This window comes from Lysinibacillus sp. F12, from assembly GCF_057773605.1.
The window spans coordinates 1326443-1369667 of the sequence record NZ_JBYMLP010000002.1; the positions used below are offsets into that span (position 1 = coordinate 1326443).

The following is a 43225-nucleotide window of genomic DNA, read 5'->3' on the forward strand; positions in this document are numbered from 1 at the left end:
CATATTGCTTAAACCTAAAAAATTGGCAATTTGACCTGTAAAAATAATCACCGCTATACCCGCTGTAAAACCGATGGTTACAGGGCGAGGGATAAATTTGATTAAAGTCCCTAGCTTAAAAATACCCATTAAGCAAAGCAATACCCCTGCCATTAAACCAGCCAGTAATAAATCCTCATAACCATACGTTAGGACAATTCCTAAAAGAATTGGCACAAAAGCTCCTGTGGGCCCTCCAATTTGATATTTTGATCCACCAAAAATTGAAATCAGAATACCTGCAATACAAGCCGTATAAATGCCATATTCGGGCTTTACTCCTGATGCAATAGCAAAGGACATAGCAAGTGGAATAGCAACAATTCCAACAATGATTCCAGACAATAAATCCTTTTTAGCATGATGGACTGAATACCCTTCAAAACGTCCTGTAAACAGCGACTTCATAGATAAATCTTCCCTTCCCAATAATAAGCAAAGCATAACTTTTCCACATTATGGAGGTTACTTATTTTCTTCGTCACTATCATTACTCGTCATTTCCTCTAATCTTGAAATGGTATGAACTAAATGGTTATTAAAAATATCCTTGGCCACGCCAAGTAATTCACCAATCATTGGATCGCTTAAAGAATAGTAAACCTTTTTGCCTTCTTTCACTCCATAAACAATATTTTTAGCTCGTAATACACTTAGCTGCTGAGAAACGGCGGAGCCCTCTTTCTCTAAGCAATCTTGAATCTCATTAACACTCCTCTGACCATCTACAAGAAGTTCCAATATTCTTATACGTAATGGATGTGCTAACGCTTTAAAAAAATCTGCCTTAAACTGCTGCAATCCTTCTTCCATTAAATAAATCCCTCCATACAACTACATATTCAAATATTTGAATATGTATGATTGTACGCCTCAATCGATAATTTTTCAATATCTACTATTTAAAAAAGAGCAAACCAAGTGTGGAATACTTGATTTGCTCTTTACATTTTTCACTATTAATCTACTACTATGTTGTTCTTCTTTAGAGGATAATCATAAATAAGACATGGTATAATCGCGAACAGTACAATTACTACTAATGTTAAAACGAGAGGAATCATGCCAAATTGATCCACCATAATTCCACCGAATAAAGGACCAATCATACGTCCACCGGTCGCAGCACTGTTGATAATTCCCTGATAGAATCCTTGTCGGCCTTTTGGCGCAAGTTGATTAGCAATAGTTGGTAATGCTGGTGTATAAAACATTTCTCCAAAAGTTAAGACAAGCATGGCTGCACCAAACATTTTAAAATCACTCGCAAAGGCGATAATACCAAAGGATATAGCGATTAAGATGACACCAAAAACCAACTGTCGTTTTAACTGATGTTCCCAACGTTTTACAAGCGGCGCAATGAGCGGCTGCCCTATAACAATTAGCAGACCATTTATCGTCCATAGTAAACTATATTGCTTTAATCCTAAACCTAAATCTTGCGTATAAGATGAAATCGTTGCACTCCATTGCGAATAGGCTAACCAACATAAAACGGAGGACGAACTAATGATTAATAAGGCATAGAATGGTGCCTTGTTAATAATTCGCTTACTTTCACCGACCACATTCTTTGGTGCAATACTCCCTACCTCTAAACGTTTAAATGTAAGTAAAGCAATGAAAAAGAATACTATATACATCCCTAAATTGACCTTAAACACATAGTCAAATTGATAATCGGCCACCACACCTGCAAGTGCAGGACCTACAGCAACACCGACATTTTGAGCCAAATAAATGGCATTAAAGGCCTTTCGTCCACCCTCTGGCCAGGCAGCTCCGGCCAATGCGAACATGCTAGGAAAAACAATCCCCCCACTAAAGCCTAGTATTGTTAAAAACCATACATAATGTGGCCAACCGTGCCAAAGCGTTAAACCAATTAATGAAGCAATTGTTAAAAGGATTCCAAGCATGATGGCTTTATAGCCACCAATTCTATCAAATAGGTAACCACCTAATAGATTACCTAAAACACCTGCAGCAGAATTCAGCATCAGCACAAAGCCAGCCATCGCTAAGGATTTCCCTAAATAATCATGCATATATATGGCATTTAAAGGCCATAAAAATGAGTTACCTGTTGTGTTCACAAGCATTCCGATAATTAAAAACCAAACACGTTTTGGCATTTGATGACCTCCATTATTTCGCTTCTCTAAATAGCTAGTTTATGCTGAAATACTTGAAAGTACAAGGAAAATAAATTTACCCTTTTTACATTTTATTAAATACTATAAATAGCTATAATTTACTAGATACAATTAAAAGTTAGAGTAGCATCTTGCAGGATAAACCCTTACCCCATGACGGAACGAGGTGCTCATGATAAAATAAGGCGTTAGAGGAGTGAAATAAATGACAGAAATAAATTTTCCTTTTCCTTCAGAAGGGAAAAGATACTATACATGGAACCGCTATTTACGCGATCAATTTGGTCACAAAGTATTTAAAGTAGCATTAGATGCTGGCTTTGATTGTCCAAACCGTGATGGTACGGTTGCCTTTGGTGGCTGTACATTTTGCAGTGCAGCAGGCTCTGGTGACTTCGCAGGTAATAAAGTTGATCCGATCGATGTTCAATTTGCTGAAATTCGAGACAAAATGCATCAAAAATGGAAAGATGGCAAGTATATGGCCTATTTTCAAGCCTATACAAATACACATGCCCCGCTCCCTGTTTTAAAGGAAAAATTCGAAGCTGCTTTGGCGCAGGAAGGTGTTATAGGCCTTTCTATCGCTACTCGCCCTGATTGTTTACCAGATGATGTTGTAGAATATTTAGCAGAATTAAACGAACGTACGTATTTATGGATTGAGCTTGGTCTTCAAACTGTTCATGAAAAAACAGCAAATCTTATTAATCGTGCGCATGATTATGCAACCTATGTGGAGGGCGTTGAAAAGCTTCGGAAGCATGGTATTCGTGTTTGCTCACATATTATAAATGGTCTACCGCTTGAAGATTATGACATGATGATGGAAACAGCTCGTGCAGTGGCCAAGCTAGATGTTCAAGGTATTAAAATCCACTTACTTCATTTATTAAAAGGGACCCCAATGGTGAAGCAATATGAAAAAGGGATGCTTGAGTTTTTAGATCAGGATGTTTATACAAAACTAGTCGCTGATCAGCTAGAAATTTTACCACCTGATATGGTCATTCACCGCATTACAGGTGATGGACCTATAGATTTAATGATTGGCCCAATGTGGAGCGTTAATAAATGGGAAGTATTAAATGGCATCGATGCCGAATTGGAGCGTCGTGGTAGTTGGCAAGGGAAATTTTATAAAGCTGAGGTTGGAAAATGAAACTACAACGAGTTTTACAATATGCTCAGCAGCTACTAAAAGATAGTGTGGAGGAAGGAGATACGGTTGTTGATGCCACTGCTGGAAATGGCCACGATACGCTATTTTTAGCACAGCTAGTCGGGGATGAAGGGCAAGTTTATGCCTTTGATGTTCAAAAAAAAGCAGTGGATGCAACGCTACATCGTCTACTAGATCAAAGTTTGGAGCATCGGGCTCTTGTGTTAAATAAAGGGCATGAAGAAGTAGCCAATTTTATACACAAGCCAGTAGCTGCAGCCATCTTTAATCTCGGCTATTTGCCTGGTAGCAATCATGATATTATTACCAAGCCTACTACAACCATACAAGCTATTGAAGACTTACTTAAGCTTTTAAAAGTTGGCGGTCTAATCATTCTTGTTATTTATCACGGCCACCCTGGCGGCAAAGAAGAGCGAGATACCGTGACTGACTATGTCAGCCAGCTTCCACAAAAATATGTACATGTTTTAAAATACGAATTTCTCAATCAGCAAAATGATCCTCCATTCATCATTGCGTTAGAAAAGATGAAGGATTATCCTACTTTATAGACAATTTAAAAGGCTAACTAATAGTATAGTTGTAACTATTAGTTAGCCTTTCTCTTTACCTATTTATTTTTACGTTCTTCATTATAGTCAACCCAGAAATCTGCACCTTTAATGCCTAGTTTACGAGGATCAAAAACAGGGTCTTTTCCTTCTTTTTTCTGTTTCTCGTAATCTTTTAATGCAACAATGGCTGGTTTCATAATAATTAAAATAGCTAGAACGTTAATCCATACCATTAAACCAAGGCCAACATCCCCCATAGCCCAAGCCAGTTCAGACGTACGAATCGTGCCATAGAATGCTGCGACTAAAATAGCGATTTTCGCAATCCAAATGAAAACCTTTTCGGTACTACCTCTAAATAAATAAGCGACATTTGTTTCGGCGATATAGTAGTAAGCCATAATCGTAGTAAAGGCAAAGAAGAATAGTGCGATAGCTACGAATGGTGCGCCAAATCCAGGTAAGGATGATTCTACTGCATATTGCGTATAGGCAGCACCTTCCTTAATACTTTTAGCAAATGTCATTTGCTCGTCACCCGTTAAGCCACCTTTATTGAATTCCCCAACGTGAATAAATGAATCTGTTCCTTCAACTGCCTTTTCATCTTGTACATTATACATACCTGTAAATAAAATCATAAAGGCTGTAGCTGAACAAATTAATAATGTATCAATGTATACAGACGCTGCTTGGACAATCCCTTGTTTAGCAGGGTGAGATACTTCTGCTGCAGCAGCAGGGTGCGCACCAGTCCCTTGACCAGCCTCGTTTGAATAGATTCCTCGTTTCACACCCCAAGCAATCGCGGAGCCAATAATACCTCCAAATATTTCTTGTGCTCCAAATGCACTTGAGAAAATTAAAGCAAAGACAGATGGTACCTCTGAAATATTCATAGCGATAATAATAATAGCCATAATAATGTAAGCTAATGCCATGAACGGTACAATAATTTGTGCGGCGTTGGCAATCGATTTAACGCCTCCAATAATGATGGCACCGAGTAAAACAACAATAATTAGTCCTGTAATCCAAGTTTCAATACCGAAGGCATTTTCAACAGCTCCTGCAATGGCATTAGATTGCACACCTGGCATAAGTATAAGCATAGCAATTAAAGCAGCTACAGCGAAAATCACTGCAAACCATTTTTGACCCATTCCTTTTTCTATGTAATAGGCCGGTCCACCACGGTATTCAGTATCCTTCTCTTCTTTATAGATTTGCGCTAAAGTAGACTCTACATATGCGGTTGCCGCACCAATGAAAGCAATTGCCCACATCCAAAAGACAGCACCAGGTCCCCCCATCCCAATAGCTGTTGCAGTACCGGCGATATTCCCTGTACCTACACGACCCGATAGAGCGATAGACATTGCTTGGAAGGAGGAAATCCCCTTTTCTGATTTCTCCCCTTTAAACATTAGCACGAACATATCTTTAATATGCCTTACTTGCAGGAACCTTGTAATGACTGAGAAAAAAAGCCCAATCAATAAAATACCATAAATAAACCAAGGTCCCCATAATATGTCATTCATTTTACCAACAACTACATCCATCTTACCCCTCCAATTTGAATTACCTTACTTTAAGTCACTATATTATTACACTTTTCAGAAAATTACAATATTATATTCAAGTAACAATAATTAAGTAAGTATCCTACTATTTAGAAGGGATCGAAACTATTTTATTATATATCCAATTCGTCTAAGAGCATTATTGATAAAATCTCGAATGTACATAAAAATCTCTTCACGCTCTACTTCATGAAATAAATTGTGATAACAATTTGCCCATTCTTTAAATTGAAATTCCGTTAACTCTTGTTGATGAAGCCAATTACGCATTTGTCGAGTTTCCGTAATTTTATCTTTTTCAGCTGTCATAATTAACATAGGCATATTAGGAAATTCGTCCTTAGGTAGCATAACTAAATTTCTCATCATCTGCTGAAGCTCACGATACCATTTCACCGAAACTACAGACATAAATGGTATATCATCCTTCATTTCTTCTCTACCCTCTACGCTACGCGTCAATTTTTCAAATGTCAGGTCATGTGTCAATTTTACATTTGCTGTTAATGCACTCAGGCTTGTTAAAGCATTTGATAATTTACCTGGTAATAGCTTCAATTGCAGCCATGGTGATGTCAAAATAATACCTGCACACTCATACTTTTTCTTTTGCATTGTATGAAGAACTAAAGTAGCGCCTAGTCCATGTCCTATTACAAAGGTTGGTAAATTATATGAAAATGCATTCTCAATCAAATTTCTTGTATATTTATTGTACAATTTGAAGTCCTCATCATGGACACGGGCAAATCTTGCATTGACACCATGATTCGGTAAATCTCCCATGACTATGTGGAAGCCTTCCAATCTTAATTTTTCTATCAGCCATGCATACCAACGGTGGTTTTCATAAGCACCATGAAGAATAGCAATCACAGCCTTTGCTTGTCCATCAGCTTCCCATTTCCACATTTACATAGTCCTCCTAAAAAATAATTACACTTTGATTATATCGAAATAACAGCTCATTTTAATTTTATATTTCCTTAAAGTTGCGTATTTGATACGATAATACTATATCTACAAAAAGAAAAGAGGCGATTCTCATGATTTATCCATTCAAAGATAAAACACCAACGATCGATCCATCTGTTTTTATTGCCGATTACGCAACCATTACTGGAGACGTAACTATTGGAGCTGAAACAACTATTTGGTTCAATACCGTGATCCGCGGCGATGTTTCCCCAACAATAATAGGTAAACGAGTAAGTATACAAGATCTTTGCTGCTTACATCAAAGTCCTAAGTTTCCACTCATTATTGAAGATGAGGTCACAGTAGGACACCAAGTAACTTTACATAGCTGTACCATTCGAAAAAAAGCCTTAATCGGAATGGGCTCCATTATTTTAGACGGTGCGGAGATTGGAGAGGGTGCATTTATTGGAGCCGGAAGTTTAGTGCCTCCTGGTAAAGTCATTCCTCCAAATAGCTTAGCATTAGGACGTCCAGCCAAAGTTGTACGAGAATTAAATGCTGAGGATAAAGAGGATATGGAACGTATCGTACGTGAATACGCTGAAAAGGGTCAGTATTATAAATCTCTACAAAAATAAAAACCTACAAAGAAATTGTACCTTCATAAAAAATTCCTCGCTTTCCATGACATTATTTGTTCAAGGAATAAGGGCGAGGTATTTTTGCAAAAAAACAAAAGGAGCAGAAAAGCCCCTTTTGTTCATAATACATTAGAATAATTTCCTAAAGACTTCAGCACTTTAGCACAATAGTTTACAGCTGTGCTTTTATGCGTAATGCGTCAGCTTTATCAGTTTGTTCCCATGGGACGTTTACATCTGTACGACCAAAGTGTCCATAAGCTGCAGTTTGTTTATAAATTGGACGACGAAGATCAAGCATTTTAATGATACCTGCTGGGCGTAAATCAAATAGCTCACGAACCCATTCTACAATTTTGCTTTCCGTCACTTTTCCTGTACCAAATGTATCTACAGCAATGGAAACAGGCTGTGCAACGCCAATTGCATAAGCCAACTGTACTTCAGCGCGTTCTGCTAAACCAGCTGCTACAATATTTTTAGCTACATAACGTGCCGCATAGGCAGCTGAACGGTCTACTTTTGTTGCATCCTTACCTGAGAATGCACCACCACCATGTCGTGCATAACCACCGTATGTATCAACAATGATTTTACGGCCCGTTAAACCAGCATCTCCTTTTGGTCCGCCAATTACGAAACGGCCAGTTGGATTGATAAAGTATTTTGTGTTTGTATCTAATAATTCGCTTGGCACTACAGGAGCAATCACGAATTGTTTTAGATCGGCCTGAATTTGTTCAAGTGTTGCTTCTTCATCATGCTGAGTTGAAATAACAATTGTATCGACACGAACAGGTACGTTATTGTCATCATACTCAATTGTTACTTGTGTTTTACCATCTGGGCGTAAATAAGCTAACTCCCCAGATTTACGAACTTCTGTTAAACGACGTGCTAATTTATGAGCTAAGCTAATTGGTAATGGCATTAACTCAGGTGTTTCATTACATGCATAGCCAAACATTAAGCCTTGGTCTCCTGCACCAATCGCTTCAATATCTGCATCTGTCATAGAACCCTCACGGGCCTCTAAAGCTTGGTCAACGCCTTGGGCAATATCTGGAGATTGCTCACCAATTGCTACAAGTACTGCTAAGTTTTCAGCATCAAAGCCATATTTACCACGTGTGTATCCAATTTCCGCCACAGTATCACGTACAATGCCTTTAATATCTACATAAGTAGAAGTAGTGATTTCTCCTGCTACTAATACTAATCCTGTTGTTACAGTTGTCTCGCACGCTACACGTGCATTTGGATCTTCTGCTAAAATAGCATCTAAAATGGCATCCGAAATCTGGTCACAGATTTTATCTGGATGCCCTTCTGTTACACTTTCTGATGTAAACAGTCGACGGTTTGTCATTTAGTTTTCCTCCTATTACTCTTACAAAAAGTATTTGTACGGTACTCATTACCCATGTCAAGTCCGCTCCTAAGGATTGAACTCTCTCAAGCCGCTGTTGTTGTCATTTCACTTTACGAGAAAAAATAACTGCTACTTAAAAACACGAGGATTTCGAAAGACCCGTCATTATAATAAGGAAAGAACTACATATACTTACCTTTACATTAATTTTTAACAATAAAAAAATCCTTTTCTCACGTTACTATACATGAGGAAAGGAATAATGACTTCGTTACCTTTCACTCTTATCGTTCAAGGGATTTTCCCTTGCATCAGGTTGGCACCAACGCATGTTGTGAAATAATACATGCAGGTTGCCGGGTTTCACAGGGCCTGACCCTCCACCAGCTCGGGATAAGAGTATCCGTTCAATTTTCATGTTACTGAAAAGGTCAATCGTTGTCAAATATTTTCTTATGTATTACTGTATAGAAAGGAAGAACAAAATTATCACCATAAAATTTTCATACTTGGGTGATGATGTAAATAGAAGAAATTTAATCCCTACAACATACCTAGCTTCTTGTGGTAACATATGTGTGGCTCAAATTTTAGACAATTTACTGTAGCATTGAATGTTTTCTACTCGAAAAACATTATTTTTTGTCAGTTTATTGAAAAGTAATAAAAACTCTAAAATAATTTCTTAATTAGTATAGATTATTTAACCCATTGTGTTATACTATTTTTGAAATTAAGAAAAAATCCCTCTAAACCAAGGGAATACTATAAAAAAGGATGGTATTTAATCGATGAATTCAGTAGAAATTGCAAACGAACTGAAGGAATTATTAAACGGCGGTAACATTAATGTTCAACTTTCAGTACCACAATTAGCAGAAAAAGCTACTTCTCGTGGTGAGGCAATGTTAACAGTAGATGGCGCAGTTCGTGCAGAAACTGGCAAATACACTGGTCGTTCACCTAAAGATAAATATACAGTAGAAGAAGAAAGCACAAAAGATCAAATTGACTGGGGTAAAGTCAATCAACCAATTTCCTCTGAAGTGTTCGATAATCTGTATGTAAAAGTAATAAAATATTTAAAAGAACGTGATGAATTATTCGTATTCAAAGGTTTTGCTGGTGCTGACAAAGATTCACAATTAAGCATCCAAGTGATTAATGAATACGCTTGGCACAACCTTTTCGCTCATCAATTATTTATCCGTCCGACTAAAGAAGAATTAGCTTCGCATGTTGCAGACTTCACTGTCATCTCAGCTCCTAACTTTAAAGCAGATCCTGCGGTTGACGGTACTGCTTCTGAAACATTCATCATTGTATCACTTGAAAAGAAAATTATCTTAATTGGTGGTACTGAATATGCTGGTGAAATGAAAAAATCTATTTTCGGAATTATGAACTACTTATTACCACAACAAGGAATCCTTTCTATGCACTGTTCAGCAAACGTTGGTGAAGCTGGCGATGTAGCATTATTCTTCGGTTTATCTGGTACTGGTAAAACGACATTATCCGCTGATCCAGACCGTAAGCTAATCGGTGACGATGAACATGGTTGGTCTGATAATGGAGTATTCAACATTGAGGGGGGTTGCTATGCAAAAACGATCAACCTTTCTGCTGAGAAAGAACCAGAAATCTACAATGCAATCCGCTTCGGTTCTGTTTTAGAAAACGTAGCTGTTGATCCAGAAACTCGTATTTGTGACTATGATGATGGCTCATTAACAGAAAATACACGTGTAGCTTATCCAATCCAATACATCGAAAATATTGTTGATCCATCTGTAGCAGGTCATCCAAAAACAATCATCTTCCTAACAGCTGATGCGTTTGGCGTATTACCTCCTATCAGCAAATTAACAAAAGAGCAAGCTATGTATCACTTCTTAAGTGGTTTCACTTCAAAACTTGCTGGAACTGAACGTGGTGTAACAGAGCCAGAACCAGTATTCTCTACTTGCTTCGGTTCTCCATTCCTTCCACTTCCTGCAACAGTGTATGCAGAAATGTTAGGTCAAAAAATTGATGAACATGGCGCACAAGTATACCTAGTGAACACTGGTTGGACTGGTGGCGAATATGGTACTGGTAGCCGTATGAAGCTTTCTTATACACGTACAATGGTACGTGCAGCTATCGATGGTAAATTAACAAATGTTGAAACGACACAAGATGCTGTCTTTGGCTTACACATCCCAACAGCAGTTGAAGGTGTACCTTCGCAAGTGTTAAATCCTCGTGAAGCATGGGCAGATAAAGCTGCATACGATGCTAAAGCTGCTGAACTTGCAGGCTTATTCAACGAAAACTTCAAGAAATTTGCAAACGTTTCGGAAGCCATTACTACACTTGGTGGTCCATTAAAATAACAACTAGAACAAGAAAAGGGAACGATATGATTCGTTCTCTTTTTCTTTCCCATACATAAACAGAAGCTAATATAGGAGATACATATGAAAAGAAAATACAAATTACTAGTAGCATTAATTACTATATTATTGGCATTAATTATTGGTGCTGGTTTTTTTGCAGGCAACTACTTTTATAATCTGGCATTAAATCCTGATACTGATAAAACAGCAGTTCTAGATGCCCCCCACAATCTAATCGATAGCAATTCAGATGAAGCTCGAGAGAAAGAGGCACGTGAGCAGTGGTTTAACAAGCATTCTGAGGAGAAGTCAATTCCATCCTTTGATTCCCTTAAGCTACATGCATACTCTATCCAAAACAGCCATCCCACAGACAAATGGGCAATTATCTTTCATGGCTATTCAAGTGATGGTACACAAATGACTAAGTATGCTAAACAATTTTATGATATGGGCTATCATGTACTCATTCCCGATGCAAGAGGACATGGTCAAAGTGAAGGTGATTATATCGGCATGGGGTGGCATGATCGTTTTGATGTAATTTCATGGATTGACGACATTGTAAATATGAATGAAGATGCTGAAATCGTTCTATTTGGGGTTTCGATGGGAGGAGCCACTGTCATGATGGCTTCAGGCGAGGATTTGCCCTCAAATGTAAAGGCAATTATTGAGGATTGCGGGTATTCTTCCGTATGGGATGAATTTTCCTATCAGTTACAAGCCATCTTTCACTTACCTTCTTTCCCAATTATGCAATTCTCTTCGGTCGTAACTAAACTAAAAGCAGGCTATACACTAGCAGAAGCTAGTGCTGTTGATCAAGTGGCAAAATCGAAAACCCCTATGCTGTTTATTCATGGAGACAACGATACTTTTGTTCCTTCGACCATGTTGGATGACGTATATGAAGCAGCAAATGTACCGAAACAAAAGTTAATGGTCGAAGGGGCTGGTCACGGTGGTGCGGAAAGCTTAGCAGGCGAGCTCTATTGGGAAACGATTCAACAATTCTTGGAAACTTATACAAAATAATTAAACGCCCCTTCCTTTAGAATACTATTCATCTCCAGATGATAGCTATGTAAAGGAAGGGGCATTAATTTTTTCATTTTCTAATGTTGCTTCATCCATTCACAAAGAGCACGAACGGTTTCACGATTTTTAGCTGGTGGGTATTGATGTGCATAATGAAGGTCATACCATGTTTCGTATGTTTTATGAGCATCCTCTAAAAAAAATGCCAGCTGTCTAGCATGCTCTATATCCACATTCTCATCCTGATAGCCATGAATAATTAACACTGGGGCTGTTATATGCTCAACTTCGAATAAAGGTGTACGAGCATCATAGGCTTCCGGTACACGGTTGGGTGTTCCTCCGATAACGCGCTTCATCATCCGTCGCATATCTGTACGTTCCCAGTAAGTGGCCGTTGCATCAGAGACTCCAGCCCATGTCACAACGGAAGTAATATCCCTTCGTAAAATAGCTGTCCATAGAGCCATGATACCTCCACGCGAAAAGCCAAAAACATGTATATTGTCGTTGCAAAATTGCTTCAGTACATCGACAGCATAAACAGCATCATAACGGTCTGCCCCTGCAAACTCATCCTTGCCTTCGCCACCTCTATTCCCACGATAATAAGGTGCAAAGACGATAAAACCTTGAGCGGCAAATTGGGCAATACGCGAGGGCCTTACCATGCCAATGCTTTGCATACCCCCTCTTAAATATAAAAAGCCATCATATGTACCTTCAGTCTTCGGCTCTGCTAAAAGTCCTTTTATTCGCAAGCCCTGTGATATATAAGTGATTTCTGTTAACCGTATTGCTGGATTGGGTGAAGGATATGCACGCTTTTCAACGATATCACCATTATTTGTCACGTCTTTTCAGCTCCTCCAGCATTTTCTCCATTCCCTCATCCTTCATATGAAAGCTTAAGTTTGGATGATGGGCAAATTCCTCATCAGTTAACCACAGCATACCGGATGTTTCTAAATCAAATTCAATGTCCTCCTGCCCAGCAAATTGTGCTGTAAAAACCGTTTTACAAAATAAGCTGTCGTCATGAACCGCATATTCTGCAAACCATTGAAGATTTTTCACACGGACACCCGTTTCTTCATACACTTCCCTTATGGCTGCATCCTCTAGCGTTTCACCTTTCTCCAGTTTGCCCCCTGGCACCTCGACACCACGTCTTTTATGAATAGTACATAGCCACTTATTTTGGTGCTTTAAAAAAACAAGGACGTGTTTGGGTTCTACGTCAAACTCACCTCTCGTAAAACTCAAATCTACGCGCAGGCCATGTAAATCTGTAAATGTTAACATATCTTCAACCTCACGTTCTTTCATGCTGAATAACAGAAGTTATTTTTTCATTGCCTACACTTATAGGCGTATTGAATTTATCATTTCTGCTTTGCTAGCCATGCATTTCCACTAGGTGCAAATCATTCAATTTCCTCTAGCTTATCTAATTTAACTATAGTGTAATCATACAGAAACAAGCAACTCTAAATATAGGTCAAGCAAGCAAAAAAGCGTGCTTCTTATGAAGTCACGCTTTTCATTACATTACTCGTTCACCATCGAAATAAACAATCGGATTTTTTACTACACAATCAATATGGACATCCGCTGCATTTGCTCCACCAAATGGCGTATTGCTACCAAATGCGATATGGATTGTCCCATAGACTTTTTCATCTTCCAGTACATTTCCACATAAAATGGCACTTTTATTAGCTCCAATGCCGAACTCTGCAATGATTCGACCATTCCCTTCCCCAAGTAACTCCAGCAATCGAGGACCATCCGGACCAATAGCTTCTATTAATCGTCCGTTTGAAATTTTCAATAATAATGGTTCCTTTAAGACACCAATATTAGCAATCGAACCATCCACTAAAATTTCCCCATTTGCAGATGTTTCTATCGGCGCAATATAGGATTCACCCGAGGGTATATTACCATGCTCTCCTGCTTGGCGAATAACGCCAGTTGAACGAATGCCTAAACGGTTTGCAATACTAAATATTAGCTCATGACCATCTTTGACAATTCGAGTTTCTGCCGCCATATCGAGCAGCTGGACATACTTTTCTACCATTTCCTCAATCTCTTGCGCATCCGCATGAAGCGCACCTTGTTCAAGCATTTCCCATGAAATACCGGGCATTGTCGCTACACGTCCACCTTTTTCACAGGCATTTTTGCATGCTACTGTATGTGTTAAGGAGTGAGCGGTCAAACAAAGTGAGACATCAGCATTTGCCATAAGCGATGAAACTGCTTGAATAGGCTCCTGCCCTGATTTTTCTAATAACGGCATAACCATAAACATTGTATTAGCTGTTATTGTTAGCCCAGCCTTATAAAAGATGGTTGCTAAGTCTTGCTTTTGAACATCTGTCAAAATTAAAAGCGTTTCTGACGATTGAACATTTAAATGATCTTTTAATACCTTCAGTGCAATATCATGTAAATGCTGCATAATAGTACTCCTTAATTAAAATTTAAATGATATCTACGAATGATTCCTTCTATTTCATTTCTAGCCTCTGTTAAAGGCCCTAAAAATTCTGGTACCCGTTGTTCTGTAAATCGGTAGATGGGACCAGAAACAGTAATAGAAGCTACGACCTTTTTGTCACTATTAAAAATAGGCATAGCAAGTGCCAATACATCGACGGAATATTCACTGTTACTTATCGCATAGCCACAACTACGAATTTTTTCAAGCTCTAATCGTATGTCATTTGCATTCGTCATCGTATTCGTTGTATAGGCAGTTAGTGGTTCATCAATAACCTTAGAAATTTGCTCTTCACTTAGGAAAGCAAGCATCGAACGGTAGGAAGCACCTACATAAAGCGGAGATCTACTTCCTCTTGAAACAGTAAATTTCACCTTATTCACAGGCTCTGCTTTTAATAAAGTTAAAGCTTCCAACCCATTCAAAACTGTAAATATAGCGGTTTCACCAGTAACATCCTTTAAGTTATCAAGAATAGGCATACATAGCTGATCTATGTTTAATGAATCATACATATTCATACCAATTTCCCATAATGCAATACCCAAGGAGTACTTTTTGGTTACAGGATCTTTTGTAATAAACCCATTATTCTCAAATGTTTCAAGAATGCGATATAAATTTGTATGATTCATATTCATCGCCATCGCTAACTCTCGACCACCCCACACCGGCTTTTCCTTTGTAAACATTTTTAAAACCTCAATTGATAAATTTAACGTCTTTAGCATATCTCTCATCCTTTTGATCTATTTATCTGTACAACCGGCTGTAAATCTCTCTCTTAAGGGGGAATTAATTGAAAGATTTAACAGCCATAAGCACCTGACATCACTTTAGCAAAAGTAAGAGAGTAGCTAATCTCTTACTTTTGATAGAGGAAATCAATAGCAGCAGTAATATATACTTTTGCACAGCGTACGATATCCTCAACACGCACTTTTTCATTATACCCGTGAATACTTGGTAAATAGGCTGGCCCATATTGTAAAACCGGAATATCATACTGTCTGAAATGTCGAGCATCACTGCTTGCCCATTGCATGACACCATAAGCTTCTAACCCTGTTACAAATGAAATATTTTCCACAATCGATTGGCAAACAGGATTTTCAGCTGGGGTATAATTGGCTACACTTTTGAAACCAAAACGTCTGATCGAATACTCAATGTCTAAGGCATCTAATTTATTCTTCAAGATTTCTGTTACTTCTTCTTGTGTAATACCGAATGGTAAGCGACAATCGACCTGTACCTTACAATAATCTGGGATAACGTTGGATTTCGTCCCCCCCTCAATTGTACCAATATTTACAGTAATTTTCTCTAGTACTTCTTGATATTTCAGGCGGTCTTTCTCCACTTCACGCATGTATTTTTTCGATACTTCTATTAGTGACTGTACTTCCTCAGGAATGACAATATTCATGTCCCATAGTGTGCGAATTTCTTGAATAGCACGGATTGCATCATTAATTGCATTACGACCTGCTAAAGGGGATAAGCTTCCATGTCCTGGTTCCCCATGCACCTCTAATTCAAACCAGAAGGACCCTTTTTGCCCTATTGTCGGATTTAATGGAGATGAAGGCTCTGCAATTAAACATCCATCGCCTTTTATTAAACCACGCTCCAACAACCAAGGAACACCATATTCTCCACCAGTTTCTTCATCAGGTACAATTGCTAATGTTAATTTTCCTGGCAATTCAATATTCAATTTCTTGAGTAATTTTGTTGCAAAAATAATACCTGCTAAACCCGCCTTCATATCGCTTGCACCACGACCAAGCATCCAACCATCCTTCACTTCTCCAGAGAAAGGATTAAAATCCCATTTAGATAAATCTCCAACAGGCACGACATCTGTATGCCCACAATAAATTAGTTCTTTGCCTTCATCCTTTCCAATAGAAGCTACTAAGTTAAACATTTTATCAGTAGCTTCATATTTTTGGTAAACAATGCCTACATCATTTAGATAGCGCTCGATAAAGGCTGTTATCTCAGTCGTATCTCCTGGGGGATTAACACTTGGAATTTGAATGAGTTTCGAACAAAAATCAATTAACTCTGCTTGATGATTTTCTACTTCATCTACTAATTTCATTTTTAGAGCATGTAAGTCATTCATGTGCTTGCACCTCATTTCCTTTAGTTTGTAAATGCTTCATGCTACCGTATAAATTCTTCATATGTGTAAACTGCTTTTCATCAAAGAACGAACATTTATGAGCACCATACGTTTTCGCTACTTCTAAGACAAATCGAACAACACTCTCTACGTCTGTAACATGTGTTGCACCTGTTGCACAGCCTGCCACAATAGATTCAGTTGTAATCGCTACACCTACAACGGGACTTGATGTTGCCACAGCGGGTTGTAAAATACTATTGATATGGAATAGGCCATTCCCATATGGGGTAATGTCTTGCATTGTCAATGGCAGTACAACAGGTGCAATACCGGCTGATTGCGTGTAGATTTGCAGCAAATCATCACTAATTTTTAATATGTAACCTTCTTTAACCGTCGGTGTAATGGCAAATCCTTTATGGTTACATACTTGATTACCTTTTGTTGTATCAATCGAAAGAATAGCATCCATTGATTCTTCCACTTCATTCTCGTTCATGACGCTAATATCGACGGGAGAATTCATAAATGGCACTGGCTCATGTGGTAAAGTGGGTGCAGTTGGACAAATATGAGTGGAGAAAATTACATCTCCCTCTAACTGGTCACCCTTTAATGCCATATCAATTGCTTTTGCTGCGCCGGCCATACAGGCTAGTGCACCATCTCCATCCGATACAAAGCCCGTCATTTCAGGGCGTGCCCCAATACCTCCTAAGCGACCGATGATACCTAATGTAGGTGCATGGCCACCTGAGGATTTTCCACTTTTTCCTTGCACTAGAACGCGGACAAAATCGGTTGATCCACTTTCACCTTTAATGGTTTTTACTACTACATCTGCTGTTGGATTAATAGTGTGTAAATATTCTTTAATCACCTCACCATTTACATACATACTATCCATTACCTCGTATAACTCCATAACATACTTCAATGACATAATTAGTCCGCTCCTTTTTCTATCTAAAAATTTTATTCATTACGATTCGTAAGCTACTCATCTATATTGTAGATTCTTCTTGCTGAATAGCTTTCCATAAATGGCATGATACTTGATGGGTTACTGACACCGTATCGAGTATGGGTTGCTCTTTTGCACATTTGTCTGTGGCAAAACGACAACGTTTATGGAAAGCACAGCCACTCGGAGGATTCACAGGACTAGGAACATCCCCTGTTAAAATAATTCTTTCCTTTGTATCAAAAGGATTTTCCTTAGGAATGGCCGATAACAAAGCCTGTGTATATGGGTGTTGAGGATTATCATAAATTTCCTTATATGTGCCCATTTCAACAATTTTGCCTAAATACATCACAGCAATGCGATCACACATATAATTTACAACATTGAGATCATGTGAAATAAAAATATAGGTTAAACCAAAATCCTTCTGTAAATCTTTTAATAGATTGATTACCTGTGCCTGTACAGATACATCTAAGGCGGATACAGGTTCATCACACACAACAATATCTGGTTGGAGAGCAAGCGCCCGTGCAATATTGATGCGCTGTCTTTGTCCACCTGAAAACTCATGGGGATAGCGCTTTGCATGATAAGCACTCAATCCTACTGTTTCAAGTAGTTCCATGACACGCTTTTTACGTGATGATTCATCGCCTATACCATGTATCACTAATGGTTCAGCAATTAAATATTCAATCGTTTTACGAGGATCTAATGATGCATAGGGATTTTGGAAAACCATTTGTATAGATTTTCGTGCAGAGCGGATATCCTTCGTATTTAAGCTTGCTAAATCGGTTCCCTTAAACTCAACAATGCCCTCGGTTGGTGATATTAACTGGTTGATTAAACGAGCAACCGTCGATTTCCCACAGCCTGATTCACCCACAATCCCAAGTGTTTCTCCTTTAAATAATTCAAAGCTTACCCCATCTACTGCTTTCACAAATTGGGTGGACTTTTTAAAAGGAATTGAGCTTTTAATAGGAAAATGCTTTTTTAAATTATTTACCTTTAAGATCAATTCATTGGGCTGTTGCATGAAAAACCCCCACCTTCCTTGCGACAATTTGACCTTTTGATTGCAAATGGCAGGCTACAAAATGATTGTCCTGGACTTCCACTAAATCGGGTATTGTACTACGGCATATATCCGTTGCTAATGGGCAGCGAGCTGCAAAATGACAACCACTATGCGGCATTGTTAAATCGGGTGGACTTCCTGGGATGGCCGGCAACCTTTGCTGTCCATGTGTCCCCATCGTAATCTGCGACTCTAATAATCCCCAAGTATAGGGGTGTAAAGGCTTTTCATAGAGCTGTCTTGTCGTAGTTGACTCCACAGTACGACCTGCATACATGACATTCACTTTGTCACAAAGCTCCCAAACTACACCTAAATCATGCGTAATCATAATAATGGCCGTATCATGTTCTAGCTGTAATTTTTTCATCAAATCAAGAATTTGAGCCTGCACAGTTACATCCAATGCTGTAGTTGGTTCATCAGCAATAAGTAACTGTGGATTACAAGCAAGCGCAATAGCAATCATGACACGTTGACGCATCCCACCTGAAAATTCATGAGGGTACATTTTCAAACGCTTTTCTGGCTCTGGAATACCAACCATTTTCAGCATATCAACAGCTTTTATTGCTGCATCCTTCTTGGATAAGCGTTCATGAGCTTGGATTACTTCTAAAATTTGATTGCCCACTGTTAAAACGGGATTCAAACTGGTAATAGGGTCTTGAAAAATCATCGACATTTCATTGCCTCGGACATTTCGCATTTCCTTTTCTGAAACCCCCATTAAATCGCGTCCATTAAAATGGATGGCTCCGTTCGTTATTTTTCCTGGCGGAGAGGGAATCAAACGCATGAGAGCAGTGGCAGTAACACTTTTCCCTGATCCAGACTCGCCAACTATTCCTAGTGTTTCCTTCTTATTCAATTGTAAATTAACTCCATTAACAGCTTTCATTGTAGAGCCGCCACTTTTAAATTCTACTGTCAAGTTTTCTACATCTAGTAAACGTTCAGTCATGACGCCACCCCCTTTCATTAAACTTTCATTTTCGGATCTAATGCATCACGTAATCCATCCCCTAAAAGGTTTATTCCAAGGACTGTTAATAAAATACAGATACCTGAGAATGTCGCCATTTGAGGATTTAATACTAAAAAGTCTTTACCATCCTTTAAAATGCTCCCCCATGAAGCTGTTGGAGGTTGTACCCCTAACCCTAAAAAGCTAAGCGCAGCCTCCGAAATAATAGCTCCTGCTGTACTCATCGTTCCATAGACAATCAATGGAGCTAAACAGTTGGGTAGTATATGACTAAAAATAATTCGTGAATGTGTAGCCCCTAAGGAATGCGTCACCTCAATAAACTCTTCTTCTTTAACACTTAAAACCTGACCACGAACAAGCCTAGCAAACCCTGGGATATTGGCTATACCAATGGCGACAATAACATTGACAAGCCCTTGTCCTAATACCGTCATAAGTGTAATAGCTAATAAAATGAATGGAAAGGCGAAAAGGCCATCCATCGTACGCATAATAATAGAGTCACTACGACCCCCAAAATATCCCGCCACAAGACCAAGTAATGTACCAAACACAGCACCAAATAACACTGCTGCAATCCCAACAATCATAGATATTCGAGTTCCATAAACTAAACGACTAAACAAATCTCGACCATAGTTATCAGTTCCAAGCCAATGTCCTTCGGTATTCATGGGTAGAAATGATTTACCAACAGTCATTTCATTTGGTGGGTGGGTTGCAATTAACGGAGCGAAGATAGCAACAATGGCCATCAAGGATACAATCACTAACCCAATTGTTGCTAATTTATTTTTAAGCAACTTTCGCAACAATGTATTTCTTTTTCTAGTTTCATTGACAACTGCTTGAGTCATTGTTATTTCTTCCCTCCATTCGATTCAAGATTGACCTTTGGATTCACAACCTTATACAGCACATCAACAATCAAATTAATTAGTACAAAAATAAAGGCAATGAAAATAACTGTACCTTGTACAACGACAAAGTCACGTTTATCTATTGCATCTACAATCAGTCGACCCATCCCAGGCCAGCTAAAAATTGTTTCTGTTAAAACGGCACCACCTAGTAAATTAGAAATTTGCATACCTAGTACTGTTAAGATTGGCGTTAAAGCATTTTTAAAGGCATGCTTACCAATAACCAAATATTCTTTAATACCTTTAGAACGTGCTGTTTTAATATAATCTTGTGAAATAACCTCTAACATACTCGAACGTGTAATACGCGCGAATGTGGCCATCGGAATTGTTGCTAAAGCAAAGGCAGGCAAAATTAAATGCTTCAAATAAGGCCAGAAACCTTCACTCATATTCCCCATCCCAGTCGCAGGGAACCAGCCAAGATTGACACTAAAGAATAAAACAAGCATGATCCCCAACCAAAAAATTGGCATGGATACTCCTACTAGTGACACAAGCATGACAACATAATCAATTATTGTATTTTGTTTTCTAGCTGCCAATATACCTGCTGGGATTCCTATTACAACAGCTATTAATAAGGCTGCTAGTGCCAGTACAACTGTATTTGGGAATCTTTCGATAATAAGCCCCAAAACAGACTCGCTATAAGAATAGGAATAGCCCAAATTCAGCCGAGCTAAATCACCTACATATGATATAAATTGTGAAGGCATTGACTTATTCAACCCCAGCTCTTCCCTTAAATTCTCTACATCTTCCACACTAGCCTGGGGACCAAGCATGACAGAAGCTGGGTCACCTGGAATCATTCGCGTAATAATAAATACGATGATACCAACTACTAACAGTGTGGGAATAAGGTTTACTAACCTTCTTAAAATAAATGAACCCATCCTACAAAGACCTCCTTTTCATTATTAGAATCAGTGGTTCATATTGTGAATAACTAAATACTACACCTAGCGACAATTGTTTGTAAATATATTTTTTCTGAATTTTTTTAATTTTATATTTACTTCCTGTTTACAAATGTGCTACTTTTATTTCGAACCTACTATCTTTTGAATCAACGGTTCATATTGTGAAACAAAATAAAGGAGGCTAGCACGGATGAAGAAAATAAACGTAAAAAAATCTTTCCTACTTTTCTTTTTAACTTTAATGATTGCTGTTTTAGCTGCTTGTGGTGGGAATACAGAAAAAAATAATTCATCAGATGGAAAAGATGGAGAAGTTACTTCTGGAGGCTCATTAAATGTTGGTCTTTCAGCGAATGCCAAAACGTTTGACCCAATCAAATATACTGGGGTTTATGAATCACAGGTTATGCGTCAAATGGGTGATACTTTAGTTGTTTATAACAAAGATCTGTCAGATATCATTCCATCTTTAGCAACGGAATGGAAAGTATCAGATGATATGTTAGTCTATACCTTCAAATTACGTGAAGGTGTAAAATTCCAAAAGGGGCAATACCAAGATGGTCGTGAGATGACAGCTGAAGACGTGAAATATTCATTAGAACGTTCCGCTAAAGAATCAGCTATGAATCGCCTTAGTGGTGTGACAGAGGTTAAGGTACTGTCTAATTATGAAGTAGAGATTCACTTAGCTACTCCTAATGCTGCCCTACTTGCTATGCTAACAGATGCTGGTAATATGATTATTCCAAAAGAAGAGATTGAGGGCTGGGGCGATAAATTTTCTGAGCATTTCGTCGGTACTGGTCCATTCCAGTTAACAGAATGGAAAAAAGACCAAGAAGTAAAACTGGTACGCCATGAAAATTACTGGGGAGACAAGCCACATCTCGACCATTTAACAATGAAATTTATCTCTGATCAAAATATGATGACCAATGCATTACGTTCAGGTGATATTGATATTGCGATGGACGTAAAAGGCCAAAACCGAGAAATTATCAATCAAGATAGTAATCTTGAGCTCTTAACAAATCCTGGATTATCCATTGTTTATCTGGATCTTAACAATAAGGTAGGTCCAACTGCCGATAAACGTGTACGTGAAGCCATTTATATGGCAACAAATGTTGAGGAAATCATTTCTGGTGTTAACCAATGGGGTGGCGGTGATGTCTCTTATTTACCATTACCTCCAGGCTCTTGGGGCTATGATAAATCCTTAGTCGATATGGTACCGAAATATAACCCTGAAGAAGCTAAAAAATTATTAGCAGATGCGGGCTATGCTGATGGCTTTAAAACTGAGATTTACGTATCAGAGGCGCGTGTCCCTTATGCAACGATTTTCCAAAGTCAGTTGAAGAAAAATTTAAATATAGATGTTGAAATTAAAGTACTGGAATGGGGTACTTACAGTGATACAGTTGCAAAAGGAAATGCTCCAATGAATATTGGTGGTTGGACTTGGTATCCAGATCCATATTTCTTCCTCTACCAATTATTCCACACAAATCAAATCGGAGCGTTGGGTAATGGTAAAGGCTACAGCAATCCAGAGGTTGATAAATTATTAGAGCGCGCTGTATCCGAAACAGTCGTACAAGAAGAGCGAGCAAAATTATACCAAGAGGCATTAAAACTTATACTAACGGATGTTCCTCGTATCGAATTAGAAGCAACTCAAACTGTTGCAGGCGTAAATAAAAATGTACATGGCTTTGAGGTTTCTGCTGATAACTCTGTTCAAATTGTGCATCCAAACGGCACAAACGTATCCATTTCAAAATAACTTAACTAGAAAAGTGGAGATTCTTGTCTCCGCTTTTCTCTTCATAAGGAGAGATTTGATCCGATGACTCGATACATCAATGGGCTTGTATTTAACTCTGACACTCGTAGCTTTGATAAACAGTCGTTCCAAGTGCAAGGGGAATATTTCAAACCAGCAACACATACTGCAGAAAATGAAATAAATTTAGATGGCTATTATATTACGCCTGGCCTAATCGATAGTTGTTCACAAATTGGTTTAGCAGAAATTGGGATTCGTTGGGAAGGTGATGATAGCTATGAATTTGATTCACACTTACAATATTCTGTTATTGATGGCATTTACCCGTTTGATGTAGCCTTTCAAAAGTCTGTCTCACATGGGGTTACAGCATCTCATATTGTTCCCTCCGCTAAAAGCTTAATTGGGGCCAAAACGGCAATCATTCATCATACACATACAACTGTAGATGATATGGTTATTGTAAAAGATGTCGCTTATTCCTTTTCTATTGGACACCAGGCAAAAAGTACATTTTTTGCTGAAAAGAGAAAGCCACTGACTCGCATGGGTATCGCTAAAATCTTAAGGGACACACTCCAACAAATTCAACAGCAGGAGCCCTCCATCCATAAGATTGTTGTGCGGGCGCATAAAGCTGTCGATATTGAACTAATTCATCGACTACAACAAGAATTTACTAACGATTTTGACTTTCATATTATTCATGGCACGGAAATTCCTCTTCTTAAGGAGACAGGTTTCCATACCGTTATTGCTGGCCCGACATTCCGTTATATTGAGCATAATGAGATGCTGGAGCTGTCACCAAAGCTTTATCCTCAGCTATTCACTCAAACAATACCATTTGTTTTTTGTACAGATCACCCTGTTAGTAGCACATCCCATCTAACATTAGAAGGGTGTTTAGCTGTTCGAGAAGGTATGTCCCGCTCGGATGTTCTCTATACATTAACAACAGGAGCTGCTAATTTCCTTGGCATTGACGATAAAATAGGGGCTATTCGTGATGGCCTTTATGCTGATTTTGTGATATGGGATAAGCATCCATTAAATTTAGATGCACAGGTTATCGCAACTTTTATTAAAGGGAAAAAAGTTTATGCAACGGAAGAAGGTATGTCAAAATGAACATTTATCATCATGCAACGTTTCTCACAGTTAATGAACAAAATGATGTTTTTGAACAGCTATGGGTTGAAGATGGACGCATTGTTTATGTAGGGCCAGCCAAAGATATCCCCCCTCATGCGCACTTAATCGATCTACAGGGAGCATATGTCACACCAGGATTAATAGATATCCATGCACATGTTGGAACATGGGCTGAAGTAACCGAAGATATTAATGATGCTAATGAATATAGCGAGCCTTTTACACCGCTTATGCATGCTTTAGACAGTGTTGATATTCGCCATTTCTCCTTCCAGCATGCACTTGCAGGTGGTGTGACAACTGTACAAACTGGTCCGGGAAGTGCCAATGTTATTGGTGGCATTTGGAGTATCCTGAAAACAGCGGGTCCTACCCTTGCTTCTCGCGTCTTAGTAGAACGAAGTGGATTAAAAGGGGCATTAGGGGAAAACCCAAAGAACGTCTTTGGTATTCAATATAAACGAAAGCCAATGACCCGTATGGCGATTGCTCAGCTACTACGTGATGGCTTCCAACGAGCTAGCCTGCTGAATGAACAGGAACAAGCTGAAAAAGTACAACAAAATTCTGAATTACGTCCATTTATTGAGGTACTCCGTGGTGAAATGCCGCTTCGTCTTCACTGCCATAGAGCAGATGATATAATGACCGCTATACGAATTGCCAAGGAATTTAATGTGAAGCTCCATTTAGAGCATTGTACAGAAGGCTATCTGATAGTTGATGCAGTAAAAAATAGTGGATACCATGCAACGCTTGGTCCCTATATGTTAACCCCATCTAAATATGAAACACGTCATTCTTCACCAGCGATTGCTGCCATATTTAAAGAGCATAATATTCCTTTTGCTATCATGACGGATCATCCCTTTGTACCGATTCAGTACTTAAAGTATTGTGCCTCTGAAGCAATACGTTATGGATTAGATGAACAAACAGCCTTAAAAAGCATTACTATACATGCAGCTAAGCTCGTACAGCTTGATCATCGAATTGGTAGTCTTGAGAAAGGTAAGGATGCTGATTTTGTTGTTTGGTCACACCCTATTTTTGAAACCGAAGCGAAGGTCCTACAAACTTATGTAAACGGAGAAAAATATTTCGAAGCGGAGGAAGCACCATGGAAAACTCAAAAATTGCCATTGTAACTATCGGTCAAGCCCCTCGCAAGGATATGGCGGAGGATATTCAGCAATTAAGACATGGGGGTCTACATGTTCATGAATTTGGTGTCCTTGATTCGCTTTCACCATCTGAAATCGCTGCCCTTTCTCCCTCACAGGAAGAAACTGATGTTTTAGTGACTCTCCTGGCAAATAGTCAGCAGGTACGGTTAAGTAAAGCGAAGCTCATGCCCTATATTCAGCAATGCCTTCATGATCTCCAAGACTTTACTTGGATTTTGCTGATGTGTACAGGCGATTTTGCCAATAAACTATCCGTTAAAAATCTTTTGCTTCCGGATAGAATGATGACTAACTTAGTGAAGGGTCTTCATACGGAATTAGCAATTGGTTTAATAGGTCCGGAGCCTGAGCAACAAATAACGGTTGCAGAAAAATGGCAAAAAGCTCATTTTGATGTGAACTACTCTGCAAGTTCACCCTACCGCTTTAATGCACATGATTTATTAGCAAAGGCACAGCAATTAGAATCCGATGGCGCTGATCTGCTCATTCTTGATTGTATGGGCTATTCCACACCTATGAAAAATATGATTAAACATCAGCTAAATATACCTATAATCGTCCCACGTGAAGCTGTTTTTACTATATTAAAGGCAATATGTTAATACCCTCTACTGAGGTGATTGATTTTCACTGAGAGTGGCGACACTCAAAGTGAAAATCAACCTAAGCTGAAATTTCCCCGTTAGACACGCTTGTTAAAATAAGGTAACTGCTCTACAAACGCCTTGGTTTCCTCATCTCCATACTCATGAACTAGTGCATAAATTTTCATCAATCTTAAATCGATTTCATCATTTTCTCTATCTAAATGATATTGAATGTACGGTAACTGAGCACGCCATGCATTGGAGATCTCCAACAACTGCATTTGCTGAAAAATTTTCTCAAAAACATCTAATGCTTGTCGATCCACATTGAGTTCAAAATTCCAAGGTCCTGCATAAGGATTGGTATAATAGGTTCTATTGGCAAGTGAAAAATATACACGTTGACGATCCATCTTTACGATTCACTCCTTTTCCCATAGTATGGAGAGAAAGGTGTTGTTTTATTCCCTGGAATGTCAAACTTCCTTCACAATTAAAATGTCCATATAACTTATAATAAGTATGATGAACAAAGAACGGAGTGAGTATGATGAGTTTAACTACGCTCTTAATCGTCGCAATCATCATCGTTATTATTATCACTATTGCGACAGTTATCAGTGTCAACCGTGCCTATGCCTTTAAACATACCGTTGATGAAAAACCGAAACAAAGCTATCATCAAAAGGAAAACTAGTAGGTCATTCATGATTTATAAATTTTATTAATTGAATTTGGAGTGAAAGCAATGGGTGTGCCATTACCAATTATCGTTATGATTGCTATGATGATGTTAATGTTTGGTCTTTCTGTCATTTTCATTATCAAGAAAAAAAATCATATCTTTACGCAAACAATTGATGCAAAGCCAGAGCAAATTACATCGCAACAAGAGGAAGAACAACGATGAAGTATCCCTTTATTTGGCTCATTAAGTTTTACAGAAAATACATTTCACCTATGACGCCACCTACTTGTCGTTTTCATCCCACATGTTCTTCTTATGGCCTCGAAGCTTTTCAAAAGCATGGGGCGCTAAAAGGATTTATTTTAACCATCACACGTATATCCAAATGCCATCCATTTCATCCTGGTGGCTTTGATCCAGTGCCAGAAAAATGGCCTTCGAAAAAGAATTAATTTTCGGAGGTCATTTTTTCTTGTACTTTTTGAAGTTGTGCGTTATTATAATAACTGTTCTAAAAAATAAATCGTAATGGTTACTATTTAAGAAAGGGATTATATTATATGAAAAAAGTTTATGTATTATTGCTAGTCACAGTTCTTGCCCTGTTTACCGCTGCTTGCGGAGACCAATCATCAACTTCCCAAAAGTCTTCTAATGAGACGGATAAATTAACAATTTATACAACTGTTTATCCTTTAAGCTATTTTGCACAGCGTATTGGGGGTGACTTTGTGGATGTCTCTTCTATTTATCCGGCTGGTGCTAATGAACATACCTTTGAACCAACACAAAAGGATATGATGAAATTAGCAGATGCCAATATCTTTTTCTATATTGGCTTAGGGCTTGAGGGCTTTGTTGAAAATGCTAAAAAGACTTTAGCCAATGAAGATGTCACAATGGTGGCAACTGCTGATAAAGTTTCAGATGAAAAATTAGCTATTAGCACAGGCCATGTTCATGCTGAAGATGATCATCATGAACATGATCATGCTGCAACCGAGGAAGATCACGATCATGCAGAAGAAGAACATGGACATGACGACCATGAGCATGGCGATATCGATCCTCATGTTTGGCTATCTCCAACAATTAGTGAAGATTTAGCACTTGCTATTAAAAATGCATTAGTAGAAAAAATGCCTGCTCAAGAAGCTACTTTTACTCAAAATTACGAAGCATTGGTAAAAGAGTTACAGGATTTAGATCAGGAATTTAAAGTAATGGCTGATCAAGCACAAAATAAAACATTTTTTGTATCTCATGCAGCATTCGGCTATATTGCAGGTCAATATGGGCTAACACAAATACCTATTGCTGGCTTAAATTCTCAAAATGAACCTTCACAAAAAGAACTAACAATGATTGTTGATAAAGCCAATGAATTGCATATTCACCATATTTTATTTGAACAAAATGTTTCCTCTAAATTAGCAGAGGTTATTCAAAAAGAAGTCGGTGCGAAATCACTTATATTGCATAATTTAAGTGTATTAACGACAGACGATGAAAAAAATAAAGAAACTTACTTCACATTGATGAAGAAAAATATTCAAACTTTAGATAAGGCTTTAAGCAATCAATAATTGAAAGAAGGAGGTGCCCCGAAAATGGATGGGACACCTCCTTTATTATGACGTATTTTTCTTGCGGCATTCGTTTTTCTGTTCGCTCAATAGACAAGAACCGCTTATTTGTTTTGGGCACATGGAAATCTTTTGAATGAGGCACTAGGAAAGCCACCATACTTTCTACTAAAATCGTTGCCCATTCATTAAAGTCAAACGGAACTATAGTGTTTGAATCATTTTGATTTTGTGAGACAAGTTTTGTAGGCATCTCCATGAATGGTTTGATAGCCAGCCTATTTTCACCCATTATAGACATCCCCTTATTTGGGTTGAAACCTTCATGCAAAGGGGTTGTTACACTTTGTCTTTTAGTTACTTCCTGCAAGTCTGAATAGTTTTCGCTTGTTGCAGCCGGGAAGCTTGCATAATCCCAGGTATGGTCCTGTGATAATTGCCGATCCGACACTAGGAAATATTGATAACGTACTTCCCCTTTCCGATCAGGTAACGGATCATCCCATGTCACATCGATGTGATACCAATTATGATCAACTTTCACTAATACCCAGGCATGAAGCTGTTCGCCCACTTTTCCAGGGACATATTGCACCTCAAAACCCAGCAATTCTAGCATTCGATAAAGCACTAATGCATATGCCTGGCAGACTCCCTTATTTTCCGTCAGTAGCGTGTAAGGGGAATATTGACTTCCTTCCGTTTCCTTGGAATATTCCGCAGTTAGAACAATAAAATCATGTGCAGCCTGTAATTTTTGTAGGTCACTTAATCCTTGCATAGGTGCAATAATATCCGTCAATGTTTGCTCGACAAATGCTTCTTCACTTGGTGAAAGATGATAGGTAAACGTAAAAGCAATCGCAATTTTATGGTTATAACCATCATACTTCCATTTAAAGCTAGAAATATTAGTATAAATATAAGAGTTTTGAATCGCACCTTTCGTAATGTCTGTTAGTTCATCTTTAATATCAGATATGTCACCAGTATAGTAAATAGAGAATTCCGTTGATAGCTGCATAACTTCTTTATTAATGAGAGATTGTAGTGTTTGAATTGAATGAGCAGTTGCTACATCATCTTTTTCATAGTTTGCAAAAACTTGCACATGACTCATTTGTAGAACAAATAATATAATGACAGCATTATATATATATTTCCTCATATGAGTCATTCTCCTTTACTAAATAGTTTATGCCTCTCTTTTTTTATTATGTTAATGAATGATTAATTTCATGCTAAAAGTTCAATAATTTACAAAATAAAAAGAAGCCTAGCGTTCAATGGGCTTCTTTTTACATTTATTTTATTGTAGTAATTTACGTCTAAGCAGCTTATTAGCTCCGTTTCGTGGAAGACTGTTTGTAATAATAATTTCTTTTGGCAATTTATATTTAGCCAGCTTCTGTCGACAGAAGGCTTGTAATTGTTCGACTGATGCTTGTTTATTTAACACAACAAAGGCAACTGGTACTTGTCCCCATTGCTTATCATCGGCACCACATACGCCCGCCTCCTTAACAGCTGGATGCATAAGCAGAACATTCTCTATTTCTGCGGGATATATATTTTCTCCACCAGAAATTATCAAATCTGCTCTGCGATCTATGACAAATAAATAGCCTTCTTCATCTAGATAACCAATATCTCCGGTATGCAACCAGCCATCTCGCGTGGCGCTTTTTTGTGCAAAACGGCCGATATATCCAGGTGTAACATGGGGCCCTCTAATGCAAATTTCTCCTTCTCCTTGTGCGTTTGGCTCTACAATTTTGATTTGATTAAAAAATAAAGGCTTCCCGGCAGAGCCAATTTTCCGTATCGCATCCTCACTTGCTAATGTAGCTGTTTGTGAGGAGGTTTCTGTCATACCATACGTTTGAGCTACAGCCAAGTTTAACGTATGTGCTCTCGCTAAGTAATCAGCTGGCACCGGTCCTCCACCAGCAAGCATTAATTTAAAACGCGAGGAAGCTTTAGCGTTGTGTTGCTCCAACGTATGTAAGATTCTTTCCAACGTCACAGCTACAACTGACATATGTGTTACTTCACCCTTCATAATATGATGCGTAATAGCGTCTACATCAAAATGATCATATAAATAGACTTGATTGCCATATAACAGCGAACGCACTAATATCGAAAATCCACTAATATGGAATAATGGTACAGCACAAAGCCAAACATCATCAGTCTGTAGACCAATATTTAAAACCGAGGCCGTTGCACTAGCCTGATGGTTGCCTACCGTTTGACGGACGCCCTTTGGAAAGCCTGTTGTCCCAGATGTATACATAATCGTTGTTGTTTGTTCCAAAGGCCATTCCTTTGTTATATCGAATGCACCTTCCTCAACCTTTTCAATCGTTGAAAATAAATAATGAGCCATATTTGCAGGCAACTTATTTACATCCTCATCTGCAATCAATACGGCAACTGCCTCAGAGTCCGTCATTTGGTAACTAAGTTCATCCTGTGACAACCTACGATTTAGCATAACCATCTCACATTGCAGATGCATACAAGCGTACATGGTAATTACAAGCTCAGGTTTACTTGGACCCATAATGGCAATCCGATCTCCCTGCTGTATACCTAGTCCTACTAATTGGCGGGCACGCTTGATAGATAAATCATTCAACTCTTGAAAAGTCCAACTTTGTTCTTTATAAGTTAATGCCTTACGTAACGGTGTTAAATAGGCTCGCTGTATAATCCAATTCGGATACATATTTGTCACTCCAATCACCCTACATCTTAACGCTTTACCCTATCGCTTGTCTATTCATGTTACATTTGCTTTTAAACGTTAGTATTTTGCTTCTATCCTCTTTCCCAGGCATACAAAAAAGCTCGTATCCAAAAAGATACGAGCCTTACACCCTAACTAAATCAAGGGAATCTTGGGAATTGGCCAAAGTCTGGTTGACGTTTTTCTTTGAAAGCGTCGCGACCTTCTTTTGCTTCATCTGTTGTGTAGTAAAGAAGAGTAGCGTCACCAGCCATTTGTTGAAGACCTGCTAAGCCATCTGTATCTGCGTTCATCGCTGCTTTTAAGAAGCGCAATGCAGTTGGTGACATTTGTAGCATTTCTTCACACCATTGAACAGTTTCATCTTCTAATTGGTCATAAGGAACCACTGTATTAACTAAGCCCATATCAAGTGCTTGCTGTGCATCGTATTGACGGCAAAGGTACCAAATTTCACGAGCTTTTTTATGTCCAATAATACGAGCAAGATAGCCTGAGCCGTAACCAGCATCAAATGAACCTACTTTTGGACCTGTTTGTCCAAAGCGAGCGTTGTCAGCAGCAATAGTTAAATCACAAACAACATGTAATACGTGTCCTCCACCAATTGCATAGCCTGCAACCATTGCCACGACAGGTTTTGGGATTACACGGATTAAACGTTGTAAATCAAGAACGTTTAGACGTGGGATTTCATCGTCTCCTACATAGCCACCATGTCCGCGAACTTTTTGATCTCCGCCTGAGCAGAAGGCATGTTCACCTTCACCTGTTAAAATAATTACACCGATATTTTTATCATCGCGTGCACGTGAAAATGCATCAATCATTTCCATAACCGTTTTTGGGCGGAATGCATTACGCACTTCTGGACGATTAATCGTAATTTTTGCGATTCCGTTATAGAACTCATACTTAATATCTTCATAAGTATGTAATGAAGTCCATTGACGTGTCATTGAATTGCCTCCTATATTGTAAATTCGTCTCGTTATTATCGAGGCGCTAACGTAAAAATAATATTACGTTATATACTCCTCTACTATTGTAGCAAACTCAGCGGGATTTTCCACATGAATTGCATGTCCAGCATCAATTACTGTCATATGCCTAACAGTTTTTAATAGCGCTTTCATTTCTAGTGCAATTTTACAAAATTTCTCATCTAATGAACCTGTAATTAGTAGCACAGGTATTTCAAGCTGGTCCATGAGATGCCAATTGGAAGGTTGGGTTCCTGTTCCGATACCTTTTAAGCTTCCTGATAAACCTTCTTCCTTTTGTGAAAGTCTTTCAGCCCGAATGGCCTTTTGCACAGTGTCAGAAAGATGACGCTGTGATGCAAAAAGCGGTATATTCTCCCATGCATTCACAAAAGAGACTAATCCATTGGTGATGATTTTTTGTGCCAATATGTCATCTCGCTCCCTACGTTCACGTCGTTCCTCTACTGTTCGTAAACCAGGAGAAGCACTTTCTAAAATGAGCTTTTGAATCCGATTTGGAAACGTAATGGCATAAGATAATGCAATTCTTCCCCCCATTGAATAGCCCAGCAATGTAAATTTCTCAATATGGAGCTGACAAAACAGTTCCTCTAAGTCCTGTAATTGTTCCTCCATTGAAAAACGCTTAATTTGCTCTGGAGTAGCTGTTTGCCCATGCCCAATTAAATCTATGGCAATAACCCGGACATTCGGTAGTGCTTGTGCTAGATTGTGCCATGTAGCCGTACTCCCTGTAAATCCATGCAAAGCAACTAATGTATGGATACCGTTTTCATTCCATATATCCACATTGGTTTCAAGTCCTCGGATTACTAAGCTCGTCATGCTTTTAGCTCCGCGTTAATACGATTCCATAGCTCTCGATGAGCCTGAACGTTTTCCGCTCTATCTGTAAATATTTCAACTAAGCGTAAAGGACGTTTTTTGACTGATGAAAACTTCCCTGATAATTCAGCTATTGTATCTACACGTACATAATCCATATTATACATATGGGCAATATCTTGGAATTCAAGTGCAGTCGGTGTGCCAAACAGATCCTCATAATGAGCTTCTACTGTTGATTGTGGTAAATAAGAAAAAATTCCTCCACCATCATTATTCATTACAAGAATAGTTAAGTTACATTCTTGGTATCTAGTAGCAATCAGCCCATTTACATCATGTAGAAAAGCTAAATCACCAATCAATAAATAAGTTTCTCGGTCATTTCCTTGACTGAAGCCTAATGCTGTTGATACTACGCCATCAATCCCATTCGTTCCGCGATTCGCAAAGAAACGGATATCCTTTGGTGTTGCTAATAAAAATGTATCAATATCACGCACTGGCATACTACTGCTAACGAATATATCGCTACCATCAGGAATCATTTTCAGTAAACGACTGACCATCGCTCCCTCATCTTTTTCTATTTCCGAATACTGTTCAATATAGGTAGAAGCCAACTGATTAGCTTTTTGCCATTCGGCTAAGTATGATTCCTCAAATGCTGTGTTAGTAAGGGTTAGATGTGTTAACCATTGATCGATATTTGCATGAATAAAATGTGTAGATACGCCCGTAGCATCTCTAAACATAGGATCTTCATCAATAATTACATAAGCACTAGGCTGTGTTTTTGTAATAAATTGCATAATGAATTTTGAAACGGGCTGTGCCCCTATTCGTAAAACTGTATCTGGCTGAACAAGTGCCTTAAAATCCTCACTCTTCATAATGGCATCATAGGTAGTCACGAGATATGGTAAGCAATCCTCTGGTACAGCTGCACGCATATTTGACAAGCTTTCCACTATGACTGGCCATTTCAACTGACGCACAAATTCCCAGAGAAATGCTAGATCCGTACCAAGAGCTAATTCTCCAACAATCATAAAGCCTTTTCTAGTCGAATTTAAAATAGAGGAAAGTTCCTGCATAGCAGAGGTTGTAGGGATTAATTGTCCCATACTGCTATGTTTAAATGTCATGGTTGGCAATTCATCCTGTAAATCAATTAATAAAGGCTCTCGGAATGGAACATTCAAATGCACTGGCCCAAAAGGTGCACTTGTTGCAATTGCCACTGCCCGCGCTATATGACGTTCGATAAAAGGCAATGTGGGAGCAGCACCATCTGCTAATGGAAAATCAACACTCCATTTCACATGTGAACCATATAGATGAGGCTGATTAATGGTCTGTGGTGCGCCTACCTCACGTAATTCATGTGGTCGATCAGCCGTAATGATAATCAGTGGTACACGGGCATAGCTAGCCTCAACAATTGCTGGAAAGTAGTTTGCTGCCGCTGTACCAGACGTACATAAGAGGACAACAGGCTTAGCAGTAGCTTTCGCAAGCCCTAAAGCAAAGAAAGCAGCTGAGCGCTCATCTACTTGACGATACATTTTTATTTGTTTTGTAGAAGCGACGGCGTAGGCAAGAGGTGTTGAACGCGAGCCTGGGCTAACAACAACATTTTCTACTCCTACTTGTACTAATGACGCAACCATTTTATATACATAATCTGTTAAATTTTTTCGTTCACTCATGTAATTGTCCCCCTAGCGCACGAAGCATTGGACGGAATTTCACTAATGTTTCATCATATTCAGATTGTGGCTCTGAATCCGCTACAATACCACCACCAGCATATAAATAAGCTTTATCGTGAAGCAATGCCGCTGACCGTATCGCGACTGCAAATTCACCGTTTCCCTCTGCATCCAACCAGCCGATTGGCGCAGCATACAAGCCTCGATTCATCGGTTCATACTTACGTATAGCTGCCAACGCTTCCATACGTGGTACACCACCTAATGCTGGGGTGGGATGTAAAGTTTTAGTGAGTTGTAATATTGTAGCATCCTTATTTAGTTGTCCTTCAATAGGTGTATATAAATGCTGAATATCTCGTATTTTTAATAGACGAGGACTTTCAGGAAGGTTTATATCCACACAATTTTTTCGGAATGTGTCTGCTATCATATCGACAACATATTGGTGTTCTCCTCCGTTTTTTGGATCGTGTAACAAGCTTTGTCCATAAGCTTCATCTTCTTCTGCTGTTTTTCCTCGCTTAATTGAACCGGCAACACATGAAGAAAAGGCTCGACCATCCTCCACTTTTACAAGACGCTCAGGCGATGCTCCGAAGAACAAAAGATGTTCATGCTCTAAGCCGAACAAATAACTTTCTGGTTGTTCATGGATAATTTGTGATAACACTTGTGGAGCAGTTACTTGCTCTTTAAATTGCAGTGCAAGTGATCGTGCAATAACAACCTTATCCGCTTTCTTTTGCTTAATTAAAGCTGTCACTTGGTCTATAGAAGCTAAATAAGGCTCTTTATAAGGCTCAAAGTAGCTTGATATTTCAGGCTTTGAATACGTTTTCACTTCTTTAACCTGTGCTGCATGAACTAAATAATCTCGCTCTTTTCTTAATGCCTCAAACTGAGCCTCACCATCCTGATCCTGTGTCAGAAGATGAATACTCACATATGCCTTTTCATCCCGTATAACAAGCTGAAATGTTGCTAATGCAAAATAAGCCTCTGGAAAACCCGTCCATTCCCCAGCAACATTATTCTGTGGATCAAATGTAAAGCCCCCGAACAAAATAGGTTGGAGCTCACGTTGTCCTTTCAGACAATTTTTCGTTAAATTTTTCCATTCAGCTTCTACAGCATCAAAACGTTCATTTTTTTTATTATTTTGAATGGTATGGGCATGTCCTAGCCCAACTAAAGTCATTGTTTTTTCTCTATTTTGCCAATAAAATCGTTCACCTTTATAGCACTCTTCACCTGCTGTATAAAACGCTAATGCAGACAGGTGACTCACTTCCATTGTTTCCATATAAAAATGAAGGCTTTGGCCCAAAGAGTCCACTTCTACTTCTGTGGCTTGGTACCACTTCTGTTGCATGAAAATTACCTCCGTTGTTGCAATGTACATAATCAATGATGGCGAAATTACATCATTTTTGGGGCTGGCAACCGTGTCATTCGTACTGTTGCTATTCACCCTATTTTTATTTTCAGTTCATAAATGCATGTTCTATTGTATCACTTTTTTTCATTTTACAGTATGTAATAAGCTGTGAACCTACCCATTTTCTCAATCTTCGTTTAAAATAAGAAGAGTCGACAACATTTGAAGGAGAGAAAGACCTTATGACCAAAGTCATTGAAGCTGATAGGGGTATTAAAGTTTGGTGGCATTTAACACGTCCACATACTTTAACCGCTTCATTTGTTCCAGTATTCCTAGGAACAGCAATTGCACTAGCAATTGAAAAAGAAACAATTGATTTTGGACTATTTTTTGCTATGCTCATTGCAAGTATGCTTATTCAAGCAGCAACGAATATGTTCAATGAATATTATGATTACAAATTAGGATTAGATAACGAGCATTCTGTCGGAATTGGCGGTACGATTGTCCGTCATGGTGTACAACCAAAAACGATCATGATGATTGCGCTAAGCTTCTATGCTATTGCCATGCTACTTGGCATTTACATATGTGCCTCAACATCTTGGTGGCTAGCTGCTGTTGGACTAGTTTGTATGCTAATTGGTTTCTTATATACAGGTGGTCCATACCCAATAGCCTATTCACCTTTTGGCGAAATAGTTTCTGGGGCAGTAATGGGAATGGGAATCGTTTTGATTGCTTTCTATATTCAAACGCTTACAGTAACACTTGATGCCGTTTTACTTTCCGTTCCAAGTATGATTTTAGTTGGTGCTATTATGCTATCCAATAATATTCGTGATATTGTTGGCGATACAGAAGGTGGACGCAAAACACTGGCTATTTTAGTAGGACGTGATAATGCAATCTCCGTGCTATCAGGATTTTTTATTGTATCCTACCTATGGGTAATCGCCCTTGTTGCAATTGATGGCATTACTTTTTGGGCTTTGATTATTTTCTTAAGTATTCCTAAACCATTACGTGCCATTCAAATATTCAGAGATAAAAAAGAAGCCAAAGAAGTGATGCCTGCGATGAAATATACAGCGCAAACGAATACAATCTTCGGCTTCCTATTAGGAATTGGTTTATTAATTGATTATTTCTTTTAAAAAGTGCGGCAGCCTTAACGGGTTGCTGCTTTTTTTACATAGCGTTTGAAATTCTGACTAGCGATTCCTTGTACTTCTTCTGCTGAAAAGCGAGTTCGTAATGCCTCTAATAAATTTTGAGCCTCTCCCGCATGAGCTAATCCTTTTACGGTCACACCTATGCCATCAAAATCTGATCCTAACCCTATATGCTCCACACCTACTAAGTGGGCTAAATGCTCCACATGATCAACCAATTGTTCCAGCGTTGCATCTTGTTCACTAATAAAGAGTGGAAAATAAACAACATGGATATGCCCTCCATGTTTTACAAGAGCCTTCGCTTGTGCATCTGTTAAATTACGAGGATGATCACATAATGCTCGTGCATTACTATGACTAGCAATAATATGCTTCGCTAATGGCAACACATCCCAAAAACTTTGTTCGTTTAGATGGGAGACGTCAATTATTATATCACGGTCATTTAATACTTGAATGACTTCTTTACCAAATGGCTTCAATCCAAGACTTGCCTCTTGCTCAGCTCCATGGGCAACAGCATTTTCTTCATTCCACGTTAAACCTACTAATTTGACGCCTGCATCAAGTACAGCAGTTAGCTTTGTTAAATCTTCGCCAATAGCACCACAGCCTTCTAAGCTTAAGATAGCTCCTATTTCATGGGGAGCTAATAGCTCTAACTGTGCCCAATCTGTAATATGCACCATGCCCTCTGTTTGTAAAACATGAGTATGAAATGCTTCCATTTGACGTATGACTTCAAGAAATTGCTGATTTTGCGGGATTTCAGGGTCAATAAAGATGGCGAATACCTGTGCTTTTATTTGCCCTAATTGCAGTCTTTTATGATTGACATGCATACGTACATCCTCTGCAAAACTTGCCGCTTCAAGCGTTGTTAATTTCAACAGTGCATCACAATGTAAATCAATAATGTTCATCTTCTCACCTCTACAGCTATTATACTGCTTTGGTAAGGAAAATACTTACTGACTTTTGTCCTGTGGTGTATCAGAAGAGCCAAATTCTTCAAGCTCAATAAAATCATCCGATCTTGGTGTTGAAGAGAGCACATCCTCTTCCACTGGTCGTAAATTATCCTCTTTCTTTTCCGCATGTTCGACACATGTCAAAGCCTGCGGCATAGCCTCTAAACGTCCAATTGGAATCTCTTTACCACAGACAGCACATTTGCCATATGTTCCGTCTACCATTGCTTGAAGAGCTTCTTTTATTTCCTCTGCATTGTCACCACGATGCTCGTCAATAGCCATTTCTGTGAGCTGATCCGTTAAATCACTGGCATTATCAGCAGGATGATTATCATAATTAGATAGCTCTGTCGCTTGGGGACGCTCTGATTCATCTATTCGCTTTTCGATTTCTTGTAATTCTTGCTCTAATTGCCTTTTTAATTTTTTCATAACTTGTTGATCCAAAAAAATCTCCTCCTTATGCTTTCATTTTTTCCTAATTTATTATTTCTAAAACATCAGCATAAGGAAGGTTTATTTATTTATATTTTTATTTATTCGTATACGCTACGATTGCATCATGTAAATACTGCGCAGCTCCCACTACACTACGCTCGTCGTAATAAGCGGTGAACCGTTCATCCGCAATATACATTTGAGCGAGTCCTACATGTGCCTCTTTAGAATATTCTTTCCATGTAAAGCTCAGCCATCGTTTATGGAGCTCCGCAACTTCCATCGCAACTTCATTTGTTGCGTCTCCCACCCCTATTGCTTCTGTTAAACGCTCAAACATTTGCTGCTCCAATTGCTGCATTGCCTGAAACTGTTCCTCTGTCATATTCATAAGCTTAGCATTCGAAGCATCTACGGTTTTGTCTCCATATTTGGCACGGATTTCTTGACCATACTTATTTTCGTTATCCTCAACTAACTTTTCTTTAAATCCATTAAATTTTTCTTCATTTGACATAGGTTTTTCCCCCTCAATTGATAGTATCGTTTTTTCTACCGTCTGTAAGATCGTCTCAAGCTGTTCTTTTCGTTTAAGCAGAGCAGCTCTATGTGACTTTAGCGCCTTGAAATGTTGAAAATGAGGAGCTTGAATAATATCCTGAATAGTTGCTAGCTTCATATCCAACGCTCGGTAAAATAAAATCTGCTGTAGCAGATCAACTTCCGCTTGACCGTAAAATCGATAACCTGCCTCATTGGTTCTTGCTGGCTTCAGTAGTCCAATTTCATCGTAATAGCGCAGACTTCTCGTACTTACCCCAGACAATTGGGCAAGCTCTTGAATTGTATATTCCATGTTTTCACCTCCATTAATGCTACTGTAAACTTTGACGCAACGTTAAGGTCAATAGGCAAATTAAAATTATTTCCCCCTCCCTAAAATCATCCTCTCCATTCATACAATTCCATAACTACCTATAAATCTATAATTTTTAACCGATAAAAATAGTAAATATTTCACAGGAGGGTAATAGGATGAAATGTCCGAATTGTCAGCATGAAAATCTAAATGACAGTAAATTTTGCTCAGGTTGTGGTACTAAATTGACTAATTCATCATCAAAACAAGGTGTCCCAGCATGGGCCATTATTGTATTGTCCGTCTGTTTCATTGCAATTGGTGGGCTAGGCTATGCGTACTGGGACTTTTTCTCAAATAAAAATTCAGCCACTTACTCAGAAATAAACGGCAATCAGAATTTAGAGACACAGATACAACAAGTTTCCTCTGAGGAACTGACGAAAAAGCAAGAGGCTCATGCACAGCAGGTTGATCGCGTTACTCTTATAAAGGAAATTCAGCAAAAGGTATTCACCATCCTAACGAACAATGCGCAAGGTTCAGGCTTCCTCTATAAAAAAGGAGGGTATGTTATTACTAATGCGCATGTTGTGCAAGGTGCAGTCGAAGTAATGGTTCGTAACTCTGTGGGTCAAGAATCACCTGGTACTGTAGTCGGTATATCTAATCGTTATGATATAGCTTTAATACATGTTCCTAACTATCAAGACAAACCCCCATTAGGAATTGAAACAACAGAATCACCTATTGGCTTAGAGGTCATTGCTTTCGGAAGTCCACAAGGCTTTGAAAATTCAGCTTCCATTGGCTATATAACAGGTAATAAACGTGATATGAAACTTGAAAATTTTATATACAAACAAATATATCAGGTCGATGCTCAAATTGATAAAGGTAGTAGTGGGGGGCCATTGGTGGATGTTAATACAGGAAATGTAATTGGCATTAACTCACTACTTTACACAACCGAAACAAGTACACACTTCGCCTTCTCTATCCCTCTTTACAGTATGGTAGATCAATTTGATGGTTGGATTGCTCAGCCTCTTTCTGCAAATGAGGTTCTTTCTGTTGCTAATCTATACGAAAATAATCAACAACCTGTTAGTAAATCAGATATTACTAATGAAACGGACAATTTGTTAGCAGGTCAATTCGTACAAGCATTCCGCCTATACTATGAAATGGCTCTTAATGAGGGGGATTTTTATTGGATTGCCGATATGCTTGCGCCTAGTAGTTCTGCTTATAAAGAACTAGAAAAATATATTAATGAGATTGCGTATCAAGGCAACTACTTCTATTTTACAAACAATGAAGTACTTGATGTACAATATTCGAACGGCCAATACTATGTGGATATGAATGAAACCTTTGATTTCTATGATGCCCAAGGTAATTATCAATTTTACGATCGGTATAAGACGTATACTGTGATCACAGATGAATACGGTGCTTATAAAATTGCCACTATTAAAATTCACTAATATCATCTTTTTTTACAATGAAAGCCATCGAGAGTGAACTTCTCGATGGCTTTCGTCTAAATTACTATTGATATTTTCCATGCCACACTATTTGTCGATAATTTTCTTTATCCGTGTCACCCTCTGTATTAATTAATAATACTCTCGAAGCGCTATTTAACTGTAACGTATCTTTTAATTGTCTATAACGATTATTTGTCATGATTTCATAAAAACAACCAAATGGAGCTGCTCCCGATTCTCCTGCTACAATGCGTGTATCTGTGTTCAATGGATTACCAAGGATACGCATTCCTGTTGCTGCTACTTCTTCCCCGCAACTAATGCTTACTTTCGTATAGGCATTTAACAGTTGCCATGCCTGAGGATTCGGTTCGCCGCACGCAAGCCCTGCCATTATCGTTTGCATGTCGCCACCAACAGTTATAAATTCATTGGTTCCTGCTTTAAAGCTTTCATAATAACAATTAGCTACATGTGGCTCTACTAAAACAATAGTAATTTCATGCTCATAGTATTGTCTTAAAAAGGCAACGACTGCTGCTGCAAAAGACCCTACTCCGGCTTGTAAAAACACATGGGTTGGAGCTTGTTCTATCTCTTCAACAACCTCTTGTATTAGAATTGTATAGCCCTGCATAATCCATAATGGGATTTCCTCATAGCCATCCCACATTGTATCCTGAATTAAAACCCAACCATGTTCTTTAGCAAGGTGTGAAGTATAACGAACCGTATCATCATAATTCATTGCCGTAATTTCAGCATGGGCTCCCTCATTTATAATGTTTTGTAATCGTTCCTTGGCGCTACCAGCAGGCATATAGATTCGTGCTTGAAAACCTAGCTCTCGAGCTGCCCAAGCTACCCCACGACCATGGTTCCCATCTGTTGTTGAAATAAAGGTTAACTCTCCCAACTGATCTTTTATTTTGGATGACTTTAATTGTTCAAATGAAAGATCTTCAATATCTTTATTGAGCAGATTGGCAACATATTGTGCGATAGCATAAACGCCTCCTAGTACTTTAAAGGCATTCAAACCAAATCGAAACGATTCATCTTTTATCCAGATTTTTTCTACATCTAAATAAGAAGCTAATGATGCTAAATGATGGAGTGGTGTCTTTTCAAACTTCTCATATGTACGTTGGAATTGACTAACTTTCTTTACTTGTTCAAGTGTAAAATTCGAAAGTAAGGCTGTTATTTGTCCGTCATTATCTTGGCCTACATCATGTTGATTAGGAATCCATTTTAATTTTTCTCTCATATCTCTCCCCCTCTCTCCACATCTTAGTCTATCTCTCTAAAAAATACAAAATGCTCTTACTATCTAACGTAGGAAATAAAAAAACTATACACTCACCTTATTTCCATGAATGTATAGCTTATCCATTAATTATTTCGCAAAGATTTCTTCTACTTGATCTAGCATAATAGCAGCAGCTAAAATTCCTCCAGCTGTACTCCAAATGACATCATCTACTTTATGTGCATTGCCTTTTTGTACAGCAGAAAGGTTTTTCCAAAGAGGATCTCTGTCCACTCTTGTTCAGTTGCTAATGCTGAATCATCACCTATTGGCATGTATGTGAAGAAGAAAATAACATTCCCATCCATTTGGGGGATTACTTCTTTCCCTACCTCTACTGCTAAGTTTTCTAGCTTTTCAGTTCATAAAAAAAGTGCAGTAGATGTAAATTCATCTACTGCACTTAGTATGACCCGTACGGGATTCGAACCCGTGTTACCGCCGTGAAAGGGCGGTGTCTTAACCACTTGACCAACGGGCCGATGGCGGAGAAGGAGGGATTTGAACCCTCGCGCCGGTTACCCGACCTACACCCTTAGCAGGGGCGCCTCTTCAGCCTCTTGAGTACTTCCCCATAAAAAATGGCTCCGAAGGCAGGACTCGAACCTGCGACAACCTGATTAACAGTCAGGTGCTACTACCAACTGAGCTACTTCGGAATATTGGTGGGCCTAAATGGACTCGAACCATCGACCTCACGCTTATCAGGCGTGCGCTCTAACCAGCTGAGCTATAGGCCCTTGGAGCGGGTGATGGGAATCGAACCCACGACATCAGCTTGGAAGGCTGAGGTTTTACCATTAAACTACACCCGCATAAATGGTGGGTCAGGACGGAATCGAACCGCCGACACTTAGAGCT

Annotated in this window: 42 protein-coding genes, 5 tRNA genes, 1 pseudogene and 1 riboswitch (1 of these 49 only partly in view); of the genes and pseudogenes, 15 read left to right on the forward strand and 33 right to left on the reverse strand. The window is 38.7% G+C overall.

The window, feature by feature from the left end; genetic code table 11:
• The 3 genes from AC3CH7_RS13550 to AC3CH7_RS13560 all read right to left on the reverse strand — a co-directional run.
• Positions 1 to 447: the beginning of a SulP family inorganic anion transporter gene (locus tag AC3CH7_RS13550; RefSeq protein ID WP_488381786.1), read on the reverse strand. The gene continues 1296 nt to the left of window position 1, outside the view; the window shows 447 of its 1743 coding nt (coding positions 1-447); the start codon lies at positions 445 to 447; its stop codon lies off the left edge, out of view.
• Between the two features lie 57 nt (positions 448 to 504).
• Positions 505 to 852, reverse strand: coding sequence for an ArsR/SmtB family transcription factor (locus tag AC3CH7_RS13555; RefSeq protein WP_012295733.1), 348 nt, complete (start codon positions 850 to 852; stop codon positions 505 to 507).
• Positions 853 to 998: 146 nt separating this feature from the next.
• Entirely contained in the window at positions 999 to 2177 is a 1179-nt protein-coding gene (locus tag AC3CH7_RS13560; protein ID WP_036162335.1) for an MDR family MFS transporter, read from the reverse strand.
• A gap of 226 nt (positions 2178 to 2403) precedes the next feature.
• Between AC3CH7_RS13560 and mnmL the strand changes: the two genes are divergently transcribed.
• On the forward strand, positions 2404 to 3360 hold the full coding sequence (gene mnmL / locus AC3CH7_RS13565) for a tRNA modification radical SAM protein MnmL/YtqA (protein WP_031416441.1): 957 nt from the start codon (positions 2404 to 2406) through the stop codon (positions 3358 to 3360).
• Positions 3357 to 3935 carry a tRNA 5-(aminomethyl)-2-thiouridylate-methyltransferase MnmM gene (mnmM, locus tag AC3CH7_RS13570; RefSeq protein ID WP_012295735.1) on the forward strand — a complete coding sequence of 193 codons (579 nt, stop codon included), beginning with the start codon at positions 3357 to 3359 and terminating at the stop codon, positions 3933 to 3935. Before mnmL ends, mnmM begins: the two co-directional genes overlap by 4 nt.
• Positions 3936 to 3994: 59 nt before the next feature.
• On the opposite strand, the gene AC3CH7_RS13575 is transcribed toward mnmM, so the two are convergent.
• Entirely contained in the window at positions 3995 to 5503 is a 1509-nt protein-coding gene (locus tag AC3CH7_RS13575) for an alanine/glycine:cation symporter family protein (protein WP_031416443.1), read from the reverse strand.
• 126 nt (positions 5504 to 5629) lie between these two features.
• Entirely contained in the window at positions 5630 to 6436 is an 807-nt protein-coding gene (locus tag AC3CH7_RS13580) for an alpha/beta hydrolase (RefSeq protein ID WP_012295737.1), read from the reverse strand.
• A 134-nt stretch (positions 6437 to 6570) separates the two neighbouring features.
• Here AC3CH7_RS13580 and AC3CH7_RS13585 point away from each other — a divergent pair, with 134 nt between their 5' ends.
• A complete protein-coding gene (locus AC3CH7_RS13585) occupies positions 6571 to 7083 on the forward strand; it encodes a gamma carbonic anhydrase (RefSeq protein WP_012295738.1) in 513 nt (170 codons plus the stop codon).
• A gap of 175 nt (positions 7084 to 7258) precedes the next feature.
• Here the strand turns inward: AC3CH7_RS13585 and metK are convergent, their stop codons facing one another.
• Complete coding sequence (gene metK, locus AC3CH7_RS13590) at positions 7259 to 8455, reverse strand: methionine adenosyltransferase (protein ID WP_012295739.1); 1197 nt, start codon at positions 8453 to 8455, stop codon at positions 7259 to 7261.
• Positions 8456 to 8739: 284 nt separating this feature from the next.
• Positions 8740 to 8858: riboswitch (SAM riboswitch) on the reverse strand.
• Between the two features lie 391 nt (positions 8859 to 9249).
• Here metK and pckA point away from each other — a divergent pair.
• The gene (pckA, locus tag AC3CH7_RS13595) at positions 9250 to 10836 is read left to right on the forward strand and encodes a phosphoenolpyruvate carboxykinase (ATP) (RefSeq protein WP_012295740.1); all 1587 of its coding nucleotides are present in this window, start codon (positions 9250 to 9252) and stop codon (positions 10834 to 10836) included.
• Positions 10837 to 10920: 84 nt separating this feature from the next.
• Positions 10921 to 11877 (forward strand): alpha/beta hydrolase, encoded by a 957-nt coding sequence (locus tag AC3CH7_RS13600; RefSeq protein WP_012295741.1) that lies wholly within the window; start codon positions 10921 to 10923, stop codon positions 11875 to 11877.
• Between the two features lie 80 nt (positions 11878 to 11957).
• Here the strand turns inward: AC3CH7_RS13600 and AC3CH7_RS13605 are convergent, their stop codons facing one another.
• The 10 genes from AC3CH7_RS13605 to AC3CH7_RS13650 form a co-directional block, all read right to left on the reverse strand.
• Entirely contained in the window at positions 11958 to 12734 is a 777-nt protein-coding gene (locus AC3CH7_RS13605) for an alpha/beta hydrolase family protein (RefSeq protein WP_012295742.1), read from the reverse strand.
• Positions 12724 to 13185: an NUDIX domain-containing protein gene (locus AC3CH7_RS13610; protein ID WP_031416444.1), complete on the reverse strand. Its 462-nt coding sequence runs from the start codon at positions 13183 to 13185 to the stop codon at positions 12724 to 12726. The genes AC3CH7_RS13605 and AC3CH7_RS13610 overlap by 11 nt, the downstream gene beginning before the upstream one ends.
• 241 nt (positions 13186 to 13426) lie before the next feature.
• Positions 13427 to 14350 carry an aminopeptidase gene (locus AC3CH7_RS13615; RefSeq protein WP_012295744.1) on the reverse strand — a complete coding sequence of 308 codons (924 nt, stop codon included), beginning with the start codon at positions 14348 to 14350 and terminating at the stop codon, positions 13427 to 13429.
• Positions 14351 to 14361: 11 nt separating this feature from the next.
• Positions 14362 to 15123, reverse strand: coding sequence for an IclR family transcriptional regulator (locus AC3CH7_RS13620; RefSeq protein WP_031416445.1), 762 nt, complete (start codon positions 15121 to 15123; stop codon positions 14362 to 14364).
• A 134-nt stretch (positions 15124 to 15257) separates the two neighbouring features.
• The gene (locus tag AC3CH7_RS13625; RefSeq protein ID WP_012295746.1) at positions 15258 to 16526 is read right to left on the reverse strand and encodes a M20 family metallopeptidase; all 1269 of its coding nucleotides are present in this window, start codon (positions 16524 to 16526) and stop codon (positions 15258 to 15260) included.
• Complete coding sequence (locus AC3CH7_RS13630) at positions 16519 to 17472, reverse strand: DUF1177 domain-containing protein (protein ID WP_036162340.1); 954 nt, start codon at positions 17470 to 17472, stop codon at positions 16519 to 16521. Before AC3CH7_RS13630 ends, AC3CH7_RS13625 begins: the two co-directional genes overlap by 8 nt.
• 61 nt (positions 17473 to 17533) lie before the next feature.
• Positions 17534 to 18541: an ABC transporter ATP-binding protein gene (locus AC3CH7_RS13635; protein ID WP_031416447.1), complete on the reverse strand. Its 1008-nt coding sequence runs from the start codon at positions 18539 to 18541 to the stop codon at positions 17534 to 17536.
• Positions 18525 to 19547, reverse strand: coding sequence for an ABC transporter ATP-binding protein (locus tag AC3CH7_RS13640; RefSeq protein ID WP_031416448.1), 1023 nt, complete (start codon positions 19545 to 19547; stop codon positions 18525 to 18527). Before AC3CH7_RS13640 ends, AC3CH7_RS13635 begins: the two co-directional genes overlap by 17 nt.
• A gap of 17 nt (positions 19548 to 19564) precedes the next feature.
• Positions 19565 to 20431, reverse strand: coding sequence for an ABC transporter permease (locus AC3CH7_RS13645; RefSeq protein WP_036164701.1), 867 nt, complete (start codon positions 20429 to 20431; stop codon positions 19565 to 19567).
• Between the two features lie 2 nt (positions 20432 to 20433).
• A complete protein-coding gene (locus tag AC3CH7_RS13650) occupies positions 20434 to 21396 on the reverse strand; it encodes an ABC transporter permease (RefSeq protein WP_012295751.1) in 963 nt (320 codons plus the stop codon).
• Between the two features lie 217 nt (positions 21397 to 21613).
• Here AC3CH7_RS13650 and AC3CH7_RS13655 point away from each other — a divergent pair, with 217 nt between their 5' ends.
• The 4 genes from AC3CH7_RS13655 to AC3CH7_RS13670 all read left to right on the forward strand — a co-directional run bounded on the left by AC3CH7_RS13655 (position 21614) and on the right by AC3CH7_RS13670 (position 26165).
• Entirely contained in the window at positions 21614 to 23215 is a 1602-nt protein-coding gene (locus AC3CH7_RS13655) for an ABC transporter substrate-binding protein (protein WP_036164704.1), read from the forward strand.
• 63 nt (positions 23216 to 23278) lie between these two features.
• Entirely contained in the window at positions 23279 to 24349 is a 1071-nt protein-coding gene (locus tag AC3CH7_RS13660) for an amidohydrolase family protein (protein WP_031416451.1), read from the forward strand.
• Complete coding sequence (locus AC3CH7_RS13665; RefSeq protein WP_012295754.1) at positions 24346 to 25521, forward strand: amidohydrolase; 1176 nt, start codon at positions 24346 to 24348, stop codon at positions 25519 to 25521. Before AC3CH7_RS13660 ends, AC3CH7_RS13665 begins: the two co-directional genes overlap by 4 nt.
• Positions 25494 to 26165: an AroM family protein gene (locus tag AC3CH7_RS13670; RefSeq protein WP_036164707.1), complete on the forward strand. Its 672-nt coding sequence runs from the start codon at positions 25494 to 25496 to the stop codon at positions 26163 to 26165. The genes AC3CH7_RS13665 and AC3CH7_RS13670 overlap by 28 nt, the downstream gene beginning before the upstream one ends.
• Positions 26166 to 26245: 80 nt before the next feature.
• Here AC3CH7_RS13670 and AC3CH7_RS13675 read toward each other — a convergent pair whose 3' ends face one another.
• Positions 26246 to 26563 carry a hypothetical protein gene (locus AC3CH7_RS13675; protein ID WP_012295756.1) on the reverse strand — a complete coding sequence of 106 codons (318 nt, stop codon included), beginning with the start codon at positions 26561 to 26563 and terminating at the stop codon, positions 26246 to 26248.
• Between the two features lie 137 nt (positions 26564 to 26700).
• Here AC3CH7_RS13675 and ytzI point away from each other — a divergent pair, with 137 nt between their 5' ends.
• The 4 genes from ytzI to AC3CH7_RS13695 all read left to right on the forward strand — a co-directional run bounded on the left by ytzI (position 26701) and on the right by AC3CH7_RS13695 (position 28424).
• A complete protein-coding gene (gene ytzI, locus AC3CH7_RS13680) occupies positions 26701 to 26847 on the forward strand; it encodes a YtzI protein (protein WP_099805798.1) in 147 nt (48 codons plus the stop codon).
• Positions 26848 to 26898: 51 nt separating this feature from the next.
• On the forward strand, positions 26899 to 27060 hold the full coding sequence (locus tag AC3CH7_RS13685) for a hypothetical protein (RefSeq protein WP_171821096.1): 162 nt from the start codon (positions 26899 to 26901) through the stop codon (positions 27058 to 27060).
• Positions 27057 to 27290 carry a membrane protein insertion efficiency factor YidD gene (gene yidD, locus AC3CH7_RS13690; protein ID WP_008180348.1) on the forward strand — a complete coding sequence of 78 codons (234 nt, stop codon included), beginning with the start codon at positions 27057 to 27059 and terminating at the stop codon, positions 27288 to 27290. Before AC3CH7_RS13685 ends, yidD begins: the two co-directional genes overlap by 4 nt.
• 108 nt (positions 27291 to 27398) lie before the next feature.
• Positions 27399 to 28424: a metal ABC transporter solute-binding protein, Zn/Mn family gene (locus tag AC3CH7_RS13695; RefSeq protein ID WP_207889384.1), complete on the forward strand. Its 1026-nt coding sequence runs from the start codon at positions 27399 to 27401 to the stop codon at positions 28422 to 28424.
• On the opposite strand, the gene AC3CH7_RS13700 is transcribed toward AC3CH7_RS13695, so the two are convergent.
• From AC3CH7_RS13700 to AC3CH7_RS13725, 6 genes are all read right to left on the reverse strand, one after another.
• Complete coding sequence (locus tag AC3CH7_RS13700; RefSeq protein ID WP_051563301.1) at positions 28369 to 29592, reverse strand: transglutaminase domain-containing protein; 1224 nt, start codon at positions 29590 to 29592, stop codon at positions 28369 to 28371. The genes AC3CH7_RS13695 and AC3CH7_RS13700 overlap by 56 nt on opposite strands.
• 141 nt (positions 29593 to 29733) lie before the next feature.
• Positions 29734 to 31158, reverse strand: a complete 1425-nt coding sequence (locus AC3CH7_RS13705; protein WP_036162348.1) for an o-succinylbenzoate--CoA ligase — start codon at positions 31156 to 31158, stop codon at positions 29734 to 29736.
• A gap of 161 nt (positions 31159 to 31319) precedes the next feature.
• The gene (gene menB, locus AC3CH7_RS13710) at positions 31320 to 32138 is read right to left on the reverse strand and encodes a 1,4-dihydroxy-2-naphthoyl-CoA synthase (RefSeq protein ID WP_008180343.1); all 819 of its coding nucleotides are present in this window, start codon (positions 32136 to 32138) and stop codon (positions 31320 to 31322) included.
• Between the two features lie 63 nt (positions 32139 to 32201).
• Complete coding sequence (menH, locus tag AC3CH7_RS13715; RefSeq protein ID WP_036217544.1) at positions 32202 to 33011, reverse strand: 2-succinyl-6-hydroxy-2,4-cyclohexadiene-1-carboxylate synthase; 810 nt, start codon at positions 33009 to 33011, stop codon at positions 32202 to 32204.
• Positions 33008 to 34723 carry a 2-succinyl-5-enolpyruvyl-6-hydroxy-3-cyclohexene-1-carboxylic-acid synthase gene (gene menD, locus AC3CH7_RS13720; RefSeq protein ID WP_012295764.1) on the reverse strand — a complete coding sequence of 572 codons (1716 nt, stop codon included), beginning with the start codon at positions 34721 to 34723 and terminating at the stop codon, positions 33008 to 33010. The genes menH and menD overlap by 4 nt, the downstream gene beginning before the upstream one ends.
• On the reverse strand, positions 34716 to 36101 hold the full coding sequence (locus AC3CH7_RS13725) for an isochorismate synthase (RefSeq protein ID WP_031416459.1): 1386 nt from the start codon (positions 36099 to 36101) through the stop codon (positions 34716 to 34718). The genes menD and AC3CH7_RS13725 overlap by 8 nt, the downstream gene beginning before the upstream one ends.
• Positions 36102 to 36349: 248 nt before the next feature.
• Between AC3CH7_RS13725 and AC3CH7_RS13730 the strand changes: the two genes are divergently transcribed.
• Positions 36350 to 37267 (forward strand): 1,4-dihydroxy-2-naphthoate polyprenyltransferase, encoded by a 918-nt coding sequence (locus AC3CH7_RS13730; RefSeq protein ID WP_012295768.1) that lies wholly within the window; start codon positions 36350 to 36352, stop codon positions 37265 to 37267.
• Positions 37268 to 37281: 14 nt separating this feature from the next.
• Here AC3CH7_RS13730 and AC3CH7_RS13735 read toward each other — a convergent pair whose 3' ends face one another.
• The 3 genes from AC3CH7_RS13735 to AC3CH7_RS13745 form a co-directional block, all read right to left on the reverse strand.
• Entirely contained in the window at positions 37282 to 38211 is a 930-nt protein-coding gene (locus AC3CH7_RS13735; RefSeq protein WP_031416461.1) for a dipeptidase, read from the reverse strand.
• 45 nt (positions 38212 to 38256) lie between these two features.
• A complete protein-coding gene (locus AC3CH7_RS13740; RefSeq protein WP_012295770.1) occupies positions 38257 to 38709 on the reverse strand; it encodes a TraR/DksA C4-type zinc finger protein in 453 nt (150 codons plus the stop codon).
• A gap of 85 nt (positions 38710 to 38794) precedes the next feature.
• Positions 38795 to 39556, reverse strand: coding sequence for a MerR family transcriptional regulator (locus AC3CH7_RS13745; protein WP_099805795.1), 762 nt, complete (start codon positions 39554 to 39556; stop codon positions 38795 to 38797).
• Between the two features lie 179 nt (positions 39557 to 39735).
• Between AC3CH7_RS13745 and AC3CH7_RS13750 the strand changes: the two genes are divergently transcribed.
• On the forward strand, positions 39736 to 41049 hold the full coding sequence (locus AC3CH7_RS13750; protein ID WP_012295772.1) for a trypsin-like peptidase domain-containing protein: 1314 nt from the start codon (positions 39736 to 39738) through the stop codon (positions 41047 to 41049).
• A gap of 64 nt (positions 41050 to 41113) precedes the next feature.
• Here AC3CH7_RS13750 and AC3CH7_RS13755 read toward each other — a convergent pair whose 3' ends face one another.
• The 7 genes and pseudogenes from AC3CH7_RS13755 to AC3CH7_RS13785 all read right to left on the reverse strand — a co-directional run bounded on the left by AC3CH7_RS13755 (position 41114) and on the right by AC3CH7_RS13785 (position 43179).
• Positions 41114 to 42322, reverse strand: a complete 1209-nt coding sequence (locus tag AC3CH7_RS13755) for a diaminopropionate ammonia-lyase (RefSeq protein WP_488381787.1) — start codon at positions 42320 to 42322, stop codon at positions 41114 to 41116.
• A gap of 129 nt (positions 42323 to 42451) precedes the next feature.
• Positions 42452 to 42720: pseudogene (locus AC3CH7_RS13760) on the reverse strand (iron siderophore-binding protein); the annotation flags it as partial.
• Positions 42721 to 42773: 53 nt separating this feature from the next.
• Positions 42774 to 42845, reverse strand: a tRNA-Glu gene (locus tag AC3CH7_RS13765).
• Positions 42846 to 42847: 2 nt separating this feature from the next.
• Positions 42848 to 42938: transfer RNA gene (locus tag AC3CH7_RS13770), tRNA-Ser, on the reverse strand.
• Between the two features lie 8 nt (positions 42939 to 42946).
• Positions 42947 to 43023, reverse strand: a tRNA-Asn gene (locus AC3CH7_RS13775).
• Positions 43024 to 43027: 4 nt separating this feature from the next.
• A tRNA-Ile gene (locus AC3CH7_RS13780) sits at positions 43028 to 43104 on the reverse strand.
• Position 43105: 1 nt separating this feature from the next.
• Positions 43106 to 43179 (reverse strand) — tRNA-Gly (locus tag AC3CH7_RS13785).
• Positions 43180 to 43225 lie beyond the last annotated feature (46 nt).

What these genes read in the sequence shown, in the direction of transcription:
- menD (WP_012295764.1), bottom strand. Translation starts at nt 34,723, where the DNA reads ATGAGTGAACGAAAAAATTTAACAGATTATGTATATAAAATGGTTGCG.
- yidD (WP_008180348.1), top strand. Translation starts at nt 27,057, where the DNA reads ATGAAGTATCCCTTTATTTGGCTCATTAAGTTTTACAGAAAATACATT.
- AC3CH7_RS13610 (WP_031416444.1), bottom strand. Translation starts at nt 13,185, where the DNA reads ATGTTAACATTTACAGATTTACATGGCCTGCGCGTAGATTTGAGTTTT.
- AC3CH7_RS13585 (WP_012295738.1), top strand. Translation starts at nt 6,571, where the DNA reads ATGATTTATCCATTCAAAGATAAAACACCAACGATCGATCCATCTGTT.
- AC3CH7_RS13620 (WP_031416445.1), bottom strand. Translation starts at nt 15,123, where the DNA reads ATGCTAAAGACGTTAAATTTATCAATTGAGGTTTTAAAAATGTTTACA.
- AC3CH7_RS13705 (WP_036162348.1), bottom strand. Translation starts at nt 31,158, where the DNA reads ATGTATCCGAATTGGATTATACAGCGAGCCTATTTAACACCGTTACGT.
- AC3CH7_RS13665 (WP_012295754.1), top strand. Translation starts at nt 24,346, where the DNA reads ATGAACATTTATCATCATGCAACGTTTCTCACAGTTAATGAACAAAAT.
- AC3CH7_RS13725 (WP_031416459.1), bottom strand. Translation starts at nt 36,101, where the DNA reads ATGCAACAGAAGTGGTACCAAGCCACAGAAGTAGAAGTGGACTCTTTG.
- mnmL (WP_031416441.1), top strand. Translation starts at nt 2,404, where the DNA reads ATGACAGAAATAAATTTTCCTTTTCCTTCAGAAGGGAAAAGATACTAT.
- AC3CH7_RS13745 (WP_099805795.1), bottom strand. Translation starts at nt 39,556, where the DNA reads ATGGAATATACAATTCAAGAGCTTGCCCAATTGTCTGGGGTAAGTACG.
- AC3CH7_RS13735 (WP_031416461.1), bottom strand. Translation starts at nt 38,211, where the DNA reads ATGAACATTATTGATTTACATTGTGATGCACTGTTGAAATTAACAACG.
- AC3CH7_RS13580 (WP_012295737.1), bottom strand. Translation starts at nt 6,436, where the DNA reads ATGTGGAAATGGGAAGCTGATGGACAAGCAAAGGCTGTGATTGCTATT.
- AC3CH7_RS13650 (WP_012295751.1), bottom strand. Translation starts at nt 21,396, where the DNA reads ATGGGTTCATTTATTTTAAGAAGGTTAGTAAACCTTATTCCCACACTG.
- AC3CH7_RS13755 (WP_488381787.1), bottom strand. Translation starts at nt 42,322, where the DNA reads ATGAGAGAAAAATTAAAATGGATTCCTAATCAACATGATGTAGGCCAA.
- AC3CH7_RS13615 (WP_012295744.1), bottom strand. Translation starts at nt 14,350, where the DNA reads ATGCAGCATTTACATGATATTGCACTGAAGGTATTAAAAGATCATTTA.
- pckA (WP_012295740.1), top strand. Translation starts at nt 9,250, where the DNA reads ATGAATTCAGTAGAAATTGCAAACGAACTGAAGGAATTATTAAACGGC.
- AC3CH7_RS13645 (WP_036164701.1), bottom strand. Translation starts at nt 20,431, where the DNA reads ATGACTCAAGCAGTTGTCAATGAAACTAGAAAAAGAAATACATTGTTG.
- AC3CH7_RS13625 (WP_012295746.1), bottom strand. Translation starts at nt 16,526, where the DNA reads ATGAATGACTTACATGCTCTAAAAATGAAATTAGTAGATGAAGTAGAA.
- menH (WP_036217544.1), bottom strand. Translation starts at nt 33,011, where the DNA reads ATGACGAGCTTAGTAATCCGAGGACTTGAAACCAATGTGGATATATGG.
- AC3CH7_RS13675 (WP_012295756.1), bottom strand. Translation starts at nt 26,563, where the DNA reads ATGGATCGTCAACGTGTATATTTTTCACTTGCCAATAGAACCTATTAT.
- AC3CH7_RS13560 (WP_036162335.1), bottom strand. Translation starts at nt 2,177, where the DNA reads ATGCCAAAACGTGTTTGGTTTTTAATTATCGGAATGCTTGTGAACACA.
- AC3CH7_RS13655 (WP_036164704.1), top strand. Translation starts at nt 21,614, where the DNA reads ATGAAGAAAATAAACGTAAAAAAATCTTTCCTACTTTTCTTTTTAACT.
- AC3CH7_RS13575 (WP_031416443.1), bottom strand. Translation starts at nt 5,503, where the DNA reads ATGGATGTAGTTGTTGGTAAAATGAATGACATATTATGGGGACCTTGG.
- AC3CH7_RS13640 (WP_031416448.1), bottom strand. Translation starts at nt 19,547, where the DNA reads ATGACTGAACGTTTACTAGATGTAGAAAACTTGACAGTAGAATTTAAA.
- AC3CH7_RS13750 (WP_012295772.1), top strand. Translation starts at nt 39,736, where the DNA reads ATGAAATGTCCGAATTGTCAGCATGAAAATCTAAATGACAGTAAATTT.
- AC3CH7_RS13685 (WP_171821096.1), top strand. Translation starts at nt 26,899, where the DNA reads ATGGGTGTGCCATTACCAATTATCGTTATGATTGCTATGATGATGTTA.
- ytzI (WP_099805798.1), top strand. Translation starts at nt 26,701, where the DNA reads ATGAGTTTAACTACGCTCTTAATCGTCGCAATCATCATCGTTATTATT.
- AC3CH7_RS13600 (WP_012295741.1), top strand. Translation starts at nt 10,921, where the DNA reads ATGAAAAGAAAATACAAATTACTAGTAGCATTAATTACTATATTATTG.
- AC3CH7_RS13660 (WP_031416451.1), top strand. Translation starts at nt 23,279, where the DNA reads ATGACTCGATACATCAATGGGCTTGTATTTAACTCTGACACTCGTAGC.
- metK (WP_012295739.1), bottom strand. Translation starts at nt 8,455, where the DNA reads ATGACAAACCGTCGACTGTTTACATCAGAAAGTGTAACAGAAGGGCAT.
- AC3CH7_RS13555 (WP_012295733.1), bottom strand. Translation starts at nt 852, where the DNA reads ATGGAAGAAGGATTGCAGCAGTTTAAGGCAGATTTTTTTAAAGCGTTA.
- AC3CH7_RS13700 (WP_051563301.1), bottom strand. Translation starts at nt 29,592, where the DNA reads ATGAGGAAATATATATATAATGCTGTCATTATATTATTTGTTCTACAA.
- AC3CH7_RS13730 (WP_012295768.1), top strand. Translation starts at nt 36,350, where the DNA reads ATGACCAAAGTCATTGAAGCTGATAGGGGTATTAAAGTTTGGTGGCAT.
- AC3CH7_RS13635 (WP_031416447.1), bottom strand. Translation starts at nt 18,541, where the DNA reads ATGCAACAGCCCAATGAATTGATCTTAAAGGTAAATAATTTAAAAAAG.
- AC3CH7_RS13695 (WP_207889384.1), top strand. Translation starts at nt 27,399, where the DNA reads ATGAAAAAAGTTTATGTATTATTGCTAGTCACAGTTCTTGCCCTGTTT.
- mnmM (WP_012295735.1), top strand. Translation starts at nt 3,357, where the DNA reads ATGAAACTACAACGAGTTTTACAATATGCTCAGCAGCTACTAAAAGAT.
- AC3CH7_RS13630 (WP_036162340.1), bottom strand. Translation starts at nt 17,472, where the DNA reads ATGTCATTGAAGTATGTTATGGAGTTATACGAGGTAATGGATAGTATG.
- menB (WP_008180343.1), bottom strand. Translation starts at nt 32,138, where the DNA reads ATGACACGTCAATGGACTTCATTACATACTTATGAAGATATTAAGTAT.
- AC3CH7_RS13670 (WP_036164707.1), top strand. Translation starts at nt 25,494, where the DNA reads ATGGAAAACTCAAAAATTGCCATTGTAACTATCGGTCAAGCCCCTCGC.